This window comes from Mesorhizobium sp. M0145 (assembly GCF_040322355.1).
Lineage (GTDB): Bacteria > Pseudomonadota > Alphaproteobacteria > Rhizobiales > Rhizobiaceae > Mesorhizobium.
Window position 1 is genome coordinate 1 of record NZ_JAMYTK010000038.1, and the last position, 41,324, is coordinate 41,324.

At 62.9% G+C, this 41,324-nt stretch carries 39 protein-coding genes and 1 pseudogene; 15 read left to right on the forward strand and 25 right to left on the reverse strand.

Annotation, left to right across the window (positions count from 1 at the left end; all coding sequences use genetic code 11):
* The first annotated feature begins 389 nt into the window (after positions 1-389).
* From NKJ28_RS30605 to NKJ28_RS30620, 4 genes are all read left to right on the forward strand, one after another.
* On the forward strand, positions 390-1,556 hold the full coding sequence (locus NKJ28_RS30605; RefSeq protein WP_352638262.1) for an ATP-grasp domain-containing protein: 1,167 nt from the start codon (positions 390-392) through the stop codon (positions 1,554-1,556).
* Between the two features lie 4 nt (positions 1,557-1,560).
* Entirely contained in the window at positions 1,561-2,337 is a 777-nt protein-coding gene (locus tag NKJ28_RS30610; RefSeq protein WP_352638263.1) for an esterase family protein, read from the forward strand.
* A gap of 18 nt (positions 2,338-2,355) precedes the next feature.
* Positions 2,356-2,670, forward strand: a complete 315-nt coding sequence (locus NKJ28_RS30615) for a nuclear transport factor 2 family protein (RefSeq protein WP_352638264.1) — start codon at positions 2,356-2,358, stop codon at positions 2,668-2,670.
* Between the two features lie 194 nt (positions 2,671-2,864).
* A complete protein-coding gene (locus NKJ28_RS30620; RefSeq protein WP_352638265.1) occupies positions 2,865-3,941 on the forward strand; it encodes a siderophore-interacting protein in 1,077 nt (358 codons plus the stop codon).
* A gap of 20 nt (positions 3,942-3,961) precedes the next feature.
* Here NKJ28_RS30620 and NKJ28_RS30625 read toward each other — a convergent pair whose 3' ends face one another.
* The 6 genes from NKJ28_RS30625 to NKJ28_RS30650 form a co-directional block, all read right to left on the reverse strand.
* On the reverse strand, positions 3,962-5,176 hold the full coding sequence (locus tag NKJ28_RS30625) for an MFS transporter (protein ID WP_352638267.1): 1,215 nt from the start codon (positions 5,174-5,176) through the stop codon (positions 3,962-3,964).
* Complete coding sequence (locus NKJ28_RS30630; RefSeq protein ID WP_352638268.1) at positions 5,176-7,263, reverse strand: TonB-dependent siderophore receptor; 2,088 nt, start codon at positions 7,261-7,263, stop codon at positions 5,176-5,178. Before NKJ28_RS30630 ends, NKJ28_RS30625 begins: the two co-directional genes overlap by 1 nt.
* Before the next feature lie 186 nt (positions 7,264-7,449).
* The gene (locus tag NKJ28_RS30635) at positions 7,450-8,538 is read right to left on the reverse strand and encodes an AbrB family transcriptional regulator (protein ID WP_352638269.1); all 1,089 of its coding nucleotides are present in this window, start codon (positions 8,536-8,538) and stop codon (positions 7,450-7,452) included.
* A gap of 269 nt (positions 8,539-8,807) precedes the next feature.
* Positions 8,808-9,116, reverse strand: a complete 309-nt coding sequence (locus NKJ28_RS30640; protein ID WP_023679530.1) for a putative quinol monooxygenase — start codon at positions 9,114-9,116, stop codon at positions 8,808-8,810.
* Between the two features lie 49 nt (positions 9,117-9,165).
* Positions 9,166-9,963, reverse strand: coding sequence for an SDR family NAD(P)-dependent oxidoreductase (locus NKJ28_RS30645; protein WP_352638271.1), 798 nt, complete (start codon positions 9,961-9,963; stop codon positions 9,166-9,168).
* 171 nt (positions 9,964-10,134) lie between these two features.
* A complete protein-coding gene (locus NKJ28_RS30650) occupies positions 10,135-10,593 on the reverse strand; it encodes a DsrE family protein (protein WP_352456435.1) in 459 nt (152 codons plus the stop codon).
* Positions 10,594-10,694: 101 nt separating this feature from the next.
* Between NKJ28_RS30650 and NKJ28_RS30655 the strand changes: the two genes are divergently transcribed.
* Complete coding sequence (locus tag NKJ28_RS30655; protein ID WP_352638273.1) at positions 10,695-11,777, forward strand: hypothetical protein; 1,083 nt, start codon at positions 10,695-10,697, stop codon at positions 11,775-11,777.
* 56 nt (positions 11,778-11,833) lie between these two features.
* Positions 11,834-12,082, forward strand: coding sequence for an antitoxin (locus tag NKJ28_RS30660; RefSeq protein ID WP_352638275.1), 249 nt, complete (start codon positions 11,834-11,836; stop codon positions 12,080-12,082).
* 217 nt (positions 12,083-12,299) lie between these two features.
* Here the strand turns inward: NKJ28_RS30660 and NKJ28_RS30665 are convergent, their stop codons facing one another.
* Both NKJ28_RS30665 and NKJ28_RS30670 read right to left on the reverse strand, forming a co-directional pair.
* Positions 12,300-13,229 (reverse strand): cation diffusion facilitator family transporter, encoded by a 930-nt coding sequence (locus tag NKJ28_RS30665; RefSeq protein ID WP_502894484.1) that lies wholly within the window; start codon positions 13,227-13,229, stop codon positions 12,300-12,302.
* Between the two features lie 32 nt (positions 13,230-13,261).
* Positions 13,262-15,451, reverse strand: coding sequence for an anthranilate synthase (locus tag NKJ28_RS30670; protein ID WP_352638277.1), 2,190 nt, complete (start codon positions 15,449-15,451; stop codon positions 13,262-13,264).
* 320 nt (positions 15,452-15,771) lie between these two features.
* On the opposite strand from NKJ28_RS30670, the gene NKJ28_RS30675 reads away from it, so the two are divergent.
* A complete protein-coding gene (locus NKJ28_RS30675; RefSeq protein ID WP_352456438.1) occupies positions 15,772-16,542 on the forward strand; it encodes an isocitrate lyase/PEP mutase family protein in 771 nt (256 codons plus the stop codon).
* Between the two features lie 14 nt (positions 16,543-16,556).
* Here NKJ28_RS30675 and NKJ28_RS30680 read toward each other — a convergent pair.
* From NKJ28_RS30680 to NKJ28_RS30690, 3 genes and pseudogenes are all read right to left on the reverse strand, one after another.
* Positions 16,557-17,605, reverse strand: a pseudogene (locus tag NKJ28_RS30680) (M14 family metallopeptidase).
* A gap of 101 nt (positions 17,606-17,706) precedes the next feature.
* Complete coding sequence (locus NKJ28_RS30685) at positions 17,707-19,083, reverse strand: FAD-containing oxidoreductase (protein WP_352638279.1); 1,377 nt, start codon at positions 19,081-19,083, stop codon at positions 17,707-17,709.
* Positions 19,080-19,541, reverse strand: a complete 462-nt coding sequence (locus NKJ28_RS30690; protein WP_352456441.1) for a DUF4126 domain-containing protein — start codon at positions 19,539-19,541, stop codon at positions 19,080-19,082. Before NKJ28_RS30690 ends, NKJ28_RS30685 begins: the two co-directional genes overlap by 4 nt.
* Positions 19,542-19,688: 147 nt before the next feature.
* Between NKJ28_RS30690 and NKJ28_RS30695 the strand changes: the two genes are divergently transcribed.
* Positions 19,689-20,246, forward strand: coding sequence for a sugar O-acetyltransferase (locus tag NKJ28_RS30695; RefSeq protein ID WP_352638281.1), 558 nt, complete (start codon positions 19,689-19,691; stop codon positions 20,244-20,246).
* Between the two features lie 58 nt (positions 20,247-20,304).
* Here NKJ28_RS30695 and NKJ28_RS30700 read toward each other — a convergent pair whose 3' ends face one another.
* The 3 genes from NKJ28_RS30700 to NKJ28_RS30710 all read right to left on the reverse strand — a co-directional run bounded on the left by NKJ28_RS30700 (position 20,305) and on the right by NKJ28_RS30710 (position 22,467).
* The gene (locus tag NKJ28_RS30700) at positions 20,305-20,814 is read right to left on the reverse strand and encodes an RES family NAD+ phosphorylase (RefSeq protein ID WP_352638283.1); all 510 of its coding nucleotides are present in this window, start codon (positions 20,812-20,814) and stop codon (positions 20,305-20,307) included.
* Positions 20,811-21,290 (reverse strand): type II RES/Xre toxin-antitoxin system antitoxin, encoded by a 480-nt coding sequence (parS, locus tag NKJ28_RS30705; RefSeq protein ID WP_352638288.1) that lies wholly within the window; start codon positions 21,288-21,290, stop codon positions 20,811-20,813. Before parS ends, NKJ28_RS30700 begins: the two co-directional genes overlap by 4 nt.
* A gap of 187 nt (positions 21,291-21,477) precedes the next feature.
* Entirely contained in the window at positions 21,478-22,467 is a 990-nt protein-coding gene (locus NKJ28_RS30710) for a helix-turn-helix domain-containing protein (protein ID WP_352638284.1), read from the reverse strand.
* A 128-nt stretch (positions 22,468-22,595) separates the two neighbouring features.
* Here NKJ28_RS30710 and NKJ28_RS30715 point away from each other — a divergent pair, with 128 nt between their 5' ends.
* Positions 22,596-23,243: a cysteine hydrolase family protein gene (locus NKJ28_RS30715; RefSeq protein ID WP_023679515.1), complete on the forward strand. Its 648-nt coding sequence runs from the start codon at positions 22,596-22,598 to the stop codon at positions 23,241-23,243.
* A gap of 72 nt (positions 23,244-23,315) precedes the next feature.
* Here the strand turns inward: NKJ28_RS30715 and NKJ28_RS30720 are convergent, their stop codons facing one another.
* From NKJ28_RS30720 to NKJ28_RS30760, 9 genes are all read right to left on the reverse strand, one after another.
* Positions 23,316-24,995 (reverse strand): formate--tetrahydrofolate ligase, encoded by a 1,680-nt coding sequence (locus NKJ28_RS30720; RefSeq protein WP_352456446.1) that lies wholly within the window; start codon positions 24,993-24,995, stop codon positions 23,316-23,318.
* A 307-nt stretch (positions 24,996-25,302) separates the two neighbouring features.
* Positions 25,303-26,427, reverse strand: coding sequence for a DUF2333 family protein (locus tag NKJ28_RS30725; RefSeq protein WP_023679513.1), 1,125 nt, complete (start codon positions 26,425-26,427; stop codon positions 25,303-25,305).
* 15 nt (positions 26,428-26,442) lie between these two features.
* Complete coding sequence (locus NKJ28_RS30730) at positions 26,443-27,747, reverse strand: DUF6638 family protein (RefSeq protein WP_352575756.1); 1,305 nt, start codon at positions 27,745-27,747, stop codon at positions 26,443-26,445.
* 109 nt (positions 27,748-27,856) lie between these two features.
* Positions 27,857-28,273, reverse strand: coding sequence for an endonuclease domain-containing protein (locus NKJ28_RS30735; RefSeq protein ID WP_352568022.1), 417 nt, complete (start codon positions 28,271-28,273; stop codon positions 27,857-27,859).
* Positions 28,274-28,410: 137 nt separating this feature from the next.
* On the reverse strand, positions 28,411-30,321 hold the full coding sequence (locus NKJ28_RS30740) for an AAA family ATPase (protein WP_352638286.1): 1,911 nt from the start codon (positions 30,319-30,321) through the stop codon (positions 28,411-28,413).
* A gap of 24 nt (positions 30,322-30,345) precedes the next feature.
* Positions 30,346-31,491, reverse strand: coding sequence for a hypothetical protein (locus NKJ28_RS30745; protein ID WP_023679509.1), 1,146 nt, complete (start codon positions 31,489-31,491; stop codon positions 30,346-30,348).
* A gap of 35 nt (positions 31,492-31,526) precedes the next feature.
* Complete coding sequence (locus NKJ28_RS30750; RefSeq protein ID WP_023679508.1) at positions 31,527-32,615, reverse strand: hypothetical protein; 1,089 nt, start codon at positions 32,613-32,615, stop codon at positions 31,527-31,529.
* 215 nt (positions 32,616-32,830) lie between these two features.
* Positions 32,831-33,220 (reverse strand): c-type cytochrome, encoded by a 390-nt coding sequence (locus NKJ28_RS30755; RefSeq protein WP_352638287.1) that lies wholly within the window; start codon positions 33,218-33,220, stop codon positions 32,831-32,833.
* 127 nt (positions 33,221-33,347) lie between these two features.
* Positions 33,348-33,959: a thymidine kinase gene (locus NKJ28_RS30760; protein ID WP_023679506.1), complete on the reverse strand. Its 612-nt coding sequence runs from the start codon at positions 33,957-33,959 to the stop codon at positions 33,348-33,350.
* 237 nt (positions 33,960-34,196) lie between these two features.
* Here NKJ28_RS30760 and NKJ28_RS30765 point away from each other — a divergent pair, with 237 nt between their 5' ends.
* From NKJ28_RS30765 to choV, 3 genes are all read left to right on the forward strand, one after another.
* Complete coding sequence (locus NKJ28_RS30765) at positions 34,197-35,132, forward strand: choline ABC transporter substrate-binding protein (RefSeq protein ID WP_023679505.1); 936 nt, start codon at positions 34,197-34,199, stop codon at positions 35,130-35,132.
* A gap of 118 nt (positions 35,133-35,250) precedes the next feature.
* Positions 35,251-36,105, forward strand: coding sequence for a choline ABC transporter permease subunit (gene choW, locus NKJ28_RS30770; protein ID WP_254819158.1), 855 nt, complete (start codon positions 35,251-35,253; stop codon positions 36,103-36,105).
* Positions 36,102-37,283, forward strand: coding sequence for a choline ABC transporter ATP-binding protein (choV, locus tag NKJ28_RS30775; RefSeq protein ID WP_023679503.1), 1,182 nt, complete (start codon positions 36,102-36,104; stop codon positions 37,281-37,283). The genes choW and choV overlap by 4 nt, the downstream gene beginning before the upstream one ends.
* A gap of 236 nt (positions 37,284-37,519) precedes the next feature.
* On the opposite strand, the gene NKJ28_RS30780 is transcribed toward choV, so the two are convergent.
* Positions 37,520-38,929: an ATP-binding protein gene (locus NKJ28_RS30780; protein ID WP_023679502.1), complete on the reverse strand. Its 1,410-nt coding sequence runs from the start codon at positions 38,927-38,929 to the stop codon at positions 37,520-37,522.
* Complete coding sequence (locus tag NKJ28_RS30785) at positions 38,926-39,642, reverse strand: response regulator (RefSeq protein WP_352568020.1); 717 nt, start codon at positions 39,640-39,642, stop codon at positions 38,926-38,928. The genes NKJ28_RS30780 and NKJ28_RS30785 overlap by 4 nt, the downstream gene beginning before the upstream one ends.
* 237 nt (positions 39,643-39,879) lie before the next feature.
* Between NKJ28_RS30785 and NKJ28_RS30790 the strand changes: the two genes are divergently transcribed.
* From NKJ28_RS30790 to clpS, 3 genes are all read left to right on the forward strand, one after another.
* The gene (locus tag NKJ28_RS30790; protein WP_023679500.1) at positions 39,880-40,224 is read left to right on the forward strand and encodes a hypothetical protein; all 345 of its coding nucleotides are present in this window, start codon (positions 39,880-39,882) and stop codon (positions 40,222-40,224) included.
* Positions 40,225-40,258: 34 nt separating this feature from the next.
* Entirely contained in the window at positions 40,259-40,474 is a 216-nt protein-coding gene (locus NKJ28_RS30795; protein WP_352456451.1) for a hypothetical protein, read from the forward strand.
* Between the two features lie 257 nt (positions 40,475-40,731).
* A complete protein-coding gene (gene clpS, locus NKJ28_RS30800) occupies positions 40,732-41,037 on the forward strand; it encodes an ATP-dependent Clp protease adapter ClpS (RefSeq protein ID WP_023679498.1) in 306 nt (101 codons plus the stop codon).
* Positions 41,038-41,324: the final 287 nt, after the last annotated feature.

Here is a 41,324-nt window from a genome sequence, read left to right on the forward strand (position 1 = left end):
TCGCCTACAGAATCACACACCAACCCGACGCCGCAACTCACAGAGGAGTCATCGACGCAACGAAAAGATGTGTGCATCCCCTAGCCATTTTCGTGGGGCGAGGAACCCAAGCTGCAATGAAGGCGCGGCGCCGACATGAAAGCGATTTTTCCTGATTATAGCAACTTTGTTCTTGCTTTGTGCCGGCAGCTATGCTACTAATTTGGGTATGGTGCTGATTGGCGCCGAGGACCCGCCGTCGAGGCGGGTTTTTTATTTCACGGTTTTGGCGTCACCTTTCGCGGACCGAGCCGCTCACCTGATCCAGTTGCTCTTCCCCGAGCCCGGCAAATGCGCCAGAGTCGATTGTCGGCGGGGGTGCGATGGCTCGCCGCCGGGAGGGATCGTCCATGAACTTCGTGTTCTTCTCGCCGCATTTTCCAGCCAATGGCGCCGATTTCTGCGACCGGCTGAAGAAGGCCGGCGCCACCGTGCTCGGCATTGGCGACGCGCCGTTCGATGCGCTGGACGGCAAATTGAAGGCAGCCCTTTCGGAATATTACCGCATCGACGACATGGAGGAGTACGAGCCGGTGTTCCGGGCGATCGGCCATTTCATCCACAAATGGGGCCGCGTCGACCGGTTCGAATCGCTCAACGAGCATTGGCTGGAGCTGGAAGCCAATATCCGCACCGACTTCAACATCTTCGGCACCAAGCTCGACTTCGTCAAGAATTTGAAACGCAAGAGCCGCATGCGGGCGTTCTTCCGCAAGAGCGGCGTCGAGACCATTGCGCAGCGCAAATGCTCCGACCGCGCCGGCGCCATGACCTTCATCCGCCGTGTCGGCTATCCCGTGGTGGTGAAGCCGGATTCCGGCTCCGGCGCCTCGAACACGTTCAAAATCTCCAACGCCGGCGAACTCGACAGCTTCTTCAGGGACAAGCCGGAAGGCGTCAGCTTCGTCATGGAGCAATTCATCGAAGGGCTGGTGGTGACCTATGACGGGCTGGTCAACCGCGACGGCGAGGTGGTGCTGGCCGCCAGCCACCGCTACGACCAGAGCGTCATGGAGGTGGTCAACCGCGACCGCCATATGAGCTATGTCTGTTTTCCCGAGATCAGCCGGGCGGTCGAGGAGGCCGGCAGGAAAATCCTCAAGGCGTTCGACGTGCGCGAGCGCTTCTTCCACATCGAGCTGTTCGAAACCAGGGACGACCGGGTCATCGCGCTGGAGGTCAACATGCGGCCGCCTGGCGCCTGGATGACCGATGCCATCAATTACACCTTCGATATCGATGTCTATGCCGCCTGGGCCGACATGGTGGTCAAGGACGCCGCCGGCGGCCCTTACAGGGGCAAGTATTTCACCGCCTATGCCAGCCGCAAGCGGCATCTCAGCTATGTGCACAGCCATGCCGACGTGCTGGCCGCCCATGGCGGCATGATCGTCCATCATCACGCCATCGAGGAGGTTTTCAGCCGCGCCATGGGAAACTACGCCTATCAGCTGCGCTCCCCCGACCCGAAGGCGCTGCGCCGGGCGGTCGACTACATCCATGCGGAAAAGGCGTGAGGCGATGGACGTTTCGTACCACAAGGGTTTTGGCCGCAACCTCGGCCGCGACATGGAATACAAGCGCTACGGCCATGCCGGCCGACCCGTGGTTGTGTTCCCGACTTCGCAAGGGCGGTTCTACCAGTTCGAGGATTCCGGCGCGGTTTCGGCTCTCGCCGAGTTCGTCGACACGGGTCGCATCCAGTTGTTCACGCTGGACGGCATCGATGCGGAATCCTTCTTCGACCGCCATGCCGAGCCGGCCCATCGCATCGCCCGGCATGAAGCGTATTTCCGCTATGTGCGCGAAGAGGCGCTGCCGGAACTCCTGTCTGCCGCGGCCCAGGCCAATGGCGGGCGTACGCTGAAGCCGCTGTTTTGCGGCTGCTCCATGGGCGGCTATCATTCGTCGAATTTCGTCTTCCGCTTTCCGGAACTGGCCAGCGGCGTCATCGCGCTGTCAGGGGTTTATTCGACCCACGATTTCTTCGGCAGCGCGCTCGACGGACAGATTTTCTTCAACTCGCCGCTCGACTACCTGCCGGGTATCGTCGATCCGGGGCTGCTTGGCAGGCTGAAGGCGCTGCGGCTGATCTTCTGCTGCGGGCAGGGTGCCTGGGAGGAACGGATGCTGGCCGATACGCAGGCGCTGGAACAGATCCTGCGTGACAAGTCGATTCCGGCCTGGGTCGATTATTGGGGCGGCGATGCCGCGCATGAATGGCCGTGGTGGCACAAGCAACTGGTCTATTTCTTCGCCCGCTGGCTGGACGACGATCTGATGCACCGGCTGGATTAGGCCACCTGGAGGAAGGAAATGACCACGCCCGATGCCATCCGCCGCTTTGTCGAAGCCACCAATGCCGGCGACACCAAAGCTTTCCTCGAGACGTTCACGCCCGATGCCTTCCTGAGCGACTGGGGCCGGTCGTTCAAGGGCCGCGAGCAGATTGCGCGCTGGAACCAGTCGGACAATATCGGCGTGCAGTCCAAACTTAGTATCATTCGTATCGAACCGGCGGGCGAGACCTATCACGTCCGCATTGCCGTCACAGGCAACGGCTTCAACGGCGAGGGCGACATGGCGTTCACCCTGGACGACGACCGCATCTCCAGCCTGGTGATCAGCTGAAGGACATTTTGAGGCCCTTTAGGCCACCTCGCCGACACGGCCGCCGTTGCTCGCGCGGAACTCATTGGCTTAATGCCAAAAACATGACTCTGTTTATCATCTTTTAGTGGAAACGCCAGGCCGGCTGTGGCATGCCGCAAAGGCGCCGACGTCTAGGGCGATCTCGAATTCAAACGGCACCGAAAGGCTGAGCGATGGAGCAATTGAGTGCGCAAACCCGGATCAGCGGTGCCGCCATCCGGTCGGCGATGGACAGGCTGCGCGCCGAGCACGGCGAATCAGAGATCGATACCGGCCTTGCCGATCATTGGGAATTTCGCACGCATTACGGCTCGTTGAAGGCGACGCTCGGTGACAACAGCGTGCTGATCCGCGTCGCGGCCGAGGATGAAACCTGCCTGTCCTACATGAAGATGGCGGTTGCCGGCCATTTTTCGCAACATCTCGGCACGATCAGGGGCATCGCCTGGCAGGGCGACGGCAGCGATGCCGGCACGCCGGTGTTCTTCCGCGAGATCACGGTGGTGTCCTCGACGCGGATTTCTCAGCATATGCAGCGCGTCCGCTTCGCCGGCAACGATCTCGGCCGCTTTGGCCGTGGCGGCCTGCATGTGCGGCTGCTGCTGCCGCCGCGCGGCAGGCTGCCCGTGTGGCCGTCGATGGGCGCCGACGGCCTGATGGTCTGGCCGTCGGGCGAGGACGCGCTCGTCGTGCGGGTCTACACGATCCGGGCACTGGACGCCGCAAGCGGCTGGCTGGATGTCGATTTCGTCCTCCACCCCGGTATGGATACGCCGGCGGCCGCTTTCGCCGAAAAGGCGGTTGCCGGCGAGGTCATCGGCATGATTGGACCCGGTGGCGGCGGCGTGCCCGAGGCGCAAAACCTGCTGCTGCTCGGCGACGACACCGCGCTTCCGGCGATCGGCAGGATGCTGGAGCAGCTTTCGCCGTCAACCCGCGCCGAAGCGTTCATCGAGGTCGACGGCCCGGACGACCGGATCGCGCTGGCCGCAGGCGAGACCGTTGCCGTCACCTGGCTCTATCGGCATGGGCGCGAGGCTGGCACAGCCAGCCTGTTGCCAGCGGTGCTGCGGCAGCGGAGCCGGACCGCGCTTGCCGACAATCTCTATGTCTGGGCCGGATGCGAGTTCGGTGATTTCCGCGAGATCCGCAGGATTGTCCGCAAGGAGTGGGGTGTGCCGCGCGACCGGCATCTGGTCATCGCCTACTGGCGCCGAGGGACGCAAGCGGCGGACGGCGGCGAAGAATAGTGCGCGACGATGCTCCGCAGTCAGCGGCGGTCGGATACGAAGGCGATCGCCGGGGCGGCCAGCAGCGCGACGAGGCCGGCGCCGGCGAAGAACGCGCCATAGCCGAAATACTGCGCCGCGTAGCCGGCCGCGATCCCGCCGGCCATGCTCATCAGTGCGTCCATGCACTGGAACAGCGTGAAGTCGACGCCCGCCTGTCTTGGATCTGACCAGCGCATGAACTGCGCGTAAAGCGCGACGAAACCGAGAGCCATGAAGCCGGACGAGCTGAGCACCGCGATGGCCATCAAAGCGGTGGTCGAGAAGTCACCAAGAAAATCGAAGACCGAAAAGAAGAACAGCGATCCGGCCTGCAGGAAAAGCGCCAGGACGAGCACGTTGCGCGGGCCGAACCATCTGACGAGAGCGCCGCCGGCGAGTGCGGCAGCCAGGCCGACGAACATGCTGCCGACGCCGTTGACAAGTCCGACCATCGAGAGGTCGAGCCCGGCGTCGATCAGGAATGGTCCGAGCATGGCGAGTGCCGCCTTCTGGGCCAGGACATAGATGGCCGACGCTGCCAGGCCGCGCCGAATTTCGGGACGCTTCAACGCGTCGAGAAGGCTGGGAACATGCGCGCGCGTCTCCTCGCGCGCGCGGCTGGCCACGCCGAGCAGGAAGGGCAGACCGAGCGGCAGGAGCAGCAAGGCCATCGCCCAAACGGCGATGCGCCAGCCATAAGCGTCGACCAGAAGCAGAAACAGGCCGGCGCCGATGGCCGAGCCGAGATAGGCGCCGCCGACCTGCGCGGCATTGCCCCAGCCGTGGTTTTCCTTAGCCAGGCTCTGCACGGCGAAACCATCGCAGGCAATGTCGACCGTCGAGGCGGCGAAGGCGACGATGGTCAGGCAGGCCAGAACCGGCCACCAGCCCTCCGGGCCGAGCGCGCCGACGGCCCACAGCCCGGCGATGGACACGAGCCCACCGGCGGCTACGATCGTGCCGGTGCGGTTCTTGCCGACCGGCGGCAGCCGATAGCGCTCGACGGCCGGCGCCCATAGAAACTTGAGCGCCCATGGCAGCGCGATCAGCGAGACCAGGCCGATCCGGTCGAGCGGCAGGCCCTGGTCGCGCATCACCGCCGGCAGGCCCGCCCAGGTGATGCCGCCGATCACACTCTGCGCGACGTAGAGCCCGCCGATCGCCAGGACGATCGCGACAGGCGTCGATGCCTGGCTGGAAACGGCGATCGACATCAGAAGCGGTAGCGCAGGCTAGCGAACAGCGAGCGGCCCTCGTCGCGGTAGCAATAGCCGGCCGAGCAGATGGATTTTTGAGTGTCGAACAGGTTCTTGGCGTTGACCTGCAGCTTCACGCCCTCGAGCTTGGGATTGCGGTAGCCGAAATCGTAGGAGAGCGAGGCGTCGACGAAGGCGCGCGCGTCGTTCTTGAAGGTGTTGGTGTCGTCGCCATAGCTGCTGCCGGCGACGCGAACGCCGCTGCCCAGCCCGAGCCCCTGCAGCGTGCCGTCCTCGAACTGGTACTGCCCCCAGAGCGACAGGATGTGATTTGGCGTTGCCGACAGTTCCTTGCCTGCGGTTCCCGTGGCGCCGCGTTCGATTTTCACGCGCAGATAGGTGTAAGAGGCGAGTATGCTGAGGCCGTTGTCGAGCGAGGCGCTGGCTTCCAGCTCGACGCCGCGCGAGTTGAGGTCGAGCTGGCGCTGCTTGTTGATGCCGGTCGAGGCGTCGAAGACGACGCCATCCTTCTGGTCGATGTCGAACAGAGCGGCGCTGATGGCGGCGTTGTAATCGGCAAACTCGTATTTGACGCCGATTTCCTTCTGCGTCGCGATGGTCGGACGGGCGACACGACCGATGGGGCTGCTGACATCGTCATAGACGAAGCCGATATTGGGCGAGAACGACGTCGAATAGTTGACATAGGGCGTGATGCCCCATTCGGTCTGGTAAGACAGGCCGAGCCGCCCGGAAAGGGCACTGTCGTTCTGCTTGGACTTGGTGAAGTCGGCGGCGGTCGAGGTGGTGTCGGCCCAGTCGTAGCGACCGCTGGCGAACAGGGTGAAATCGTTCCACTCCATCTGGTCATGCAGATAGGCGCCGAGCTGGTTCATCTCCTGCCCGCCATAGTAAGGAACCGGAGCAGCCTTGATGTCGTCGACGGAGACATAGGAGATACCGCTGTCGGCGTCATAATTAGACCAGGCGTAGTCGATGCCGGCTACCGCCGTGTGCCTGACCTGGCCGGTATCGAATTCGAACTGCGCCATGTTGTCGACGACGAAGTTCTTCATGGTCTCGGTGTAGTGGCCCCAGTAGCGTTTCAGATCCGGGCCGTCCGGGTAATGGCCGCTGTACTCGATGTCGCTGTCGACGGCGCTGTAGCGAAGATTCTGCCGGACCGTCAGCACGTCGTTGAAACGGTGCTCGAACTCGTAGCCGATGCGGCCCTGGGTCTGGTCGAAGTCGTTCCAGGCGGGATCGCCCTCATAAAGGTCCGTCAGAGCGCCGCCCGAATTGTAGAAGGCAGCGGTGCCGCCGGTGACGGATTTCGAATATTCGCCGAGGATGGTCAGCTTGGTGTCCTCATCCGGCTTGAAGGTGACTGCCGGCGCCAGATAGATCTTGTCGTCGGGATAACCGACCAGGTCGGTGTCGCTGGTGCGGCCGAGGCTGGTGAAGCGATAGAGGATGCTGCCGTCTTCGTTCACCGGGCCGGAAGCGTCGAGTGCGGCCTGGAAATGATTGCGTGCGCCGAGCAGCATTTCGACTTCGCGGAACTGTTCTTCCTTGGGGCGCTTGGTGACCAGATTGACGATGCCGCCCGGACCGCTGATGCCGTAAAGCGAGGAGGCCGGACCCTTCAGTATGGTGACGCCCTCGATGCCGTAGGGCTCGGTCTTGAACCAGGCCGAGGGGCCGTTGTACTGGCGCAGCCCGTCGCGGAACATACCGTTGTAAAAGGCCTGGAAGCCGCGCAGGAAGAAGGCATCATAGCGGGTGTCGAAGCCGAAGCTGTTCGGATTGGCGCTGGCGACATAGCCGAGCGATTCGTTCAGCGTGCGTGGCTTCTGGTCCTCGATCTGCTTTTGCGTCACAACCGAAACCGCTTGCGGAATCTTGACTATCGGCGTGTCGGTCTTGGTGCCGATGCGGTCCTTCTTGGCGACGTAGCCGTCTTGCACGAGGATCTCGTCGCTCTCGGCATCGACCTCGATCTTGTTGAGAACGGTGACGCCGCCCTGGTCCTGGGCGTGAGCCGGCGCGGACAGGCCGAGCAGGGCCATGCTGCCCGGCAATGATATCCCCAGGAGCCATGTCATCGTCCGTATCCGCATCAACTCGTCTCCACTCTTCCGTACAACATTGACGGAAGGGGGCTCTCAAATCTGAGTATTTGAGTCAAGTTATTTTTTGAGCTCGTGCGCGTGCTGGCCCGATACGGTCGGCGGCAGCAAAGTGCGACCGGTTTCAGGAAAACCGGCTGCGAAGCAGGCAGAGGCAAGCTGCTATGGTTTGAGGCTTCTCGCCACCAGCCGCGCCACGCTTGGGCCGACCAGAAGCACGATCAGGAAGCGTGCCGATTGCAGCGCCATGACGAAGGAGATGTCGACATGCTGCGCGGCGGCGGCGATGATGGCGACGCTGTCCATGCCGCCGGGACTGGTTGCCAGATAGGCGGTCAGCGGATCGATGCCGAGCAGGCGGCTGATCAGGAAGGCGAGGCCGCCGCAAAAGACGATCAGGGCAATGATCGAGCCGACGATCTGCGGCAGCGCGCGGGCCGCGTGGCGCAAAATGGCCCTGGTGAAATTCAGGCCGATGCTCCAGCCGATCATCGTATAGCTCAAGGCGAGCAGCCAGGGCGGCAACTGCATGGTCACGCCGAGCCCGAGATGGATCACGGTGCCGAAAATGAAGGTGCCGAGGAATAACGGCGAGGGCAGCCGGAAAAGCTTTCCGGCGAGGCCGCCAACCAGCGCCACGCCGAATGTTGCGGCCAAGCCTTGCGGGTCTATCGGCGGAAACCAGACGATGGCCGGCACCTCGATGCCCGAGGTGTCGACCCAGAGCTTGGCCACCAGGGCTGCCGTCATTGAGACGCAGATGACGCGCAGATATAGCATAAAGGCGACGAGGCGCTGGTCGGCGCCGAAGGCACCGGCCATCAGCACCATGGCGGTGGCGGCGCCCGGCGACGAGCCCCAGACCGCGGTGGTGCCGGGCAGGATGCGCCAGCGGCTGATCAGCCAGCCGAGCAGGCTGGATGCCGCGACCGTCGCCATCACGACGCCAAGGAACAGCGGCCATTCCCTGTAGAAGACGGGAAAGATATCGGCCGAGATGGAACTGGCGACCAGGCAGCCGACGACCGCCTGGGCTGAGCCGAACAGAACCCGCGGCACGCGCACCGTGGCGCCGTTGGTGCCGGCAGCGATGGCCGCCAGCATCGGTCCGATCAAGAGCGCGGCGGGCAGGGCGGCGAGTTCCAGCGCGCCGGCAAACAGCACCGAGACCACCACCAGGACCGGCCACTGCCAAGCCTTGTGGATCCGCGCCAGGTGCTCGATGGCCGGCGGGTTCGGGGAAGAATCCATAGATGGGCTCTTAGACCGGTCGCGAAAAAATGCGAACCCTTTTTGCGCGGAAAAGGGCTTGGGTGGTAATGGCACCAACCATCCGCAGCGATCCTTCGCGCCCCCCTCTGTCCTGCCGGACATCTCCCCCTCAAGTGGGGAGATTGGATGTCACGTCGGCCTTCGCCAATCTCCAAAAAAGAGCGCTGTCGGCGAAGCTGCCAATCTCCCCACTTGAGGGGGAGATGGCCGGCAGGCCAGAGGGGGGCGCTGTCCCGCCGGCCTCTCCTCTATCCCGCCTTCGCCGCCGCCAACCCGAACCCGCCAACAGGATGCGTCTCCACCTGGAACTCGAAGCCGGCGATGATCGGCCGTGCCTTGGCGATTGCCGCCTGGACTTCGGGCAGCTGCAGCGAAGCCTTGTGGCTTTCGGCGTCGGTCCACACTTCGGTCACCCAGATCGCGTCGGCATCGGCCGGGTCGGTGGCGATGATGTAGTTCAGGCAGCCGGGCATGGCGCCGGTGCTGGCGAGCAGGATATCCATCATTGCGTCACGCTGGCCGCGCATCGCCCGCATCTTGCCGATCAGTCCGTACATTCGCTTTGCTCCGTTGAGATGACGCAACCAGGAGTATGCAGTTCGCCGTCTACGGCATCAACTGCCCGCCATTCACCTCGATCACCTGGCCGGTGATGTAGCCGCTCAACAGATCGGAGGAGAGGAACAGATAGGCGCCAACGCAGTCCTCGGCGGTGCCGGCGCGGCCCTGCGGGATGGTGGCGATCATGCCTTTCATCTGGTCGTCGGTCGAGTAGCGCTCGTGGAAAGGTGTCGCGATCGTGCCGGGCGCCACCGCGTTGACGCGGATGTTGAAACCGATCAGCTCCTTGGCCATGCCGCGCGTGACGTTGGAGACGAAGGCCTTGGCCGAGCCGTACAGGCCGGCGCCGCCGCCGGCGCCGTTGCGCGCGGCGATCGAGGAGGTGTTGACGATGAAGCCACCCTGCCGCTTCAGCCATGGGATTGCCTTGCGCGAAGCTGTCAGCACGGAACGCGCGTTGAGGTCCATCACCGCGTCGTAATGCGCCTCGGTCTGCTCGGCATAGGCCACGCGGCCGAGCATGCCGCCGGCATTGTTGACGAGGCCGTCGAGCCGGCCGAAATGTTGCGCACTGTCCTCGACGACGCGCTCGACATCGGCGGGGATCGAGAAATCGCCCTGGGTGAGGAACACTTCGCCGCCACCGTTGCGAATGGTCGCGGCCAGGTTTTCGGCAGCCACCCGGCTCGAATTGTAGTGCAGCGCGACGCGGCATTTCTGCGCGGCGTAGGCGAGTGCGAGCGCCGCGCCGATGCCGGTCGAGGCGCCGGTGACCAGGACCGCCTTTCCGGCAAGGTCGGGGATGACCAGAGAGGGGCTGACAAGGGTGGTGGTGGCTGGCACGTCTATTCCTCCGGGGACTCTGCCTGCTCTTCGTAGGCCCTCGCAGTCCTCGCGTTCAAGTCCGTAAAAGTTTAGAGCGGTTCACCGTTTCACGGAAACGGCGAACCGCTCCCTCTTTGTCTTGACGCAATTCCGGACGGAAAACCGTTTCACACTTTTCCTGGAATTGCCCTATGGCCTGAGATAGGCGTAGCCCTGGCGTTGCAATTCGGCGAGCTTGACGACGCCGCCCCTGTCGGCTGCATGGAAGCCGTCGAGCAGGTCGGCCAGGCCGATATCCATGCCGTGCATGGTGTTGGCGCAAGCGTGCGGGCTGAGCCCATCCTGGACAAGGCCGGCGAACCGCCCGGAAATGGCGGCCGATATGCCCTTCGACTTGAAGGCGGCAAGTGCCGGGCCGTGCACGACAAGCGCGATGTCGACTTTGCCGTCGGTGCCTTCGAAGTGGTTCTTGATGTTGCCGAGCACGAAATTGACCTTGTCGAGGTCGCTGAGGTGATAGGCGACCTTTTGCCTTTCCTCTTCGGCAGCCGCCGGCTTGACTTCACTAGCTGCGGCCTTGATGGGGCGCAGCCCGAACAGCCCGGCGGCCCCGGCAAGACCGACGCGGAAAATATCGCGGCGTCGCATGGCTTCATCTCCCATTTGGCCGGCCCGCGCAATTTGCGTGGCCTCGACCTCAATCCTAGCATAAATTGAAGCCACGTCTTGTCGGGGCAGGGGGAGCCAGCATGATATCAAGGACCGTGATGGGCGCCGGAGTTGGGGTTGCCTTGCTTGCCGCCGTCGCCGGTGCTGCTTTCGCCGACGACACGCTCAAGCTCACCGAGCTCAGCCCCGACGGCAAGGACGCTTGCTTCGGCCGCGTCTACGACGCCGCGCATCTCAAGTCGCATCCGCAGCAGAAGGTGGCGCGCATCTTCTTCTATTACGGCCGCGATCCGGTCAGCCGACCAAACGAGGAGCCAAGCACCGGCATCGATTCCTCCTACAATGGCTTCATGGCGACGACGGTACGCGGCGCCGAGGCGCCGGAATGGCTCGGCGGCTGGTGCAGTCATGAGTCGGAGGACGGCAAGACCGGCCCGATCCGCTGCGGCATGGACTGCGATCGCACCATGGCTTCGCTGAAGGTCGACGACAAAGGCCGGCTGATCGTCTCGGACGTGCAGCCCGATCTCTATCTCGACGCCGGATCGGAAGACGAGCTCGGCAAGGCGGAATACGAAAGGCAGGCGCTGGGCAAGGACGACAACGGCTTCAGGCTCGACCCGATGCCGGCCGCCACCTGCAAGGCGGAGTTCGCGCGCATCGACCCGATCGACCCGGCCCTTGGCCCGCCATTGCGCGAGCGGCTGAAGCCGGACCAGCCCTTCTGCTACGGACGCGACTACGACGCCGCGCATCTCGGCTCGCATCCCGATCAGCTGACCCGGTCGATCAGGGTTTTCCGCGGACCGGTCGAGCTGGCGTCTTTCGCCAAGGAGGGCGATCCGGCCAATTGGCCAAGCGGCGCCGATATCGCCGTTTCGGTTACCACGCGGCAGAAATCGGCCAAGGTCACGCAGGTCTATAACTGTCAGGGCGAGGGCGACCAGTGGCGCTGCGCGGCGAGCGCGAAGACGGGTGGTGCCTCCTGCGATATCGCGCAACAGGAGGTCTTCCTTCGCCGCGGCGCCAACGGCACGATGATGCTGGCCAACCCGAACAGCGGTCTGCCGATCATCGATCTGTGTTCGGCGGAGGGCGACACAATGTCCGACGACAAGGTCTACCGGCTGGAGCCGATGCCGCAGGCTGCCTGCGGGCCTTGATCGTAGTTCGGATCCCCGGTTCGAAATTAGCCGAATGTGACGAGGAGGTGGATGCAATGCGCAAGACAAAGGTGTTTTGGTCCGGCCGCTCGCAGGCGGTGCGCTTGCCGAAGGAGTACCGTTTCGACACCGAAGAGGTTTTGATCCGCCGCCACGGCCAGAGCGTCATAATCGAGCCTCTTGCCCAGGATTGGGCCTGGCTGGACAGAGTGATAGGTCCGGTTGACGACGATTTCGCGGAGGCAGCGTTGGAAAGTTCGTCGGATCAGGCCCTGGAATCCATGGCGTGCAGCGGCTCGGAATGAGAGCTGCAGCGATCCTTCGCGCCCCCCTCTGTCCTGCCGGACATCTCCCCCTCAAGTGGGGAGATTTGCAGCTTCGCCGACAGCGCTCTTCGTGGAGGTTGGCGAAAGCCGAAGCGACATCCAATCTCCACCCTTGAGGGGGAGATGTCCGGCAGGACAAAGGGGGGTGCTGTCCCGCCGACCTCAAGGTTTTGGATGGCGGCGTCCCGCTATCGCTTCACGCAAAGGGCACGGCCGTCGTGCCCTTGGGCAGTTTCGCCTCGTCGTCGGGCTCGACATGGATGATGACGCGGACGGAAGGGATCTCTGCCTGCAGCGCGTCCTCGATGCGGTCGCAGATGACGTGGCTGGCGCCGACCGACATGTCGGCGTCGACGACCAGGTGGAACTCGATGAAGGTGGCGCGGCCGGCGATGCGCGTCTTCAGGTCGTGGACCTCGAGCGCGCCCTTGCAATTGGCCGAGATGATGTCGCGTATGCGGATATGTTCCTGGGTGTCGACGGCGCGGTCCATCAGCCCGTTCATCGACGAGCCGATGACGTGCCAGCCCTGCCACAGAATGTTCAGCGCCACGATCACCGCAAGTGCCGGATCGAGAACCTGCCAGCCGGTCAGTACGGCGCCGACCAGGCCGATGAACACACCGACCGAGGTCGCCACGTCGGTCATGATGTGCCTGCCGTCGGCAACGAGAGCCGGCGATTTTTCGCTTCGGCCGGTGCGGATCAGCGTCAAGGCCCAGACAGCGTTGATGACCGTTGCGACGCCATTGACGGCAAGGCCGGTCCATGGCTGTTCCAGCGGCGCAGGATGCTGCCAGGACCACCAGACCTCATTGAGGATCAGCAAGGCGGCAAGCACGATCAGCACGCCTTCGAGGACGGCCGAGAAATACTCGGCCTTGTGGTGGCCGAACGGATGGTCCTGGTCGGCTGGCTTGTAGCTGACCTGGATCGCCCAATAGGCGGCGGCCGAGGCAATGACGTTGACGATCGATTCCAGCGCGTCCGAATAAAGCGCGACCGAACCGGTGACGTACCAGGCCACCAGCTTCAGGCCGAGCACGACGCAGGCGACGACGATCGACCAGAAGGCGAGGCTGGCGACCTTCTGCCTGGCGGCGGCTTTGATTTCTGCCGCGGTCACTGGGGAAAAGATCCCAACGCTGAGCCCTCGAATTAAGCGGCCTTTTCCTTGGCCTTGCGCGGCAGGTGCGCGACAATGTTCTCGATGATGCGCATGCCGGCATTGTGGCCGAGCGTCATGATCGACTCCGGGTGGAACTGCACTGCGGCGATCGGCTCCTTGCGGTGCTCGAAGGCCATGATGATGCCGTCCTCGGTCTCGGCGGTGACGACAAAACCATCGGGCAGCCGCACCGGATCTGCAAAGATCGAATGATAGCGGCCGACCGTCACCTCCTTGGGCAGGCCGGAGAAGATGATGCCCGGCTTCGACACGCGGATGCGCGACGGCTTGCCATGCATCGGGATGTGCAGTTGGCGCAGCTCGCCGCCATAGGCCTCGGCCAGCGCCTGCAGCCCGAGGCAGACGCCGAAGATCGGCAGGTCGCGCGCACGGGCCCGCTTGATGGTGGCGGCGCAGTCGAAGTCCTTCGGCGTGCCGGGGCCGGGCGAGAGCACGACCAGGTTTGGCTTCAGCCGGTCGAAGATCTCGTCCGGCACCGGCGTGCGCACCGTCGAGACGTTGGCGCCGGTCTGGCGGAAATAGTTGGCGAGCGTATGGACGAAACTGTCCTCGTGGTCGACCAGCAGGATGTTGACGCCGTCGCCGACACGCGCGGTGCTGCGTTCGGTGCTGGCGGCATTGCCTGATTTGGCGTCGCGGATGGCGGAGAGCATGGCGGATGCCTTCAGTTCGGTTTCGGCTTCTTCTTCCTCGGGAATGCTGTCGAAGAGCAGCGTGGCGCCGGCGCGTACCTCGGCGATGCCGTCCTTGATGCGAATGGTGCGAAGCGTCAGGCCGGTGTTCATGTCACCGTTGAAATTGACCATGCCGATCGCCCCGCCATACCAGGCGCGCGGGCTCTTCTCGTTCTGCTCGATGAAGCGCATGGCCCATAATTTCGGCGCGCCGGTGACGGTGACCGCCCAGGCATGCGACAGAAAGGCGTCGAAGGCGTCCATGCCTTCGCGCAGCCGCCCCTCGATGTGGTCGACGGTGTGGATCAGGCGGGAGTACATTTCGATCTGGCGGCGGCCGATGACGCGCACCGAGCCCGGCTCGCAGACCCTCGACTTGTCGTTGCGGTCGACGTCCGAGCACATGGTGAGTTCGGATTCGTCCTTCTTCGAATTGAGCAGCTTCAGGATCTGCTCGCTGTCGGAGATGGCGTCGTCGCCGCGCTTGATGGTACCGGAGATCGGGCAGGTCTCGACGCGGCGGCCGTTGACGCGCACGAACATTTCCGGCGAGGCGCCGATCAGATATTCGCCCTCGCCGAGATTGATGAAGAAGGAATAGGGCGAAGGGTTGATGCTCTTCAGCTTGCGGGAAATCTCGGAGGGCTGGGTTTCGCAGCGTTCGTAGAACATCTGCCCCGGCACCACTTCGAACAGGTCGCCGCGCTCGAAGCTCTTCATCGCCTTGCGCACCAGCTTGGCATATTCGCCGGGCTCGTGGTCGCCGCGCGGCGGGATGCGGTCGGCGGTCCTGAACGGCTCGACGATTTCGTCGCGCGGCAGGCCTTCGGTCGAGAAGCCATCGCCGGAATAGTCGTAGCGGTCGGTCCAGGCCTTGGTCGAATAGTGGTCGACGACGAGGATCTCGTCGGGCAGGAACAGCACGAGATCGCGCTGGCTTGGCTTGCGCTCGAGCTTGTAGTCGACCGGATCGAACTGGAAGGCGAGGTCGTAGCCGAAGGCGCCATAGAGGCCGAGATTGGCGTCTTCCTCGGTCTTGAACAAAGCCGTGATGGCGCGCAGCACGGTGAAGACGGAGGGAACGCGGCTGCGTTCCTCTTCGGTAAAGATACGATCGGGCTTGGCGACCTCGAGGCGGATGAGTTTGTTGGACGTCTCGGCGATCGTGACATCGTCAAGGCCGGCAAGCACCGTGCCGATCACCGGCAAAAGCACGTCGCCGCGGCGGTTCAGCGCCTCGATGCGCATGGCGCGGCCGCGTGCCGAGATCACCACCGGCGGATCGATGATGGCGGTGTCCCAGCGCGTATAGCGGCCGGGATATTCGTAATTCGAGGAAAACACGGCGCCGCGGCGCGAATTCAGGCCATCGACATAGCCGTCGATCGCCCCCTCGTAAGGCCGGTCATGGCGCTGGCGGGTAATCGCCACGCCACCTGCTGTGACGAAGCGCTCGGCGCCATTCTCCAGAATTTTCGTCGTCATTGCCGTCTCCATCAGCGTCTTTGGGGCAACGGACCCGGGAATGGCTTGAAAAAACAAATGGCCGCCCGGACATTCCGCTGCGGCCACCCTCTATTGTCACGCGAACGCGTTCGAACAGGCCGCTGTCAGCGAGCCCACCACCAAATGGTCTTGATCGAACGCATATTCATGGCGAAATCCATAGCCGCGAAAAGCGGTATGCGCAACAGGTTTGAAAGTCTGTGGGGTGGCTGCCGCTTTCGCAACCCATGGCACATGGCCAAGACCGGCCGTCCTGCCTAGACTCTGCATCAAACAGCAGGAAGACGGGAAAACATCAAATGACCCAGCAGTTCGACCGCGCACGGACGTTCCATTCCCTCCATGTCAAGGGAAACCCGATTGTCCTCTACAATGCCTGGGACCCAGGCTCCGCCAAGATCATCGAGAAAGCAGGGGCCAAGGCCATCGCCACCGGAAGCTGGCCGGTCGCGGCCGCTTTCGGATTCGCGGATGGCGAGAAAATCCCGTTGGAACTGGCGCTCGAAAACATCAAACGCATCGTTGCGGCGGTGGATGTGCCGGTAACCATGGACCTCGAGGGGGGTTACGGGGTCGCTCCGGAGGTTGTCGCCCGCAGCGTGACGCTCGCCGTGCAGGCAGGAGCCGTCGGCTTTAATTTCGAGGATCAGATCGTCGGCGGCAGTGGGCTGCACGACATCGCCATACAGGTGAGGCGGATCGAAGCGGCTGCAGCGGCGGTGAAGACGTCGGGTATTCCGGCCTTCATTAACACCCGAACCGACATTTTCCTGAAGACTAAACCGAATGCGCACGACAAGGCTCTTCTCGATCAGGCGATCGAGCGGGCGCACGCCTACGAAAGGGCCGGAGCGCATGGCTTCTTTGCGCCGGGGCTTGCCGATGAAGGCCTGATCGAGGCGCTCTGCGAGGCAACGGCATTGCCGGTCAACATCATTGCCCTGGCGCATGTGCCGCCGCGCCAGAGGCTTGCCGAACTCGGCGTCGCCCGCGTGAGCCATGGTCCGGTGCCGTACCGGCAGATGGCCGAATGGCTGGAGGCCAAGGCGCGACAGGCGATTTCGGGGTAGCCTGGCGGGGTGCGTCAGTCCTCCAACGTTCCCGACCTTGCATCGGCGCTCGTCCCGTCGCCGACCAGCTTCAGGAGGTCTTCGCCGGCGCGGATGATGCGGCGGGAACGCCGCGTCAGGATGAGGCCCGCCTGCGGCGCCAACACTTCCGTGCGGCCGTCGGGCTCGCCGGGCGCGTGGACGATGGTGGCAAGGCGCGCACCCTTGGCTACCCGGTCGCCCGGTTTCACGTCGTAAAGGATCGCGCCCGAGCGGGGCGCCGGCATCATCTCGATGTTTTCGAGCGGCGCGACGAGCCCAACGAAGCTGCCAGGCGCGGGCAGCGCCTGATCCTGGATGACGTCGCGCGCCACCAGCAGCCGGTAGAGCCCTTCGGCATCGGCACCGGCGAGGGCGCCGTCGACATCGAGTATGCCGCGATATTCGACCGTGGTGGCGACGCGCCGGTCGAGGCACGCGACGTCGGCTGGAGCGTTCTGATACGGCATGATTGAGGCGCCCTCGAAGGTGCCGTCGGGATCTTCGTGCCACAGCATCACCGCATCGACGCCCATGGCCGCCGCACAGTCCGCCATGGCCGGCCACAGGCTCGTGTGGACGTAGAGATAGGTGAGGCCTTCATCGTCGCAATGCAGGTCGAGCACGATGTCGTGGCCGATGGAGAGCTGCAGCAGCCGCGTTTTCAGCCGCTGGTCGACCGTGCCGTGCGCCGGCAGCAGCGTGAGGTCGGGCGCGGCGAGCCGCGGAAAGCCGCGATTGAAATTGGTGCGCGTGCCCAGATGGAAGCGGCCCTGATGGTCGCCGTAGAGATATTGCGCGCGGCCGATCGGATTGGCCCAGGGAACGATGGTCATATTGCCGGTGATGCGGCCTTCGGCTTCCGCCTTGCTGAGCATCGGCATCAGCGTTCGATGGCGACGACGCCCGGCAATTCGCCGGCATGAAGTGCCGCCTGCAGATAGGCGGAAGGCGCCGTCTTGTCCGTTCCGGCGAAGCGGAAGACGGGGAATTCGTAGGAAACGCCTTCGCTGTCGCCGGCGACGCGTTCGATGGACTTCTGCATGGGATGGCTCCGGGAGAAGAGGCGGAACACATGCCCTTTTGCCGCTGGGCTGTCGATTGGTCCAGCCGGCGCCGCCATGGGCGCACGATTCTACCCGGCCGTCACACCAGCGGCTTGAGTTCCTGGGCGATGGTCGGCAGAAGCTCCGAGACGTTCGGGTGGATGTGCACGGCGCGCGCCAGCGTGCTGACCGGCGCCTTGGCATACATCAGGTCGAGCACGCAGTGCACCGCCTCGTCGCCGCCCGGGCCGAGCACCGAACAGCCGAGGATCTCCCTGGTGTCGGCATCGACCAGGATCTTCATGAAGCCTTGCGTCTCACCTTTTTCGACTGCACGGCTGACGCGGGTCATTGGCCGCTGGCCGACCAAGACGCGTCGGCCGGATTTCCTTACCGCGGCTTCGGTCATGCCGCAGCGGCCGAGTGGTGGGTCGATATAGAGCGCATAGGCCTCGATGCGGTCGCTGACCTTGCGCGGATCGTTGTCGAGCAGGTTGGCGGCGACGATCTCGTAGTCGTTGTACGAGGTGTGGGTGAAGGCGCCCTTGCCGTTGCAGTCGCCCATCGCCCAGATGCCGGGCACGCTGGTGCGCAACTGGTCGTCGACGACGATGAAGCCGCGTTTGTCGACCTCGACGCCGGCTTTGTCGAGGCCGAGATCGTCGGTGTTTGGCGTGCGGCCGAGCGCCAGCAGCACATGCGAGCCGACCGCAGCCGCCTTGCCTGGCGAGAAGGTCACGGCGATTTCGTTGCCTCGCCTGGCGAAGCGGATGTCGTCGGCGCCGAGATGGACGGCAATGGCTTCGTTTTCGAGGATCGACAAAATGGCGTCCGAGACATCCTCGTCCTCGCGACCGATCAGACGCGGGCCTTTTTCGATGACCGTAACTTCGGAACCGAAGCGGCGGAACATCTGCGCGAATTCGAGCGAGACGTAGCTGCCGCCGACAACAATGAGATGGCGCGGCAGCACGTCGAGATCCATCATCGAGGAATTGGTCAGGTAAGAAATGCCGTCGATGCCGGGCAGGTCGGGCACCGAGGCGCGCCCGCCGGTGTTGAGGAATATCTTTTCGGCGCTCAGCAGATCGTCGCCGACGCGCACCGTGTTGGCGCTTACGAAGCGCGCATGGCCGCGATAGAGCGTGCATTTGTCCATGCCGGCAATCCAGTCTTCGAGATTGCCGCGGGCGTCGTTGGAGACCTTGTCCTTGCGCGCCTTGATCGCCTTGTAGTTTACGCCGACGGGACCGGATAGCGTTACCCCGTAATCCGCGGCGGAGCGGGCGAGATGCGTGGCATAGGCGCTTGCCACCATCGTTTTGGTCGGCGTGCAGCCGGTGTTGACGCAAGTGCCGCCGACCAGCTTTCGCTCGATCAGCGCCACGCTCATGCCGGCCGCATTCAGCCTGCCGGCGAGCGGTGGGCCGGCCTGCCCGGCACCGACGATAATGGCGTCGAATGTCTTTGCCGTCATGCCACCGCCGCCACGATCAGAAGCCCGCCGACGATCGCCACCGCGTCCTCGATGAAGGCGGCGGGCGGGTCCTTGCCGAAGGCGGCGGCCAGGCGTTTACGCGCCTCGGCGCCGCCCAGCGTGCCGATCACCGCGCCAACGGCGCCGGCGATCAGGCCGCCGATGGTGGCGCCGCCGGTCGCTCCGATCACCGCGCCGGTGAAAGCGCCCAAGACGATACGCGTGCCGAATTGCTGCGGCACCTTGCGGCTCGGCGCCGAGGGCAGCTGGTCGGTGACCAGTTCGGCGATGGCCAGGATGGTGAAGATGCCGACGGCGATCCAGTGGCCCATGAAGCTCGCCCAGGTGTCCGCGACCGGCAACCAGCCAAGCCAGGCGCCCCAGGCGACGGCGGCGGGCGCGGTCATGGCGCGAAGCCCGGCAACGATGCCAATCAGGAGTGCAAAAATGTACAGCATGATTGATCCCCTCGATGGCCGGCTTGGGACAGGTCCGAGAGAGCAAGCTACCATAGGTCCGGTATTTGACCAGAGGTGGTGTCGCCGCCGGCGCTTCCGTATTTTCACCACTTGTACTTTGGCAAAGTTGAAACTGGAGTTGCAGCCATGGCCGGAAGCGAACGCATGAAAATGGCGGCGGGCGAGTGGTATTGCTGCCTCGATCCGGAACTGGAGGCGTTGCGCATCACGGCGCGAGACGCGGTGTTCGAGCACAACAGCCTGCCGCCCCGGCAGCGTCGCGATATCGGGCCTGGATTGCGGACGCTGCTCGGCGCGGCGGGCGAGGGCACCCGGATCGAGGCGCAGTTCCACTGCGCTTATGGCTTCAACATCTTTCTCGGCGACCGCGTTTTTCTCAATGCCGGCTGCACCATTCTCGATACGGCTTCAGTGCGCATCGGCAAGGGAACGCTGGTCGGCCCCAATGTGCAGATCTATTGCGCCGAGCACCACAAGGAGGCTGCGGGGCGGCAGGCAGGGCTGGAGATCGCCAGGCCGGTCGAGATCGGCGACAATGCCTGGATCGGCGGCAGTGCCATCATCCTCGGCGGGGTCAGGATCGGCGATGGCGCCATCGTCGGCGCCGGTGCTGTGGTGACGCGCGACGTGGCGGCGAACACCACGGTGGTCGGCAATCCGGCACGGGTAATCAGCAACAACTGAGCACCGTGCTTCTGTTGCCGGTCACGTCCTCGTTCTGATGGACATGGGGGCGGCTATGTCACTTGGCCGGAGGTGGATGCAACCGTGTGTCGAGCGCAAACGCCTCCTGGATCTTCATGGCGTATGCCCCTCTGGCGAGGCTCGCGTCGAAGATCAGGTTCCAGCTACGCTGCGATACCGCGCTAGGAATCACCACGAACCGGTGCCGTTGCAGAAGATCGTCGCCAAACGCCTGTTGCCCGGAGCTCGGAATGCCCGGGCGCAACCAGTTGGGGTTGGGCACGGCGGCGGGGTCGACGATATGCACATCCGCGACATCGCTGACGATCGCTGCCGTCATGACATGCGCTATCGTGTCGAGCGCCCTGAAGCCCTTATGAACCGCAACCTCGAGGATCGCAGTCGACGGATCGATCGAGCAGTAGACGGCGCGCACGCCCTTGCTGTTCCAGCGTCCGCCCACCCTGTATGCGCCCTCGCCACTATCCCATGTAGGCGCAAACGCGGCTTGATCGAGGCGCCATCCGATGAGGTCGGAGCCACCAAGCGCCGCCGGCAGCGGCGTCATGCATAAACGCCATATTCAAGCCGTTCCAGATAGTCTTCTACAAGCTCGATCCCCGCCGGCGTCGCCAGAAGGTCGATTGGACGACGCTGGTCGAGCCCAATCGCCGGGCGCTCCAGCCATTGCTCTGCCTCCGCCTGCGAACCGAACACGTCGGTCGCTTTCGACAGGATCTCCGCGAACTTCCAGGTGCGTCCGCTCTGGTCCTGACTGAGAGGCTTGGACGGAGCATCCTTGCGGCGCTGGTAGGTGCGCAGGCTCATGCCGACGGCCTTCTCCAGCGAATCGGTCTTCTGGATGAAGACGAGTTGCCCGATAAGATGGTCCAGCGCTGAAGCCGGCAGGCCGTGCAGAAGCAACTCGTGGGCATCCAAAGCGCTGCTGAGGCGCCTTGCCAGAATGCGGCTGCCGCCCAGCAATTTCGCCACCTTCTGAAGTTCATTGTTTTTTGCTGCTGGCGCAGCCTTTTCCAATGCCATCGCCGCGGCGAGCCCTCTTCGCGTCATCTGTCGCTTTAATATATGACAGATGACGCAGAGTCTTTCAAGCACGACAGGATCGAGAGCAGGGCAATCGCTTCGAGAGAAAAGATAGCCTACTCGGGCCAGCTGGCAGTCCAACGTCGGCACTGAAGCGATTGCCCTGGAATCGAGCGCGAGCCGAATTTCACCTCGGCATGTGCGCCACGCGCTCCTCCTGAGCACTCTTCGAGAATTCGCGCCGGTACTGCGCCGGCGAGGTTCTGAGGCGCGCTGCGAAATGCTGGCGCAGCGAGGTGGCGCTGCCGAAGCCGGCCTCGAAGGCAACCGTGTCCATCGATTTTTCCGTTGCTTCCAGCAGCCGTTGCGCCAGCTGGATGCGCTGGTCGGTCAGCCAGTCACCGAAACTGGTGCCGATCGTTTTCTGGAAACGGCGCGTGAACGTCCGGCGGGTGAGGCCGGCGTGACCGGCAACGCTGTCCAGACTGTGCGGCTCACCCAGGGTTTTGCGCACCGCTTCGAGAGCCTGGGTGAAGCGGTCCGCATTGCCGGTCCTGGCGATGGGACGTTCGATGAATTGAGCCTGCCCGCCCTGCCTATGCGGAGAAAGCACGATCTGCCGGGCAAGGCGAAGCGCCGCCTCCGCGCCGTAACGAGCCCGTACGACGTGCAGGCAGCAGTCGAGCCCGGCGGCGACGCCGGCGGATGTCACGACATCGCCATTGTCGATGTAGAGCACTTCCGGTTCGACGAGAATGTCGGGATAGAGTTCCTGCAGCTGATCCGCGTAGGCCCAGTGCGTCGCCGCTCGCCGCCCCGAAAGCAGTCCGGTCGCCGCAACAGCGAACGTTCCCAAGCACAGTCCGACGATCAGCGCGCCGCGCTCGTGCGCGCCAAGCAACGCGTCGATCAATGCGGCTGGAGGCGAGCTCCCGAGATCCTTCCAGCTTGGCACGATGACGATGTCGGCGTCATCGAGCGCGGAAAGCCCGTGCGGGACGCTGATGGTCAGCCCGGCATCGGTGCGGATCGGCCCGTCCTCAATCGCGCAGACCCGGAAGTCGAAGCGCGGCAGGCCGAGCTCCGTGCGATCCGCTCCGAACACGAGACACGGCACGGAGAGATGAAACGGGCTGATGCCATCGAAGGCGATGGCGGCAACGGCAGGATCGGTCATGGGAGCTCCAGCAACGGGTGAGGCCGATTGTCCCAATTCTTTCGAATAATGTCAATCGGGACACTTTTTGCAATCCGGTGCCGAGCTTATCGTCCACCCATCAATGTCCAACGGGAAAGGAAAACCCCATGTCGCAACCAGCCAAAGGCAAAGCTCCACGCCGCGCCCTCATCGTCATCGATGTTCAAAACGACTATGACGGCGGCAACCTCGCCATCCAGCATCCGCCCTTCCGCGACAGCGTCGTCAATGTGGCGCGAGCGATGGATGCGGCCACCGAGGCAGGCGTCAAGGTGGTGGTCATCAAACAGTTGGCGCCGGAAACCTCACCGGTGTTCGCCAAGGGCAGCCATGGCGCCGAGTTGCACCCGGAAATCGCCAGGCGAAACCGCGACCACTACATCGAAAAGAACTTGCCCAGCGCCTTCACCGGCACGGACCTCGAGGAGTGGCTGCGCGCCAACTCTATCGATACGATCACAGTCATCGGCTACATGACGCATAATTGCGACCTGTCGACGGTCATCCACGCCGTGCATATGGGTTTTGAGGTCGAGTTCCTGTCGGACGCAACGGGGTCGTTGCCGTACGCCAACAGCGCCGGCTACGCTTCGGGGGAGGAAATCCATCGCGTGGTGACGATCGTATTGCAGTCGCGCTTCGCGGCCGTTCTCAAAACCGCCGAGTGGATCGATTGCCTGAAGACCGGCGTGGTACCCCAGCACGACACACCCTATGCCTCCAACCAGCGCGCGCTGGCGCGAAGCGCGGCGTAGGAGACTGTTGCGAACATGCAGAAGGGCGCCGCAGCGTTGCGGCGCCCTTTGCCGTTCAAGCGTTGATTGTCCCTAAAACAGGCCTTCGATCTGGCCCATTTCGTTCAGGAAAATCTTTTCCGAGGATGGCGCTTTGGGCAGGCCGGGCATGGTCATCACCTCGCCGCAGATGATGACGACGAAGCCGGCGCCGGCAGACAGCCTGACCTCGCGCACCGGTACGGTGTGGCCGGTCGGCGCGCCGCGCAGATTCGGATCGGTAGAGAAGGAATATTGCGTCTTGGCCATGCAGACCGGCAAATGACCGTAGCCGGCGTGCTCCCAGGCGTGGAGTTGGTCGCGCACCGATTTGTCGGCGATCGCTTCGGAACCGCGATAGATGCGCTGGACGATGGTGTTGATCTTCTCGAACAGCGGCATGGCGTCCGGATAGAGCGGGGCGAATTGCGACGCGCCGGATTCGGCCAACGCCACGACTCTTTTGGCCAGTTCCTCGATGCCGGCCGATCCCTGAGCCCAGTGCTTGCACAGGATCGCCTCTTCGCCCATCGAGGCGACGTAGTCCTTCATCGCCTGGACCTCGGCCTCGGTATCGGAGTAGAAATGGTTGATGGCGACCACTGCCGGCACACCGAACTGGCGGATGTTCTCGATGTGGCGGCCGAGATTGGCGCAGCCCTTCTTGACCGCCTCGACGTTCTCCTTGCCGAGGTCCTCCTTCTTGACGCCGCCGTTCATCTTCATGGCGCGAACCGTGGCGACGATGACCGCCGCCGCCGGCCTCAGGCCGGCCTTGCGGCATTTGATGTCGAAGAACTTTTCGGCACCGAGATCGGCGCCGAAACCGGCTTCGGTGACGACGTAGTCGGCAAGCTTCAGCGCCGTCGTCGTGGCAACGACGGAGTTGCAGCCATGCGCGATGTTGGCGAAGGGGCCGCCATGGACGAAAGCCGGGTTGTTCTCCAGCGTCTGCACGAGATTGGGCTGCATGGCGTCCTTCAAGAGTACGGCCATCGCACCGTCGGCCTTGAGGTCGCGGGCATAGACGGCCGACTTGTCGCGACGATAGGCGACGATGATGTCGCCGAGGCGCTTTTCCAGGTCCTTCAGGTCGGTCGATAGGCACAGGATGGCCATGACTTCCGAGGCGACTGTGATGTCGAAACCGGCCTCGCGCGGGAAACCGTTGGCGACGCCGCCGAGCGAACAGATGATCTCGCGCAGCGACCGGTCGTTCATGTCCATGACGCGGCGCCAGACGACACGGCGGGTGTCGATGCCGAGCTCGTTGCCCCAATAGATGTGGTTGTCGATCAGCGCCGACAGCAGATTATGGGCGGTGGTGATGGCGTGGAAATCGCCGGTGAAGTGGAGGTTCATGTCCTCCATCGGCACGACCTGCGCGTAGCCACCGCCGGCGGCACCGCCCTTGACGCCGAAATTCGGTCCGAGCGAAGCCTCACGGATGCAGACGATGGCCTTCTTGCCGAGGCGGTTGAGGCCATCGCCCAAGCCCACCGTCGTCGTCGTCTTGCCTTCGCCGGCCGGTGTCGGGTTGATGGCGGTGACGAGGATCAGCTTGCCATCCTTGTTGCCCTTCACCGACTTGATGAACTCGGCCGAGATCTTCGCCTTGTCGTGGCCGTAGGGCAGAAGATGTTCGCTCGGAATGCCGATCTTCTGGCCGATCTCCTGGATCTGCTTCTTCCTGGCGCCGCGCGCGATCTCGATGTCGGACTTCACTTCGGCCATGGACGACTTCCCTCTGAATTGGACGGATTTGACTAGTGTGGTCGCAAGAATAGCCCGGCATTGCAGGCGCGGGCATGTTCTACCCCTGTCGCTGCCGCGGCGTCAACTTTCATGCAACTATGTTTCCTACGAAGAAAATGCCTCTGCGGCCGGCTGCCCTGCTACAGGTTCTTTTCGCGCCGGTTGCCGCGCCGTATAGAAGCCAGAGCAGGCGCGGTTCCGCCGTCTCAAAACAGCCGCGTAATACGCGAAAAGCGACAGAAGCAACGGCGCAAATTCACCAGCGCCGGCTGTGCGGGACGATCCGCTACTGCGTCAGCACGTTGCTGATCTCGACCATGTTCGAGCGCACCCTGAGTATGTAAAACCCCATCGTCGTCAGATGTGTCGGCAACAGCCAGCCGTCCTCGCGGCCATTGGCGATGATGAAGGGCTGGATGCGCAGCGCCGAGACGAATTGCGCGTCCATCGTATCCCACAGGTTCTGCAGGTGCTTTTCCTTGATGACGTCCTCGAAGTCGGCCTGTGCGCCCTTCATCAGCCCGTAATAGGCATAGAGCTGGCCATAGGCGAACCAGAAGCGGTCGTCGGCGCGTGTGTCGAACCAGCCATTATTGTGGTTTTCGGCACGCTCCTTGAGGATCGCCGAGGTGGAACCGATATCGGACGAAATGCGGTCGATATACTGCTTGAGATTGTCGGCGCGGGCATCGAATGTCGCCTGGCAGGCTGCGAGGCGGGCGTTGAAGGAACGCAGCTTGCGCACCGCGTCGCGATAGTAGCTCGGCGTCGGCGTCTTGGGCCCGAACGGGTTCAAGCCGAAATACCAGGTTTCCTCATCGAACTGCAGATTGCCGCGGGCGTCCTGCAGGTCGGCGTCGATCTGCGAGGTGGTGCGGACGCGGCCGAGATTGTCGGCAAGCTCGGTCGCCGTGCGCCGCACCGCCTGGTTGATGCCGCGCTGGAACGACGCCTTGTTGTCCATGAACGGCGTGTGGTCCCAGTCGATGCCGAACAGGCCGAGCTTGTAGAGGATCATCGACGACACCCAGGCATTCTGGTTGACGTTGAAGTCGGTCAGGTCGGCAGCGACCTGGGCAATGGCTGAATTTCCGCAGGTCTTGGCCGTGTCGGTGCCGGCGCCGGCGGAAACCTGTTCACCGGCGGAGCTGTTGCGTTTTTCGAACGTGTATTTGTCGACGTAATTCGGGTCGAAATTGTTCCACCACTGGGTGGCGTAGAAGAAGTTGACATAGAGACCGATCAGCACGAGCACAGCCAGGCCGAGCACCGCCTTCAGGATCCAGCCGCGTTGCGTGTACCAGCGCCCCGCCCACAGGAACGGCCACAGGATCGCGCCGATGAGCAGGCCGATGCCGCGGCCAATCCACTGGAAAATCCGGGTGAAGAAATTCACGATCGGATCAAGCATGGCGATGTCACCCCCTCAGTCAGTCAAGCCGTAGAGGCGTGTGCGAAACGCCACCTTGTCCTTCAGATATGTGGTTTTCAGAACGTCCACAACATGCGATCGCCAGGCGTCGCTGAAGCCTTCATAGTCCCTGTAGAAGCCCGGCTTGTTGAAGACGTAACGCGAAACGAAGTCCTGCGGCACGAAGTCCGAGATCAGCTGGTTGGTCAGCCAGGCGTCGGGATGGTCCGGCTTGGCGCGGATGACCAGGAAGCGCTGCTGCGGGAACACGTCCTCGATCTTGAGATGGCCGAGCTGGGCGATCTCGCGCTTGGCGGCGTTGAGGAAGGGAAAATTGCCGTCCCTGGTGATCAGATCGGTATGGCCGTGGATCCAGGTCTGCAGCCAGACCTTGTCGACGTCGGTCAGATTGCGGTCGGGATCGGCGTCGCGGATCAGCGCGCGCACCACCATTTCGGCGCGATGCTCGAGATAACCGGAGGTTTCGATCCATGAGGCGCGCGGCAACTCGAGGCGGCCGGTCGAGGCGAGGAACTTGAATACCTTGTCGGCGTCGTGGATCGAAAGGTAGCTCACCTGCCATGGCCGCGAGCGGCGGAAGCCCGGCGCTGCCGGGTCGCTGATCACCGTCGTCACGTCGGGATCGACGAACACATAAAGTCCGCCGAAATGGCTGGTCCAATAGGCATTGTGGCGGAAGATCACCTGGTCCGGCACCAGCGCATTCTCGCGGATGTCGCCGCAGATCTTCGCCAGCTCGACCATGTGGGCAAGCATGGCGTTGTCGCGCCAGGCATCCGGTTCCTGCTTCAGCCGGTCGACCAGCTTGCCGAGTTCAGCGGCCTTGCCGAGCACATCCTCGGCCGACAGCACCTTGAATTCGACCTGATTGATCGACAGCAGGTCCTCGATGTCGTCGACCTTGGGGACCGAATCCTCGATCTCGCCGTAGATGACGTCCTTGATCGTCAGCGCATCGATGGCGCGCTGGTTCTTGGACATGAACTCGTACATCAGCAGCGAAGTGTTGGAGAACGCCGTGTGCACCACCGGCAGGTCGATCTGCGACGGCGTCAGGATGATGAAGCGACGGTTGACCTCGTTCGGATCGAGGTAGCTGTAGTCGCCGCATTCCTCGGCGACCTGCGGCGAGAAGCCAGTGCGATCGATCTCGAAGCTTTTCAACTTGGTCGGCTTCAAGCCGAACGCGACCATCGCCTTGTTGTAGCGCTGGATCAGGTGCGGCTCGTCGATCGTCAGCAGCCGGCCGTAGATCAGCTCGTTGTCGCGCAACAGATCGGGTTTCTTGGCGGGGCTCATGTGCGCGATACCAATGGATCTTGCGCTGGAGGATCGAGCTCCAGCGGTGACGCCCCCCTCTCCCCGTTTTTCACGGGGAGAGGGTAAGGGTGAGGGGCGGCGCGAACGGTCAAGGACATGTCTCTCCATACCCTTTGGCGGCGACAAATCGAAGATCATGCGTTTCGATATGGCGTTCGAGGCGTCCTTCGATCGCAGCCAATATTGTCTCAAGGACTGCTTCCCGGTCCTTCAATACGTCGACGTTCCAAAAGCGCAGCATGGACCAGCCATTCGAGACGATGAAGCGATCCCGGATTCGATCATATTGGCTGCCGACATGCTGACTGCCATCGACTTCGACGACCAGCTGGCAGTCTCTGCAGGCGAAATCGGCGAAGTAAGAGCCTATCGGCAACTGCCGTACGAATTTATGGCCGTTCAGTCTGCGGTCGCGCAACTCCATCCAGAGCGCGGTTTCTGCATCGTTGTCGGATTGACGCAGGCGCCTTGCGCGCTTGGTTATGTCTATTTCTGGTCCACGCATGCGCTGCCCCTCACCCTTACCCTCTCCCCGTGAAGAACGGGGAGAGGGGGGCGTCAGCTTTTGAGCCACGTCTTTCAGCGTTGCTGTGGGAGCTTATGCAGCGCACCAGGGGCAGTGGTATCCGGCGAGAAGAAACCTCACGCATTCCACAGCCCCTTTTTCTTCAACTCCTCGATCTCGCGCACGGCACGCTCCCGCAGACGGGTGTCGCGGATCATCTTGGTCACCGCCGCATCATCGGACTTGTCGGAATAGCGGAACTCGGAATCCGCGTAGCGGTTGATCTCCTGCATGACCATGTCCATCGAGAATGGCCCGCGCAGCTCCTCGATCATCGCTTTCTTGTCGTCGTAACCCTTGTGCATGAAGGCTTCCGGCTTTTCGAACCACTCGTCCGGCAATTCGATGTCCATGGCGCGCATCTTGATGGCATCGGTGACGTTCTTGATGGCGCGACCGGTAAAGCGCGGCTCGGCATCCTTGATCATATGCAGATAAGTGCCGATGTCGGCCATCGTCTTTGGCGCGCCATTCTCCTTCATGTAGCGCTCATAGACCTTCATCAACCCGTCTTCCTGTGGCTTCTCATGCTCCTCGTAAGCTTCGATCACCGCGCGCTGGATCTCTTGCGCCACATAGAGCTTGTGGTCGCCGAGCGGGATCTTGTGGTTCTTGCCGGCGAGCAGAACGAAGATGTCGATGTAGTCGTCGCGGCTCTGCGGGCCGTCGACCAGCCAGCGCGCGCCGGCGCGCTGGCGTAGCGCGTCGTCGACGTTTTCGGGATAGTTGGAGAACATGCCGAACGAGCAGTTGCCGCGCACCACGGTCGCCGCACCTCCAAAGGCGTCCATCAGGACGCCGGTGATTTCCTGCTGGCCGGCCGAGGCGCGGTCGTCGGACCGGCGTGCCGCCACCTGGTCGATATCGTCGATGGTGCCGAAGCCGATGACGCGCGGGTTCAGCACATTGTTGATGAACTGGCGGCAGTTCTGGCCGGACTTGCCCTGGTAGGAGGAGATCTGGTCGACGCCGAAATTCTCGTAGGCGAAGGGATAACCGGCGACCTGGCAATAACCATTGAGAAGACCGGCGATCATCTGGATCAAGGTTGTCTTGCCGGTGCCGGGCGCGCCATCGCCGATAAAAGTGAACAGGAAGCCGCCGAGCTCGACGAACGGGTTCAGCTCGCGCTCGAAGTCATAGGCCATCAGCATCTTGGCAAGCTTGACCGACTGGTATTTGGCGATGTGGTTGCCGACGACCTCTTCCGGTTTTTTGAAGGTCATCACCAGCGGCTTTGCCCGCTTACCCGGCGCGACGTCGAAGCCGTCAAGGGTAAAATCGTCGACGTCGATGCGGATATGCGCGTTCTCGAACGGACCGATGCCGTCGAAGCGGCCCTTTCGCGCCAACAGCCCGTCGATGGCGACGCGGGCAAAGGCGCGGGCGCGGGTCATCAGGTCGGCATCGTCCTTCGAACCCGCTATCGCCCTGTCGAGCCCGGCCACGATCGACTTCACCGCATCCTGTGGCGTGTCGAACAGAAAGTCCGGCTCGGGCGTGTCGTTCGGCGCCTCGCCGTCGCTGTCGATCAGCTGGAACAAATAGGAGGCAAGGCTGAAGGCGGAGATGTAGGCAGAGGCCGACAGCAGCTTCTTGAAGGTGGCAGCTTCATCGCCTTCGAGCGGCGCGCGGGCGTTTTTCGCCTGCAGACTTTCGAGGTCCGAGCCCTCGGCGAAGACATCCGATATGGCCAGCGCTATCGCTGTGCCGCGCCGGGCGCGAAACAACAGCGTGTGCTGCGGGATAGTCAGCAACTGGTCGTCGGAATGGACGGCGGCGACGGTTTTGGAGAGCTCGACCTCGCGCGTGCGGCGCACCGAGCCGACCGAGACGGTAGAGACGAAGCGGCGGTTGGTGCCGGCAAGCGCGGTGCCGGACTCGCGCGATGGGTCCTCCAGCACGACGATGCGAGTGATGAAACTTTGCGCAGTGGCACGGTGCTTTTCAATTGCCGCTTCCGGGATGGTGGTCAGGCCGGTGTCCATGGAGGATGCTCCGCGATTTGATGGTCAGACGTCGCTGATGACCTGCCCTTTGGACAGGATGTGGACCTTGTAGCCCGAAAAGATCTTCTGCGCCTCGCCGGCGGCATAGAGCGCCTGATAGGCCTCGTGCGGAATCAACGCATGGTTCTCATAGCTCGACACGCCTTGCCGCGCGGCCTCGAGATCGTCGGTATTGATGAAGAATTCCTGCGTCGTCTTTTCGCTCGAAAACAGCCCCTTGCGGCCTGGCTTTTCGGCCTTGGAAAAGACCTCCTGGATGGTCCAGGTCAGCAGCCAGGCGTTTTCCGGCTTGCGCACCTTGGCCAGCACTTCGCTCACCGTCGAATTGTTGTCGGTAATCCCTGCAGAATAGAACGGGCCGAGCACGACGCGACGCAGTTGCTTGGGATGCAGCGGCTCGAAATCCTTGTCGAGGTTGACCGCGATGGTCGCCGGCGACAGCGCGTAGGCGGAATTCTTCTCGGTGAAATCGTCGAAACGGTGGGCAAGCTCGGGATTGAGCAAGCCGTCGACCGGCAGCGGAATGTCGACCCTCTCATTAAGTTTGCCACTGGAGTCGACAAGCTGCCGGATCATGTCGTCCGAGGAATCCTCGACCGTCACCATATACACAAGCGGCAGGTTGGCGCTGCCGTCGAAGCAGGCCCAGTGGACCAGATAATAGGGGCGCAACGTCTTCGGATTGACCGACACCTTGACCGTCTGGGCCAGCGTGAACGGGCCGAAGGTGGTCTCGCTCTTGACGTCCTCGAGGTAAAGCCGCTCGGCCATCGACTTCTGCAGCGCTTCGGGAAATTCCTTGTGGCGCAGGATGAAGTCCGCCATTTCCTCGCGCAGCTCATCGGCCAGCGGAAGGTTGGCGAGGCGCGCATCGGCCTGGAGCCGGTCGTTCTCCAACTCGAGCAGGTTCTGGAAGACCGGAAAACCGCTTTCGGCGCGCGAGATGCGGAACGTCTCGGTGAAGCCCAGCCGGTTGCGCCAGCACGAGAACGACTTGTCGAGCCGCGCAATATATTCGGCGACGACCTTGGCGACGATGCCGTGCCGATAGAGCGGCGAGCGATCGTCGCGCATGAACACTTCGAGGCCGCCAAGTGCCGCCGTGATCGCCGAGAAATAGCGCGCCGCAGCTTCGTTTTCGGGGGTCATGCTGCCAGCCCTTGGGAGCAGTGCACGTGCAGCAATTACGATTGCACGTAATTTGCCGAATTGTGCTTCTTCATCACATCGTCGAAGCGGCGGGCGAAGGCATCGTCGGCGAGCTTCTTGCGGCGCTGGATGTCGGCGGTGGCGACCATGTTCTTCTCGTGCATTTCAAGCAGATCGCCGATGTGCTTTTGCGAGGCGGCACCAATGCCGGCCATGGTCTCTTCGGCGGTGTTGTCGACCTGGCTGCCCAGCGTGTTGATCTTGTGGGCGACATCCTGTTGGGCGGCGGTCTTCAGCGAATCTTCCAGCGCCTTGTACAGAACGATGCGCTGCTCGGTATCGATGGTCAGCTTGTTGATCAGCGTCGATTGCGCCGCGATCTGGTTGTTGAGCGAATCGACGAAGGTCTGGAACATCGAGGTGTAGCGCTCCAGCGTCTGGCTTTCGGCCAGCAATTCCTGCTCCTTGGCCTGCTTCTCGTTGTATTCCGTGGCCAGTTTCGAGCGTTCGCCTTCCAGCTGCGTGCGCACCTTCTGGCTGGTCGAGGCGGCGATCTTGTTCTCGATGTCGAGCAGCATCGGGTTGAGCTCCTCGATGCGCTTCTGCACGGTCTCGAGATTGGACATGGTGGTCTTGCGGCGCTCGATCACCTGCGACAGGCTGGCCTCGGAGGTCTTGTAGCGCGTGTCGAGAACCTGCTTCTGAGCCTTGAGGATGCCGACGATGGTGTCGGATTTCGCCAGCAGCTCCTGCAGATTGCCGGCCAGCGACATGTTGCGGACGCGGTCGGTGCGCAGGCGCTGCTTGCGCTGGCTGGAGAAGACACCGACGAAATTTTCCCAGCCGGTGTAGTTCTTCATGCTCTCGAATTCGGCGCCGAAGACGTTGGTGGCGTCCTCGAGGCCGATAATCAGGTCGGCGATATTGCCTTCCATCACCTTCTGCTGCTTCAGCACATCCTCAATGCGGGCATTCTCGATGTCGAAATTGGCGTCGCCGATCTTCTTGTCGGCGGTGGCGAGCGTGTCGAGCACAGTACCGGACTGCTCGATCTTGGTGCGCATGTCCTCTACGACCTGCTTGGTCTTGGCAATCTCGGCATCGAAATTCTGCAATGTCGCCATTGGGGCCTCCCGCTTCGGCATCGGTTTCGTTTCGCAAACCGCCGCGAATATATGTGCCGGGTTTGGCGAATGAAAGACGGAAGACATGGGATTACAGGAAAACAAAAGAATTTCAGGAGGCCGACCGCAGGATAGTCAGGCAATGATTACGGTGTAACTGCCGTCCGGTCAGACACCGCTTCAACCGCGGCTGGACTTTAGGTCGGGAGCGACGCTCAGGGCTTGGGATCGGCCTTGAGGTAGGCGATGACATTGGCGATGTCGTCGTCGCTGGTCAGGCCGGAGAAGGCCATTTTGTTGCCGGGGACCTTCTGCCGCGGCGCCCGCAGGTATTCGGCGAGGTTTGCTTCGTCCCAGACCAGGCCGGCGGCGCCGGCGTCCTTCATCCCCTGCGAGTAGCGGCTGAGATAACTGTTCGCGGTGCCGGCGGTGCGGCCGACGACACCCAGCAGATGCGGGCCGACCTTGTCGTGGTCGCTCGTGGCCTCATGACAGGCCATGCATCTGTTGAAGACTTTCTTGCCGAGAGCGGCATCGCCGTCGGCATGCGCGGCAAGAGCGCCGGCGATGAGGAAAGCAGCGGCAGACGAAATGGCTCGAAGCATGGGAACTCCCCGACGGCTCTGGCTGAGAGGTTCTGAAATAGCAAGCAGGCCTTAAACAAGCGCCGCACGATGGCGCGATTGGTGAACGAATGTCGGCCGGGAGGTCGGATGAAAGCAATAGCGCTGGTCAGGTTTTGGTGAAGCCGATGAAATCGTCGGGCACGGCGCGGCCCATTTCTTCTTCCCAATGGCGGCGGCAGAGCGAGACATAGACATCCTTGCCGATCGCCACCTGTTCGCCCTGTTTCGCCACCTTGCCGTCGGCGCCGAGGCGCACCACCATCGTCGCCTTGCGGCCGCAACGGCAGATGGTGCGCACCTCGCGCAGGTCGTCGGCGATTGCCAGCAGGGTGCGCGATCCGGAAAACAGCTTGCCTTGGAAATCGGTGCGCAGGCCGTAGCACATGACCGGGATGTTCAGCCGGTCGGCGATGCGGGCGAGTTGCCAGACCTGCTCCTCTTCGAGGAACTGCGCCTCATCGACGAAGACGCAATGGACCGTGGCGTGGTCGTGATGCTCGGCGACCCGGGCAAACAGATCGTCGCCGTCGCGGAACATCTCGGCTTCCGTCTCCAGGCCGATGCGCGACGAGATCAGCCCGGTATCGCCCTTGCGGTAGTGGCCGGCGATGAACAGCATCGTCGTCATGCCGCGCTCGCGGTAATTATACGAGGCCTGCAACAGCATCGTCGTCTTGCCGGCATTCATCGTCGCATAATGGAAGTACAGCTTGGCCATGCCGTCCTTTTAAGCCGAGTTGCAACAAAGCGGGGAGGGGGAGCGCCTACATTCCACCGGGAAAAGGCGACTTCCATCCGGAAAGCGGCGGGCGTGTCGCTGATCGGCCAGCCTGCGCCGTTGTTCGTGATTGCCTTAGTGCTTGAAACCGCAGCAGAATGATGTTTGGCTGACGGAACAAAGGCGGAGATAAAACCGTCGCTTCGCTTCACCGAGAACTGAAATGGGAGAATTTTCATGTCGCGTATGAGTTCATTCGTCGCCGGCCTCGGCCTGGCGGCTTTTCTATCCACGACTGGGGCCTTCGCCGGCGATCCGGAAAGCTGCAAGACGGTGCGTCTGTCCGATGTCGGCTGGACCGACATCCAGGCGACCACCGGCGTCGCCTCGGTGCTGCTCACGGCGCTCGGCTACGAGCCGCAGGTGATCCAGCTTTCGGTGCCGGTGACCTATGCGTCCCTGAAGAACAAAGATCTCGACGTGTTCCTCGGAAACTGGATGCCGTCGATGACCAACGACATCAAGGACTATGCCGCCGAAGGCTCGGTCGAGACCGTCAGTGAAAATCTCAGCGGTGCCGGCTACGGCATCGTCGTTCCGACCTATGTCGCCGATGCCGGTGTCAAGACGCTGACCGATCTCGGCAAATTCAAGGACAAGTTCGACGGCAAGATCTACGGCATCGAGGCCGGCAATGACGGCAACCGCATCATCCTCGACATGATCAAGGATCCGAAGACCAATCTCGAAGGCTTCGAACTGGTCGAATCTTCCGAGGCCGGCATGCTCACCCAGGCCGACCAGTCGATGAAGAACAATGAATGGATCGCCTTCCTCGGCTGGACGCCGCATCCGGTGATGGGCGCCATGAAGATCACCTATCTCGAGGGGATGGGAGATAGCGGCTTTGGTGCTGCCACCGTGCATACCAATGTACGCAAGGGCTACATGAGCGAATGTCCGAACGCCGGCAAGTTCATCGCCAATCTGAAGTTCAACCTGGACATGGAAGGCGAGATGATGGACGCGATCCTGAAGGGCGGCGACGCCAATACGGTCGCGACCGACTGGCTGAAGAAGCACCCGGACGCGGTCGCTCCCTGGATCGCCGGCGTCACCACCTTCGACGGCGGCGATGCGGCGGCTGCGGTGAAAACGGCGCTCGGAAGCTGACCCGACCATCTGGCATGACGAGACAAGGGGCAGCCACGGTAGAAATGGCTGCCCTTTTTCATATCCTGTGACAAGATGACCGTCCGGCGAAGGACGGCGCCGGTAGAAGAGGGGCTAGATGGATCCGATCTCCAAATTCCTGGTCAGTTACAAGATTCCCATCGGGGCATGGGGGAAGGCGTTTTTCGGCTTTCTCACCGACAATTTCGACACCATCTTCAGGGCTTTTTCCAACAGCCTCAACTTCCTGCTCGACGGCATCGTCGACGGGCTGCTGTTGCTGCCGCCGGTTCTGCTGATCGCGCTGATCGCTCTGCTCGCCTATTTCCTGCAGCGCTCGAAAGGCCTGGCTTTGGCGGTATTCATCGGATTGCTGTTCATCCTCAACCAGAACCTGTGGAAGCAGACGGTGGAGACGCTGGTGCTGGTGGTCGCCGCCGCCGCCGTGTCGATGGCCATCGGCGTGCCGCTCGGCATCTGGGCCGCGCACAAGCCGAAGGTGTATCGCGTCATGCTGCCGGTGCTCGACCTGATGCAGACATTGCCGACCTTCGTCTACCTGATCCCGGTGCTGACCCTGTTCGGCCTCGGCAACGCGCCCGGCCTGATCGTCACCATCATCTTCGTCATCCCGACCTCGGTTCGGCTCACCCATCTCGGCGTCACCTCGGTGCCGAAATCGATCGTCGAGGCGGGCGAGGCGTTCGGCGCCACCAAGCGCCAGCTGCTGTGGAAGGTCGAGCTGCCTTCGGCGCTGCCGACCATCATGGCTGGGCTGACCCAGTCGATCATGCTGTCGCTGTCGATGGTGGTGTTCGCCGCCCTGATCGGCGCCGGCGGCCTCGGTACGGAAATCAACCGGGCGCTCGGTTCGCGCAGGATCGACCTCGGGCTTGAGGCAGGGCTGGCGATCGTCGTGCTCGCCATCGTGCTCGACCGGATGACGCGCATCGGCGTGGGAGGCAAGAAATGACCGTCGCCGTCGATTTCAGGAATGTCGACATCGTCTTCGGCGCCGACCAGGCAGGCTCGCTGGCGCTGATCGACAGTGGTGCCACCCGAGCCGAGATCCTCGAACAGACCGGCAACGTACTGGGCTGCGCCGGCGCCAGCCTCACCGTGAACGAGGGCGAGATCTCGGTGCTGATGGGGCTTTCCGGCTCCGGCAAATCGACGCTGCTCAGAGCCGTCAACCGGCTGAACGTCGTCTCGCGCGGCCAGGTGCTGGTCAAGGACGGCGACGGTACGGTCGACGTCGTCACCTGCGACGAGGCGACGCTTCGGCGGCTGCGGCAGAAGCAGGTGGCGATGGTGTTCCAGCAGTTCGGGCTGCTGCCGTGGCGCACGGTGGAGGAGAATGTCGGCCTTGGCCTCGAGCTCGCCGGCGTACCCGAAGCCGAGCGCAAGGAGCGGGTGAACAGGCAACTGAAGCTGGTTCATCTCGACCAGTGGTCGAAGAAATATGCGCATGAGCTTTCCGGCGGCATGCAGCAGCGCGTCGGCCTGGCGCGCGCCTTTGCCACCGAGGCGCCGATCCTGCTCATGGACGAGCCGTTCTCGGCGCTCGATCCGCTGATCCGGACCAAGCTGCAGGACGAGTTGCTGCAGCTCCAGGCCGAGCTGAAGAAGACCATCATCTTCGTCAGCCACGACCTCGAGGAGGCGCTGAAGATCGGCACCCATATCACCATCATGGAAGGCGGGCGCATCGTGCAAACCGGCGCGCCGGAAGACATCGTGCTGCGGCCCGCCAACGACTATGTCCGCGACTTCATCGCCAATGTGAACCCGCTCTCGGTGCTGACCGCGTGGAACGTCATGCGCGACCGCCGCGACCTCGAACACGGCGAGAACGGCTGGGTGTGGCTCGACCGGCGCAGGACGACGCGTTTCAAGATCGACGAGCATGGGCTGGTGGCGGCGGCCGAGCGCGACGGCAAGCCCGCGGTATGGGTGTCCTGCGCCGATGTCGAAGCCCAGCCGGAGGAGACGGCGCAGGTGTTCTGGGCCAATCCCGGCACCTCGCTGAAGACCGTGATGCTGGCCATGCATCGCTCGCAGACGGCACCGGTGGCGCTGTTCGACGACCAGTCGCGCTTTGTCGGCGCCATCGGCGTCAGGGATGTGCTGAGCGCGGTGTTGAGAAGGTAGTTTTTCTCCTTGGGGAGAGAACCAAGACCAAACGCCGAGTTCTGTCGCGCCCCCCTCTGTTCTGTCGGACATCTCTCCTACTTGGGGGAGATCGGCGGTTTCGCGGACGGCTCTCACATTCCAACGTTTGTAATTGGCGAAATCGGCGACGACGGCCAATCTTCCCACCTGTGGAGGAGGTGTCCAGCAGAACAGAGGGGGCGCGAAGGAACGCCGGCTTAGCCCGATACCGCAAGCTAAACCGCAAGCGGCAGGCGCAGCTCCGTCATCAGGCCGCCATCGGGATGGTTGGACAGGCTGACTTCGCCGCCGGCGCTACGGGCGATGTTGCGGGCGATGGTCAAGCCGAGGCCGAGGCCGCCGGTCTGACGGTTGCGCGACTGTTCCAGGCGCACGAACGAGCCGAACACGGCGTCGAGCTCGGCTTGCGGTATGCCCGGACCCTCGTCATGGATCGCCAGCGTGATTGTCTTGCCTGATTGACGCAGGCTGAGATGCGCCCTCTTGCCATAGGTCACCGCGTTCTGGACGAGGTTGGTGACACAGCGCCGTAGCGCGACCGGCCGCGCGACGCAGATCAGGCCGCGCGAGCGCGCGTCCTCATTGTCGAAGGAGACCTCGTCGAAGCCGTCGGCGATCGATTCTACCAGCGACCAGAAATCGATCCTCTCGCTCTTCTCCTCGGTCACCTCGAAAGTGGCGAAGTCGATGACCGAGCTGGCAATGCCTTCGATGTCGGCGAGGTCGTGCGCCAGTGCGGCGCGCACGGACGAATTCCTCAGCAGTTCGAGGCGCAGCCGCATCCTGGTCAGCGGCGTGCGCAGGTCGTGCGCCAGTGCGGCCGCAAGATGCTCGCGGTCCTCGACGTAGGCGCGCAGCCTCGCCTGCATGGCATTGACCGCCTTTGCCGCGGTACGCACCTCGCGGCTGCCGCTCTCGGCGATCGGCGGGCTTTTCAGGTCCTCGCCGATCCGCTTCACCGCGGTCTCCATCATCCGGTAGGGCGCCGTCAGCCGGCGCAGCGACCAGATCGAGGAAGCCACCACCAGCCCGGCGATCAAGGCATAGAGCGGCAGGCTATCGAAGCTCAGTATCGGTCCGGCCGGTGTGTTCGGCTCGGTGAAGTTCAGCCATTGGCCGTCGGCAAAGCGAAGCGAAGCGGTCAGCTTGTCGCTCTGGGCGAAATCGGCCGCCAGCACCAGCAGGTCGCGCTCGACCTGGCCGATATCGGGACCGGCGACCGTCCCACCGGGAGCGTCGGCTTCGTGCGTTGCCGGGTCGCGGCGGACCCGCGCGTCGGTGATGCCGAACTTCGATAGCCGACCGACCAATATGTCTTCCAATTCGGCCAGTTCGTCGTCGCCGGCTATCGACGAAGTAACGGCGGGCGTGTCGGAGACGGTGAGCGCATAAGTGGCGTTGAACAGGCCGGAGGCCGTCGCCTTGCGCTGTTCCGGCGTAGCATCATGCATCAGCTGCACCAGCGAGAAGGCGCGGTCGTTCAGCCGGTAGAGATCGACGACGTCATTGGCGGCGGCACGGTCGCGCGAAACGATGTAAAGGGTCGCGATCTGGCTGATCAGCAGGCCGGCGATGACGATGAGCAGCACCCAGACCGGCAGCGTTTGCGGCAGGATGCGTCTCATTCGGAGGTCGTCTCAGGCAGGAACTGGTAGCCGCCGCTGCGCACGGTCAGGATCAGCTTCGGCGTTTTCGGGTCGTCCTCCATCTTGCGCCGCAGCCGGCTGACCAGAATGTCGACGCTGCGGTCGAAGCTGTAGCCGCTGTCGCCGCCGGACAGCTCGATCAGCTGCTCGCGGCTCAGTACGCGCTGCGCGCTCTTGACGAAGGTCTGCAGGAGATTGAATTCGGCCATCGTCAGCTCGATCCTGACGTCGCCGGGCGCCATCAGCCGGCGGCGCGAACAGTCCATCGTCCAGCCGGCGAAATGGTAGATCTGCCGCGAGGCGGCGCGTCGCGGTTCGGCGGCGCCATTGCGTCTCAAGACGGCACGAATGCGTGCGAGCAGCTCGCGCGGATCGAAGGGTTTCGGCACGTAGTCGTCGGCGCCCATCTCCAGCCCAACCACGCGGTCGGTAGTTTCGGTAACCGCGGTCAGCATGATGATCGGCGTCGAATAATTGGCGCGCAACTCGCGGCAGAGCTCCAGCCCGCTCTTGCCGGGCAGCATGACGTCCAGGACGATCAGGTCGACCTGGGCGCGGCGCAGGATGGTCTCCATCTCGGTGCCGTCGGCGGCGATCGATGTATGCAGCCCTCGCTTCTGGAAAAATTCCTGAAGCAGGTCGCGAATGCCCTTGTCGTCGTCGACGATCAGTATGTGGGGGTCGGATTTCACCGGGAACCTGTCATTTGTGGATCGCCCAAGCGCTGCTTCGGCCGTCAGCCAGACGATAGAATTCAGGCCATAAGTTGGCCAGTGAAGATCGGCGGCTCGATCCGGGCTGCCCAGAAACAATCCAGAAACAAAATTCTACAATCCGGAAAAACTGCCGAAAAAAATCAAAGGCATAAGTGGTGCCGTGGCGGTCAGGTCATCGGCTGCGACACGCGTTACGGGATTACGGACAGACCAATGCAAAGGTTCTCGATCAGTCTGATGGGTGCGTTGCTTTCCATTTCGCTCGTCACGGCCGCGGTCGAACATGCCGATGCAAAACTGGCCGATGCGAAGGTGGCCAATGCAAAGGCGGCCGATGCAAAGGTGGCGACCACCCGCAGCGAGCGTTGCATCGATCTGAACCGCCAGTTTGACGAAGCCCTCGAAACCCATGCCGCGGCAACGCAGGTCACCGCTGCGAAAGCACTTCAAAGAAAGGGAAACCGGTTCTGTGCCAACAAGAAACAGGCACAGGGAATCCGGATGCTCGCGAATGCTTTGAAGCTGCTTGGAGTGACACCGATCGATCCCGTTCAGTGACACAATCCGATCTGCACAAAAAGGAAGTGAAGCCATGAAAAAGTCCCTCCTCTCCGCCCTCGGTCTCGCCATCGCGCTGGCCGTCTCGATGCCGGTTCTCGGCGCCAGCAGCGCCAATGCCGCGACCACCACCCCGGCTGCGACGACAACGACGACCGCTGCGCCGGCCAAGGCCGTGAAGAAGGTCGCTGCCAAGAAGACCGTCAAGAAGCACAAGAAGCACGCGGTCAAGGCAACTCCGAAGGCCTGATCAAGCGACATCTTTCTACCCTATGAGAAGACCGCTCCAGTTGCGATTTGCCTGGAGCGGTCGTCTTTTTTGTTGCGTGCAGACAGTAGGGCCAGTCCCGGCCCACACCCCCCGTTGAACGCCAGACGGCAGTTCCCACATAGGCACGGACTTTTGAACTGCGCCTGCCGGGAAGCCGATCGCGCGCGGTTGAATGGACGACCGCTTTTGCCCATGTCAAAATGACCGCAAAGCTGTCGTACGCAATTGCCGGTCCAATGCCTGAAATCACGACAAAACCCCGTACCAGCACGAAGCCGAAGGTCGAACGGCCGAAGCTCTACAAGGTCATCCTGGTCAATGACGATTTCACTCCGCGCGAGTTTGTCGTGACGGTGCTGAAGGCCGAGTTCAAGCTCAGCGAAGACCAGGCGCATAGGATAATGATCACCGCGCACCGGCGCGGCGTCTGCGTTGTCGCCGTCTTCACCAGGGATGTCGCCGAGACTAAGGCGGCGCGGGCAACCGATGCCGGCAAGGCCAAGGGCTACCCGCTGATGTTCACGACGGAGCCGGAGGAGTAGGGCGGTTCGCTTTCTTCCTTCTCCCCTTGTGGGAGAAGGTGGCCGAGCGAAGCTCGGTCGGATGAGGGGTGTTCCAGCTTGGCAAGGACGGCACTCCGTCCAGCACCCCTCAACCGTCTTGGCGCTGCGCGCCAATCCACCTTCTCCCACAAGGAGGGCTTTGCACGGGAAGCGAAATCCTGGTTGGTGAGTTAATGGGGCTTTTTTTGAAGGCCGGGAAAGCAGTTTTCGACGGCTTGGTATGGCATCGACCGGCATGACCGGCCGATCCGCCGATTTTAGACAGA

Bases quoted from the DNA above. Each gene is read 5' to 3' on its own strand.
- NKJ28_RS30710 (WP_352638284.1), bottom strand. From the start codon at position 22,467: ATGACCGATCCTGCCGTTGCCGCCATCGCCTTCGATGGCATCAGCCCG.
- NKJ28_RS30765 (WP_023679505.1), top strand. From the start codon at position 34,197: ATGTCGCGTATGAGTTCATTCGTCGCCGGCCTCGGCCTGGCGGCTTTT.
- NKJ28_RS30635 (WP_352638269.1), bottom strand. From the start codon at position 8,538: ATGGATTCTTCCCCGAACCCGCCGGCCATCGAGCACCTGGCGCGGATC.
- NKJ28_RS30720 (WP_352456446.1), bottom strand. From the start codon at position 24,995: ATGGCCGAAGTGAAGTCCGACATCGAGATCGCGCGCGGCGCCAGGAAG.
- NKJ28_RS30790 (WP_023679500.1), top strand. From the start codon at position 39,880: ATGCAAAGGTTCTCGATCAGTCTGATGGGTGCGTTGCTTTCCATTTCG.
- parS (WP_352638288.1), bottom strand. From the start codon at position 21,290: ATGGCATTGGAAAAGGCTGCGCCAGCAGCAAAAAACAATGAACTTCAG.
- NKJ28_RS30740 (WP_352638286.1), bottom strand. From the start codon at position 30,321: ATGGACACCGGCCTGACCACCATCCCGGAAGCGGCAATTGAAAAGCAC.
- NKJ28_RS30650 (WP_352456435.1), bottom strand. From the start codon at position 10,593: ATGCGACGCCGCGATATTTTCCGCGTCGGTCTTGCCGGGGCCGCCGGG.
- NKJ28_RS30630 (WP_352638268.1), bottom strand. From the start codon at position 7,263: ATGACATGGCTCCTGGGGATATCATTGCCGGGCAGCATGGCCCTGCTC.
- NKJ28_RS30780 (WP_023679502.1), bottom strand. From the start codon at position 38,929: ATGAGACGCATCCTGCCGCAAACGCTGCCGGTCTGGGTGCTGCTCATC.
- NKJ28_RS30685 (WP_352638279.1), bottom strand. From the start codon at position 19,083: ATGACGGCAAAGACATTCGACGCCATTATCGTCGGTGCCGGGCAGGCC.
- NKJ28_RS30715 (WP_023679515.1), top strand. From the start codon at position 22,596: ATGTCGCAACCAGCCAAAGGCAAAGCTCCACGCCGCGCCCTCATCGTC.
- NKJ28_RS30640 (WP_023679530.1), bottom strand. From the start codon at position 9,116: ATGTACGGACTGATCGGCAAGATGCGGGCGATGCGCGGCCAGCGTGAC.
- NKJ28_RS30660 (WP_352638275.1), top strand. From the start codon at position 11,834: ATGCGCAAGACAAAGGTGTTTTGGTCCGGCCGCTCGCAGGCGGTGCGC.
- choW (WP_254819158.1), top strand. From the start codon at position 35,251: ATGGATCCGATCTCCAAATTCCTGGTCAGTTACAAGATTCCCATCGGG.
- NKJ28_RS30795 (WP_352456451.1), top strand. From the start codon at position 40,259: ATGAAAAAGTCCCTCCTCTCCGCCCTCGGTCTCGCCATCGCGCTGGCC.
- choV (WP_023679503.1), top strand. From the start codon at position 36,102: ATGACCGTCGCCGTCGATTTCAGGAATGTCGACATCGTCTTCGGCGCC.
- NKJ28_RS30690 (WP_352456441.1), bottom strand. From the start codon at position 19,541: ATGCTGTACATTTTTGCACTCCTGATTGGCATCGTTGCCGGGCTTCGC.
- NKJ28_RS30610 (WP_352638263.1), top strand. From the start codon at position 1,561: ATGGACGTTTCGTACCACAAGGGTTTTGGCCGCAACCTCGGCCGCGAC.
- NKJ28_RS30655 (WP_352638273.1), top strand. From the start codon at position 10,695: ATGATATCAAGGACCGTGATGGGCGCCGGAGTTGGGGTTGCCTTGCTT.
- NKJ28_RS30760 (WP_023679506.1), bottom strand. From the start codon at position 33,959: ATGGCCAAGCTGTACTTCCATTATGCGACGATGAATGCCGGCAAGACG.
- NKJ28_RS30735 (WP_352568022.1), bottom strand. From the start codon at position 28,273: ATGCGTGGACCAGAAATAGACATAACCAAGCGCGCAAGGCGCCTGCGT.
- NKJ28_RS30750 (WP_023679508.1), bottom strand. From the start codon at position 32,615: ATGGCGACATTGCAGAATTTCGATGCCGAGATTGCCAAGACCAAGCAG.
- NKJ28_RS30605 (WP_352638262.1), top strand. From the start codon at position 390: ATGAACTTCGTGTTCTTCTCGCCGCATTTTCCAGCCAATGGCGCCGAT.
- clpS (WP_023679498.1), top strand. From the start codon at position 40,732: ATGCCTGAAATCACGACAAAACCCCGTACCAGCACGAAGCCGAAGGTC.
- NKJ28_RS30615 (WP_352638264.1), top strand. From the start codon at position 2,356: ATGACCACGCCCGATGCCATCCGCCGCTTTGTCGAAGCCACCAATGCC.
- NKJ28_RS30725 (WP_023679513.1), bottom strand. From the start codon at position 26,427: ATGCTTGATCCGATCGTGAATTTCTTCACCCGGATTTTCCAGTGGATT.
- NKJ28_RS30670 (WP_352638277.1), bottom strand. From the start codon at position 15,451: ATGACGACGAAAATTCTGGAGAATGGCGCCGAGCGCTTCGTCACAGCA.
- NKJ28_RS30620 (WP_352638265.1), top strand. From the start codon at position 2,865: ATGGAGCAATTGAGTGCGCAAACCCGGATCAGCGGTGCCGCCATCCGG.
- NKJ28_RS30745 (WP_023679509.1), bottom strand. From the start codon at position 31,491: ATGACCCCCGAAAACGAAGCTGCGGCGCGCTATTTCTCGGCGATCACG.
- NKJ28_RS30625 (WP_352638267.1), bottom strand. From the start codon at position 5,176: ATGTCGATCGCCGTTTCCAGCCAGGCATCGACGCCTGTCGCGATCGTC.
- NKJ28_RS30755 (WP_352638287.1), bottom strand. From the start codon at position 33,220: ATGCTTCGAGCCATTTCGTCTGCCGCTGCTTTCCTCATCGCCGGCGCT.
- NKJ28_RS30695 (WP_352638281.1), top strand. From the start codon at position 19,689: ATGGCCGGAAGCGAACGCATGAAAATGGCGGCGGGCGAGTGGTATTGC.
- NKJ28_RS30675 (WP_352456438.1), top strand. From the start codon at position 15,772: ATGACCCAGCAGTTCGACCGCGCACGGACGTTCCATTCCCTCCATGTC.
- NKJ28_RS30700 (WP_352638283.1), bottom strand. From the start codon at position 20,814: ATGACGCCGCTGCCGGCGGCGCTTGGTGGCTCCGACCTCATCGGATGG.
- NKJ28_RS30730 (WP_352575756.1), bottom strand. From the start codon at position 27,747: ATGAGCCCCGCCAAGAAACCCGATCTGTTGCGCGACAACGAGCTGATC.